The sequence below is a fragment of the Roseivivax sp. CAU 1753 genome (assembly GCF_054482575.1).
This window is the reverse complement of sequence record NZ_JBTLRF010000006.1, coordinates 207881-264253: the sequence shown is the minus strand read 5'-3', so window position 1 is coordinate 264253 and position 56373 is coordinate 207881. Positions and strand designations below refer to the sequence as shown.

Annotated in this window: 52 protein-coding genes (2 of these 52 only partly in view); 27 read left to right on the top strand and 25 right to left on the bottom strand. The window is 65.8% G+C overall.

Translation table 11 applies throughout. The features are described from left to right. Positions 1-1036, top strand: the 3' portion of a protein-coding gene (locus ACXYMN_RS14520; protein WP_459014432.1) for a M16 family metallopeptidase. The gene continues 320 nt to the left of window position 1, outside the view; 1036 of the gene's 1356 nt are visible here — the last part of the coding sequence; its start codon lies beyond the left edge, outside the window; its stop codon occupies positions 1034-1036. After that, positions 1033-2349, top strand: coding sequence for a M16 family metallopeptidase (locus ACXYMN_RS14515; RefSeq protein WP_459014431.1), 1317 nt, complete (start codon positions 1033-1035; stop codon positions 2347-2349). Before ACXYMN_RS14520 ends, ACXYMN_RS14515 begins: the two co-directional genes overlap by 4 nt. 149 nt (positions 2350-2498) lie before the next feature. On the opposite strand, the gene dapA is transcribed toward ACXYMN_RS14515, so the two are convergent. Then, a complete protein-coding gene (gene dapA, locus ACXYMN_RS14510) occupies positions 2499-3374 on the bottom strand; it encodes a 4-hydroxy-tetrahydrodipicolinate synthase (RefSeq protein ID WP_459014430.1) in 876 nt (291 codons plus the stop codon). 149 nt (positions 3375-3523) lie between these two features. Here dapA and ACXYMN_RS14505 point away from each other — a divergent pair, with 149 nt between their 5' ends. Next, positions 3524-5482, top strand: a complete 1959-nt coding sequence (locus ACXYMN_RS14505) for a lytic transglycosylase domain-containing protein (protein ID WP_459014465.1) — start codon at positions 3524-3526, stop codon at positions 5480-5482. Here the strand turns inward: ACXYMN_RS14505 and ACXYMN_RS14500 are convergent. Both ACXYMN_RS14500 and mnmD read right to left on the bottom strand, forming a co-directional pair. Continuing rightward, positions 5456-6322: a DMT family transporter gene (locus ACXYMN_RS14500; RefSeq protein ID WP_459014429.1), complete on the bottom strand. Its 867-nt coding sequence runs from the start codon at positions 6320-6322 to the stop codon at positions 5456-5458. The genes ACXYMN_RS14505 and ACXYMN_RS14500 overlap by 27 nt on opposite strands. Beyond that, positions 6319-6993, bottom strand: coding sequence for a tRNA (5-methylaminomethyl-2-thiouridine)(34)-methyltransferase MnmD (mnmD, locus tag ACXYMN_RS14495; protein ID WP_459014428.1), 675 nt, complete (start codon positions 6991-6993; stop codon positions 6319-6321). Before mnmD ends, ACXYMN_RS14500 begins: the two co-directional genes overlap by 4 nt. 54 nt (positions 6994-7047) lie before the next feature. Between mnmD and ACXYMN_RS14490 the strand changes: the two genes are divergently transcribed. Continuing rightward, on the top strand, positions 7048-8085 hold the full coding sequence (locus ACXYMN_RS14490) for an NAD(P)/FAD-dependent oxidoreductase (protein WP_459014427.1): 1038 nt from the start codon (positions 7048-7050) through the stop codon (positions 8083-8085). A 154-nt stretch (positions 8086-8239) separates the two neighbouring features. Here the strand turns inward: ACXYMN_RS14490 and ACXYMN_RS14485 are convergent, their stop codons facing one another. Together ACXYMN_RS14485 and ACXYMN_RS14480 are read right to left on the bottom strand one after the other, a co-directional pair. Then, the gene (locus ACXYMN_RS14485) at positions 8240-10009 is read right to left on the bottom strand and encodes a capsule biosynthesis protein (protein WP_459014426.1); all 1770 of its coding nucleotides are present in this window, start codon (positions 10007-10009) and stop codon (positions 8240-8242) included. Next, positions 9987-10646, bottom strand: coding sequence for an ABC transporter ATP-binding protein (locus ACXYMN_RS14480; RefSeq protein ID WP_459014425.1), 660 nt, complete (start codon positions 10644-10646; stop codon positions 9987-9989). The genes ACXYMN_RS14485 and ACXYMN_RS14480 overlap by 23 nt, the downstream gene beginning before the upstream one ends. A gap of 216 nt (positions 10647-10862) precedes the next feature. Here ACXYMN_RS14480 and ACXYMN_RS14475 point away from each other — a divergent pair, with 216 nt between their 5' ends. Further along, complete coding sequence (locus tag ACXYMN_RS14475) at positions 10863-11645, top strand: MBL fold metallo-hydrolase (RefSeq protein WP_459014424.1); 783 nt, start codon at positions 10863-10865, stop codon at positions 11643-11645. 107 nt (positions 11646-11752) lie between these two features. On the opposite strand, the gene ACXYMN_RS14470 is transcribed toward ACXYMN_RS14475, so the two are convergent. Genes ACXYMN_RS14470 through ACXYMN_RS14460 form a run of 3 tightly spaced genes read right to left on the bottom strand, consistent with a single transcriptional unit; the run spans position 11753 to position 14744 of the window. Next, positions 11753-12394 (bottom strand): GntR family transcriptional regulator, encoded by a 642-nt coding sequence (locus tag ACXYMN_RS14470; RefSeq protein WP_459014423.1) that lies wholly within the window; start codon positions 12392-12394, stop codon positions 11753-11755. Further along, positions 12391-13551, bottom strand: coding sequence for an acetylornithine deacetylase (gene argE, locus ACXYMN_RS14465; RefSeq protein WP_459014422.1), 1161 nt, complete (start codon positions 13549-13551; stop codon positions 12391-12393). Before argE ends, ACXYMN_RS14470 begins: the two co-directional genes overlap by 4 nt. Continuing rightward, complete coding sequence (locus ACXYMN_RS14460) at positions 13548-14744, bottom strand: M24 family metallopeptidase (RefSeq protein ID WP_459014421.1); 1197 nt, start codon at positions 14742-14744, stop codon at positions 13548-13550. The genes argE and ACXYMN_RS14460 overlap by 4 nt, the downstream gene beginning before the upstream one ends. 434 nt (positions 14745-15178) lie before the next feature. Here ACXYMN_RS14460 and ACXYMN_RS14455 point away from each other — a divergent pair, with 434 nt between their 5' ends. The 6 genes from ACXYMN_RS14455 (at position 15179) to ACXYMN_RS14430 (ending at position 21828) form a co-directional block, all read left to right on the top strand. Continuing rightward, a complete protein-coding gene (locus ACXYMN_RS14455; RefSeq protein ID WP_459014420.1) occupies positions 15179-16279 on the top strand; it encodes an ABC transporter ATP-binding protein in 1101 nt (366 codons plus the stop codon). Positions 16280-16407: 128 nt separating this feature from the next. Further along, positions 16408-17511, top strand: a complete 1104-nt coding sequence (locus tag ACXYMN_RS14450; RefSeq protein ID WP_459014419.1) for an extracellular solute-binding protein — start codon at positions 16408-16410, stop codon at positions 17509-17511. Positions 17512-17642: 131 nt separating this feature from the next. Beyond that, positions 17643-17930 (top strand): DUF1330 domain-containing protein, encoded by a 288-nt coding sequence (locus ACXYMN_RS14445; RefSeq protein WP_459014418.1) that lies wholly within the window; start codon positions 17643-17645, stop codon positions 17928-17930. A 60-nt stretch (positions 17931-17990) separates the two neighbouring features. After that, positions 17991-19640, top strand: a complete 1650-nt coding sequence (locus ACXYMN_RS14440) for an ABC transporter permease (protein ID WP_459014464.1) — start codon at positions 17991-17993, stop codon at positions 19638-19640. A 3-nt stretch (positions 19641-19643) separates the two neighbouring features. Continuing rightward, positions 19644-20834, top strand: coding sequence for an ABC transporter permease (locus ACXYMN_RS14435; protein ID WP_459014417.1), 1191 nt, complete (start codon positions 19644-19646; stop codon positions 20832-20834). Positions 20835-20838: 4 nt separating this feature from the next. Next, entirely contained in the window at positions 20839-21828 is a 990-nt protein-coding gene (locus ACXYMN_RS14430) for an App1 family protein (protein WP_459014416.1), read from the top strand. 5 nt (positions 21829-21833) lie between these two features. Here the strand turns inward: ACXYMN_RS14430 and ACXYMN_RS14425 are convergent, their stop codons facing one another. Both ACXYMN_RS14425 and ACXYMN_RS14420 read right to left on the bottom strand, forming a co-directional pair. Continuing rightward, positions 21834-22670: a sulfite exporter TauE/SafE family protein gene (locus ACXYMN_RS14425; RefSeq protein WP_459014415.1), complete on the bottom strand. Its 837-nt coding sequence runs from the start codon at positions 22668-22670 to the stop codon at positions 21834-21836. A 113-nt stretch (positions 22671-22783) separates the two neighbouring features. Continuing rightward, entirely contained in the window at positions 22784-23653 is an 870-nt protein-coding gene (locus tag ACXYMN_RS14420) for a branched-chain amino acid aminotransferase (protein ID WP_459014414.1), read from the bottom strand. A gap of 152 nt (positions 23654-23805) precedes the next feature. Between ACXYMN_RS14420 and ACXYMN_RS14415 the strand changes: the two genes are divergently transcribed. The 6 genes from ACXYMN_RS14415 (at position 23806) to dxs (ending at position 29220) form a co-directional block, all read left to right on the top strand. Next, positions 23806-24318, top strand: a complete 513-nt coding sequence (locus ACXYMN_RS14415; RefSeq protein ID WP_459014413.1) for a MarR family winged helix-turn-helix transcriptional regulator — start codon at positions 23806-23808, stop codon at positions 24316-24318. After that, positions 24315-25016: a response regulator gene (locus ACXYMN_RS14410; protein WP_459014412.1), complete on the top strand. Its 702-nt coding sequence runs from the start codon at positions 24315-24317 to the stop codon at positions 25014-25016. Before ACXYMN_RS14415 ends, ACXYMN_RS14410 begins: the two co-directional genes overlap by 4 nt. 185 nt (positions 25017-25201) lie before the next feature. Continuing rightward, complete coding sequence (locus tag ACXYMN_RS14405) at positions 25202-26128, top strand: histone deacetylase family protein (protein ID WP_459014411.1); 927 nt, start codon at positions 25202-25204, stop codon at positions 26126-26128. Then, positions 26125-26373, top strand: a complete 249-nt coding sequence (locus tag ACXYMN_RS14400; protein ID WP_459014410.1) for an exodeoxyribonuclease VII small subunit — start codon at positions 26125-26127, stop codon at positions 26371-26373. The genes ACXYMN_RS14405 and ACXYMN_RS14400 overlap by 4 nt, the downstream gene beginning before the upstream one ends. Positions 26374-26417: 44 nt before the next feature. Continuing rightward, the gene (locus ACXYMN_RS14395) at positions 26418-27245 is read left to right on the top strand and encodes a polyprenyl synthetase family protein (RefSeq protein WP_459014463.1); all 828 of its coding nucleotides are present in this window, start codon (positions 26418-26420) and stop codon (positions 27243-27245) included. Positions 27246-27294: 49 nt separating this feature from the next. Beyond that, positions 27295-29220 (top strand): 1-deoxy-D-xylulose-5-phosphate synthase, encoded by a 1926-nt coding sequence (dxs, locus tag ACXYMN_RS14390; RefSeq protein WP_459014409.1) that lies wholly within the window; start codon positions 27295-27297, stop codon positions 29218-29220. 209 nt (positions 29221-29429) lie between these two features. Here the strand turns inward: dxs and ACXYMN_RS14385 are convergent, their stop codons facing one another. After that, positions 29430-30284 (bottom strand): SDR family oxidoreductase, encoded by an 855-nt coding sequence (locus ACXYMN_RS14385; protein WP_459014408.1) that lies wholly within the window; start codon positions 30282-30284, stop codon positions 29430-29432. Positions 30285-30421: 137 nt separating this feature from the next. Between ACXYMN_RS14385 and ACXYMN_RS14380 the strand changes: the two genes are divergently transcribed. Continuing rightward, positions 30422-30922, top strand: a complete 501-nt coding sequence (locus ACXYMN_RS14380) for a transglycosylase SLT domain-containing protein (RefSeq protein ID WP_459014407.1) — start codon at positions 30422-30424, stop codon at positions 30920-30922. 83 nt (positions 30923-31005) lie between these two features. Here ACXYMN_RS14380 and ACXYMN_RS14375 read toward each other — a convergent pair whose 3' ends face one another. Next, positions 31006-32232 (bottom strand): UbiH/UbiF/VisC/COQ6 family ubiquinone biosynthesis hydroxylase, encoded by a 1227-nt coding sequence (locus tag ACXYMN_RS14375; RefSeq protein ID WP_459014406.1) that lies wholly within the window; start codon positions 32230-32232, stop codon positions 31006-31008. Between the two features lie 82 nt (positions 32233-32314). Between ACXYMN_RS14375 and ACXYMN_RS14370 the strand changes: the two genes are divergently transcribed. The 4 genes from ACXYMN_RS14370 to ACXYMN_RS14355 all read left to right on the top strand — a co-directional run bounded on the left by ACXYMN_RS14370 (position 32315) and on the right by ACXYMN_RS14355 (position 39021). After that, positions 32315-33646: an amidase gene (locus tag ACXYMN_RS14370; RefSeq protein ID WP_459014405.1), complete on the top strand. Its 1332-nt coding sequence runs from the start codon at positions 32315-32317 to the stop codon at positions 33644-33646. Between the two features lie 170 nt (positions 33647-33816). After that, positions 33817-34995 carry an aminotransferase class I/II-fold pyridoxal phosphate-dependent enzyme gene (locus ACXYMN_RS14365; RefSeq protein ID WP_459014462.1) on the top strand — a complete coding sequence of 393 codons (1179 nt, stop codon included), beginning with the start codon at positions 33817-33819 and terminating at the stop codon, positions 34993-34995. Between the two features lie 79 nt (positions 34996-35074). Further along, positions 35075-38230: a DNA translocase FtsK gene (locus tag ACXYMN_RS14360; protein ID WP_459014404.1), complete on the top strand. Its 3156-nt coding sequence runs from the start codon at positions 35075-35077 to the stop codon at positions 38228-38230. A 194-nt stretch (positions 38231-38424) separates the two neighbouring features. Then, the gene (locus ACXYMN_RS14355) at positions 38425-39021 is read left to right on the top strand and encodes a LolA family protein (protein WP_459014403.1); all 597 of its coding nucleotides are present in this window, start codon (positions 38425-38427) and stop codon (positions 39019-39021) included. A gap of 85 nt (positions 39022-39106) precedes the next feature. On the opposite strand, the gene ACXYMN_RS14350 is transcribed toward ACXYMN_RS14355, so the two are convergent. Beyond that, complete coding sequence (locus ACXYMN_RS14350) at positions 39107-39706, bottom strand: transglycosylase SLT domain-containing protein (protein ID WP_459014402.1); 600 nt, start codon at positions 39704-39706, stop codon at positions 39107-39109. A gap of 270 nt (positions 39707-39976) precedes the next feature. Between ACXYMN_RS14350 and hspQ the strand changes: the two genes are divergently transcribed. Further along, positions 39977-40303: a heat shock protein HspQ gene (gene hspQ / locus ACXYMN_RS14345; RefSeq protein ID WP_459014461.1), complete on the top strand. Its 327-nt coding sequence runs from the start codon at positions 39977-39979 to the stop codon at positions 40301-40303. A 155-nt stretch (positions 40304-40458) separates the two neighbouring features. Here hspQ and ACXYMN_RS14340 read toward each other — a convergent pair whose 3' ends face one another. The 10 genes from ACXYMN_RS14340 to ACXYMN_RS14295 all read right to left on the bottom strand — a co-directional run bounded on the left by ACXYMN_RS14340 (position 40459) and on the right by ACXYMN_RS14295 (position 49195). Beyond that, on the bottom strand, positions 40459-41493 hold the full coding sequence (locus tag ACXYMN_RS14340) for a threonine aldolase family protein (RefSeq protein WP_459014401.1): 1035 nt from the start codon (positions 41491-41493) through the stop codon (positions 40459-40461). A gap of 11 nt (positions 41494-41504) precedes the next feature. Then, the gene (locus tag ACXYMN_RS14335) at positions 41505-41978 is read right to left on the bottom strand and encodes a YcgN family cysteine cluster protein (protein ID WP_459014400.1); all 474 of its coding nucleotides are present in this window, start codon (positions 41976-41978) and stop codon (positions 41505-41507) included. Beyond that, entirely contained in the window at positions 41975-42907 is a 933-nt protein-coding gene (locus tag ACXYMN_RS14330) for a bifunctional riboflavin kinase/FAD synthetase (protein WP_459014399.1), read from the bottom strand. Before ACXYMN_RS14330 ends, ACXYMN_RS14335 begins: the two co-directional genes overlap by 4 nt. 98 nt (positions 42908-43005) lie before the next feature. After that, the gene (locus ACXYMN_RS14325; protein ID WP_459014398.1) at positions 43006-43449 is read right to left on the bottom strand and encodes a MaoC family dehydratase; all 444 of its coding nucleotides are present in this window, start codon (positions 43447-43449) and stop codon (positions 43006-43008) included. A 135-nt stretch (positions 43450-43584) separates the two neighbouring features. Further along, on the bottom strand, positions 43585-44457 hold the full coding sequence (locus ACXYMN_RS14320) for a TIGR01459 family HAD-type hydrolase (protein ID WP_459014397.1): 873 nt from the start codon (positions 44455-44457) through the stop codon (positions 43585-43587). An 85-nt stretch (positions 44458-44542) separates the two neighbouring features. Further along, complete coding sequence (locus tag ACXYMN_RS14315; RefSeq protein WP_459014396.1) at positions 44543-44827, bottom strand: DUF1294 domain-containing protein; 285 nt, start codon at positions 44825-44827, stop codon at positions 44543-44545. A gap of 65 nt (positions 44828-44892) precedes the next feature. After that, entirely contained in the window at positions 44893-45813 is a 921-nt protein-coding gene (locus ACXYMN_RS14310) for a manganese-dependent inorganic pyrophosphatase (protein WP_459014395.1), read from the bottom strand. 85 nt (positions 45814-45898) lie between these two features. Continuing rightward, positions 45899-46552 (bottom strand): YggS family pyridoxal phosphate-dependent enzyme, encoded by a 654-nt coding sequence (locus ACXYMN_RS14305; protein WP_459014394.1) that lies wholly within the window; start codon positions 46550-46552, stop codon positions 45899-45901. Beyond that, positions 46543-48027: a sulfotransferase family protein gene (locus ACXYMN_RS14300; protein ID WP_459014393.1), complete on the bottom strand. Its 1485-nt coding sequence runs from the start codon at positions 48025-48027 to the stop codon at positions 46543-46545. The genes ACXYMN_RS14305 and ACXYMN_RS14300 overlap by 10 nt, the downstream gene beginning before the upstream one ends. 82 nt (positions 48028-48109) lie before the next feature. Beyond that, the gene (locus ACXYMN_RS14295) at positions 48110-49195 is read right to left on the bottom strand and encodes a porin (protein WP_459014392.1); all 1086 of its coding nucleotides are present in this window, start codon (positions 49193-49195) and stop codon (positions 48110-48112) included. A gap of 290 nt (positions 49196-49485) precedes the next feature. Here ACXYMN_RS14295 and ACXYMN_RS14290 point away from each other — a divergent pair, with 290 nt between their 5' ends. Next, entirely contained in the window at positions 49486-49983 is a 498-nt protein-coding gene (locus tag ACXYMN_RS14290; protein ID WP_459014460.1) for a DUF3576 domain-containing protein, read from the top strand. A gap of 76 nt (positions 49984-50059) precedes the next feature. Here the strand turns inward: ACXYMN_RS14290 and ACXYMN_RS14285 are convergent, their stop codons facing one another. Further along, positions 50060-51319 carry a glycosyltransferase gene (locus ACXYMN_RS14285; RefSeq protein WP_459014391.1) on the bottom strand — a complete coding sequence of 420 codons (1260 nt, stop codon included), beginning with the start codon at positions 51317-51319 and terminating at the stop codon, positions 50060-50062. Positions 51320-51517: 198 nt separating this feature from the next. Here ACXYMN_RS14285 and leuS point away from each other — a divergent pair, with 198 nt between their 5' ends. The 3 genes from leuS to holA are packed head-to-tail and all read left to right on the top strand — an operon-like array spanning position 51518 to position 55621. Further along, positions 51518-54109 carry a leucine--tRNA ligase gene (gene leuS, locus ACXYMN_RS14280; protein ID WP_459014390.1) on the top strand — a complete coding sequence of 864 codons (2592 nt, stop codon included), beginning with the start codon at positions 51518-51520 and terminating at the stop codon, positions 54107-54109. Further along, entirely contained in the window at positions 54096-54599 is a 504-nt protein-coding gene (lptE, locus tag ACXYMN_RS14275) for an LPS assembly lipoprotein LptE (protein ID WP_459014389.1), read from the top strand. Before leuS ends, lptE begins: the two co-directional genes overlap by 14 nt. Next, positions 54596-55621, top strand: coding sequence for a DNA polymerase III subunit delta (holA, locus tag ACXYMN_RS14270; protein ID WP_459014388.1), 1026 nt, complete (start codon positions 54596-54598; stop codon positions 55619-55621). The genes lptE and holA overlap by 4 nt, the downstream gene beginning before the upstream one ends. A gap of 172 nt (positions 55622-55793) precedes the next feature. Here holA and ACXYMN_RS14265 read toward each other — a convergent pair whose 3' ends face one another. Beyond that, positions 55794-56373, bottom strand: the 3' portion of a protein-coding gene (locus tag ACXYMN_RS14265; RefSeq protein WP_459014387.1) for a C45 family autoproteolytic acyltransferase/hydolase. It continues 569 nt past the right edge of the window; 580 of the gene's 1149 nt are visible here — the last part of the coding sequence; its start codon lies off the right edge, out of view; it ends in the stop codon at positions 55794-55796.

Below are 56373 nucleotides of genomic sequence, written 5' to 3'. Positions count from 1 at the left end.
CTACACCGGGTATTACCAGCGCGTCGCCGCCGACCGTCTGGCCCTGATGATGGAGATGGAGGCCGACCGCATGGTCAACCTGCAACTCGACGGGCAGGACATCCTGACCGAGCGGGACGTTATCATCGAAGAGCGCAACCAGCGGGTCGAGAACAGCCCCGGCGCGTTGTTTGGGGAGGAGCGGAGCGCGGCGCTTTACCTCAACCACCCCTACGGCATCCCGATCATCGGCTGGAAGCACGAGGCCGAAGCGCTGACACTGGACGACGCGCTGGCCTATTACGAGCGGTACTATGCGCCCAACAACGCGATCCTGGTGGTGGCGGGCGATGTGACGCCGGAGGCGGTGCGCGCCCTGGCCGAGGCGCATTACGGACCGCTGCCCGCCAATCCCGAGCTTGGCCCGAGGATGCGTCCGCAGGAGCCGCCGCAAGCGGCATCGCGCCGCCTGCAATACCGCGATCCGCGCGTCGCGCAGCCTTATGTGATCCGCAGCTATCTTGCCCCGGAACGCGATCCGGGGGCGCAGGAACGGGCGGCGGCGCTGACGCTGCTGTCCGAGGTTCTGGGGGGCGGACAGACGTCGGTCCTGACCCGCGACCTTCAGTTCGAGGAGGAGATCGCTGTCTATACCGGGGCGTTCTATTCCGGCATGACCTATGATGACACCTCCTTCGGGTTGATCGTCGTGCCCAAGGCGGGGGTGTCGCTCGAGGCCGCAGAGGCGGCGATGGATGCGTCGGTCGCGCGCTTCATGCAGGAGGGTGTCGACCCCGAGCAGCTGGATCGGATCAAGTTCCAGCTCAAGGCGCAGCAGATCTACGAGCTTGACAGTGCCGATGCGCTGGGTCGCCGCTATGGCGCGGCTTTGACGTCGGGTCTGACGGTGGCGGATGTGCAGGCATGGCCGGACGTGCTTCAGGCGGTGACCGGAGATGACATCATCGCCGCCGCAAGGGACATCTTCGATGAGAAAAAGTCCGTGACCGGCTGGCTGATGCAGGCCGACGCCGACATGCGGGAGGTGACGCAATGATCCGCTTTGTGCTGACCGGGGTCGCGTGCTGCTGGGCGGTTGCCGCCACCGCGTCCGTCGATATCCAGCAGGTCACGACCCGGGCCGGGCACAGCGCCTGGCTGGTGGAAGAGCCGTCGATCCCCTTCGTGGCGCTGGAACTGCGCTTCAAGGGAGGCGCATCGCTGGACCCCGAAGGCAAGCGCGGGGTGACACATCTGATGACCGGGCTTCTGGAAGAAGGGGCCGGGGATCTGGATGCGCAGGGCTTTGCGGCGGCGTCGGAATCGCTGGCCGCGACGTTCTCCTACAGTTCGGGGGATGATGCGCTGGCGGTCTCGGCACGTTTCCTGACCGAAAATCGTGACGAGGCCATGGCGCTGTTGCGCGAAAGCCTGATCAATCCGCGTTTCGATGACGCGGCAATCGCGCGGGTAAAGGGGCAAATCCTGTCCTCGATCCAGTCCGACAAGACCGACCCGGACGCGATTGCCGGCAAGCGGGCGACCGAGATACTTTATGGCGATCACCCGTATGGCTCTGCCAAGAAAGGCACCGAGGAAAGCCTCGCGGGGCTGACCCGGGACGACATTCTGGCCGCCCGGGATGCGACCCTCGTCACCGAGCGTGTCTATATCGGCGCTGCGGGCGACATCTCGGCTGACGAGCTGTCACAGCTGATCGATGCTTTGCTTGAGGGGCTGCCCGAGACCGGACCGCCGCTGCCGGACGACGTCCGGATCGAGACCGAGGCCGAGACCATCGTGGTGCCGTTTGACACGCCGCAGTCGGTCGCGGTCTTCGGTCATCGCTTTATCCCGCGCGACGATCCGGATTTCTTCGCGGCATTCGTGATCAACCAGATCCTCGGCAGCGGTGGTTTCGAATCGCGTCTGATGGAAGAGGTGCGCGACAAGCGCGGGCTGACCTACGGGGTCTATTCCTACATCGCCAATCGCGACAACTCCGACATGATCATGGGGCGTGTCGCTTCGGCCAACGACCGCATCGCCGAGGCCGTGACGGTGATCCGGGATGAATGGCGGCGCATGGCCGAAGAGGGTGTCAGCCAGGAAGAGCTGGACGCGGCCAAGACCTATCTGACCGGGGCCTATCCGCTGCGGTTCGATGGCAACGGGCCGATCGCCGATATCCTCGTGGGGATGCAGGTGCAGGGGCTGACACCGGACTACATCCTGACCCGCAACGACCGCGTCAACGCGGTGACGGCGGAGGATGTCAAGCGTGTGGCCAAGCGCGTGCTGCTGCCCGACGAATTGCTGTTTGTGGTTGTGGGCCAGCCCGAAGGTCTTGGCGGTGCCGTCACGCAGTAGCGCCCGAACCTGACCGGGTGCGGCAGCAAAAGGCCCCCGACGGGTGACGTCGGGGGCCTTTTCTGCGCGATGATCCGAGGCCCCGGGTCAGGCCCGGGGCAGTTGGCGTCCGCCCGCGGGCAGGGCGCAGGGTCGGCCGGGCAGAAGGCTCAGTTCAGAAGACCGGCAAAGCGCAGACCCTCGTCGACCTTGATCCGCGTCTCCGGGGTCAGCGGGATCAGCGGCGGGCGCACCTCTTCTTCGCACAGGCCCAGCCGGTGCATGGCGTATTTGGCGCCGCAAAGCCCCGGCTCGGTGAAGATCGCGTGATGCAGCGGCATCAGCCGGTCCTGCACCTCGAGCGCGCGCCCGAAATCCCCCGCGAGGCACGCCTCCTGCAATTCGGCGCAGAGTTTCGGCGCGACATTTGCGGTCACCGAAATGCAACCGACCCCGCCCTGCGCGTTGAACCCGTGCGCGGTGGCATCCTCGCCCGAGATCTGCAGGAAGTCCTTGCCGCAGGTGATACGCTGGGCGCAGACCCGGGCCAGATCGGCGGTCGCGTCCTTCACCCCGACGATGCGCGGAAGCTTTGCCAACTCGCCCATGGTCACCGGCGTCATGTCGACCGCAGAGCGACCGGGGATGTTGTAGATCACGATCGGCAGGTTCGTTTCGTCGTGCAGCATCTTGAAATGCGCATAGAGCCCCGCCTGCGTCGGCTTGTTGTAATAGGGCGTGACGACCAGTGCGCCATCGGCCCCCACCGACTCCGCGTGACGGATGAACCGCAGCGCTTCGATGGTGTTGTTCGATCCCGCGCCCGCCATCACCGGCACGCGTCCGGCGGCCTGCCGGACCACGGTTTCGACCACCGCCTCGTGTTCCTGGTGGCTGAGCGTGGGGCTTTCGCCGGTGGTGCCCACGGGGACCAGCCCATGCGTGCCCTGCGCCACGTGCCAGTCGACGAGACGTTTCAGCGTATCGAAATCCACCGCGCCGTCCTTGAACGGCGTGACCAGGGCAACCATTGACCCTTTGAACATGACACGCTCCTTTCGTTTCGATTGCGCCCGACGCCCGGGCGGATTACCTGAGACCCTACGGTGTCCCGCGAATGTGAGTTGCAGGGGCCGCGTCTGGCCATATCCTCAGGGTCGTGTCTATCCATTCTCAGTACGGAAATTGCAAGACGATGCTCAGCCAGTTGCGACTGATCTTTTTTGCCCTGTGGTTCGGCGTCACCGCGGTGACGGTACATGCGCAGGAAGGAAACGCCCTGGCGCGCGGCATGGCGCTAATGCGCGATGGCAACTGGGCCGCCGCGATGATCGAGGCGCGGGGCGACGGGCAGGCCGCGCTGGACGTGATCATGTGGCACTACTTGCGCGACGGGCAGGGCGACGCACGCCAGATCCAGGAATTCGTCGGTCGCAATCCCGACTGGCCCGGCATGGCGTACCTGCGCGAGAAAAGCGAAGAGGCCATCGTCGCGGCCAGCCACGAGGATGTCCGCGCCTTTTTTGACGGCAATCGTCCGCAGACCGGCACCGGCGCGCTGTCGCTGGCGCGCGCGATGCGCGACGCGGGCGATTCCGGCGCGGCGGACGCAGAGGTGGTGTTGGCATGGCGCACGCTGTCAATGTCCGCCGAGGAGCACCAGGCCTTCCTCGCGGCCCATGGCGACCTCTTGCGCCCGCATCACACCGCCCGCCTCGACATGGCGCTGTGGCAGGGCTGGGAGGTCAACGCGCGGCGCATGCTGCCGCTGGTCTCGGACGGGCGGCAGGCGCTGGCGCAGGCGCGGCTGGGTCTGATGAACCAGGTCCCCGGGGTCGATGCGCTGATCGAGGCGGTGCCCGCGGAACTGGCGGACGATCCGGGTCTCGCGCATGCCCGGTTTGCCTGGCGCGCGCGCAAGGGCCGCGATGCGGATGCCATCGAGTTGCTGCTCGAACGGTCAACCTCGGCGCAGGCGCTGGGCGAGCCTTCGTCCTGGGCACGGCAGCGTCTCAACCTCGCGCGCTCGGCCATGCAGGACGGCAGGCACCAAGAGGCCTACAGGATCGCATCGACGCATTTCCTGCTGGGCGGCAGCGATTTCGCGGCGCTTGAGTGGTTGTCGGGCTATCTGGCGCTGCGGTTTCTCGATCAGCCGGACCGCGCGGTACAGCACTTCACCGATTTCCGCGAGGCGGTCTTTACCCCGATCTCGCTGGGGCGCGCGGGCTACTGGCTGGGCCGTGCACTCGAGGCGCAGGGCGATGTGACCGGCGCGGACGGGGCCTATGCCTTCGGCGCGCAATACCAGACCTCGTTCTATGGCCTGCTTGCCGCCGAGCGTGCGGGCCTGCCGCCCGAGCCGCGCCTGGACGGCAACGAGGAATTCCCCGACTGGCGCGATGCCGACTGGGTCGACACCTCGGTTTTCCGTGCGGCCTCCCTGCTGCTCGCCAATGGCGAGGACTGGCTGGCCGAACGCTTTCTGACGCATCTGGCCGAACGGCTCGACCGCGAAGGCGTCGGGCAATTGGGGGCGATGCTGGCCGAGATGGAAAAGCCGAACATTCAGGTCATGCTGGGCAAACGCGCGGCCCAGGCCGGGCTCGAGGTGTTCGGCCCCTACTACCCGCTGCACCCGCTGGCCCGGATCAAGCATCCGGTCCCGACCGAGATGGTCCTGGCCATCGCGCGCCGCGAATCGGAGTTCGATCCGAAGGTCGTGTCGGGCGCGGGCGCGCGCGGCCTGATGCAGCTGATGCCGGGCACCGCGCGCGAGGTGTCGGGCTGGCTCGGTCTGCAATACGGGCTCGAGAAGCTGACCGACGATCCCGAGTTCAACGCAACCCTCGGCGCGGCCTACCTTGCCAACCTGATCAAGACGTTCGACGGCAATGTCGTTATGGTGGCGGCGGGCTACAATGCCGGGCCATCGCGCCCGAGCCGCTGGATGTCCGAACGCGGCGATCCGCGCAAGGGCGAGATGGACGTGATCGACTGGATCGAATTCATTCCGTTTTCAGAGACCCGCAACTACGTGATGCGGGTGGCAGAAAGCCTGCCGATCTACCGCGCGCGCCTCGGTCTCGACCCGCATCCGGTGCCGTTCAGCGAAGAACTGATCGGCTCAACCCTGCTGTCGGGCACGCCATAGGGTAAAGAGCCCGGCGCTGACGATGATCGCGGCACCCAGCGCCACGTTCAGGCGCAGCGTCTCGCCGAAAACGAAGATGCCGAGGGCCGACGCAAAGGGCAGTTGCAGGTAGGCAAAGGGTTGCACGGCGCTTGCCTCGGCGGCCTCGTAGGCCTTGATCAGCGTCCAGTGCGCGAAGGACGCGGTCAGGCATAGCAGTCCCATCCAGCCCCAGTCCGCGGCGGTCATCGGCTCCCATCGCCAGAAGCCGAGGGCGGTGGTCACCACCGCACCCACCACGCCGGTCCAGAAGAACGTCGTTGCGGCACTGTCGCGCCGGGCCACGTAGCGGTTCAGCAAGCCGTACAGCGCGAACATGAAGGCCGCGAGCAACGGGATCGCCGCATAGGGTGAAAACACGCCGCCCGATGGCTGCAGGATGATGATGACCCCGACAAAACCCACCGCGATGGCGAGGGCTCGCCGCCAACCCACGTATTCGCCCAGAACCGGCCCCGACAGCACCGCGATCAAGAGCGGATAACAGGCAAAGACCGCATGGCTTTCCACGAGCCCGAGATAGACGAAGCCCTGAACCATCACCAGCACCTCGACAGCCAGCAGTGCGGCCCTGAACGCCTGCACCCAGGGCTGCCCGGTGCGCGCCGCCGCCCGGATCGAACCCGCCTGCACCCGCGCCAGACCGATGACGAAGGCGGCAAAGAACCAGTAGCGGATCATGATGACCATGTAGGTGTTGTATTGCTCGGCCAGATGCCGGGAAATTCCGTCCTGCATCGCGAAGACGAAGGTGGTGACAACCATCAGCCAGATGCCGCGGGTGGTGTCGTTGCGGGTCATGCGCGGGGCCTGCGGGCGATGGTCATATGGCGCTTGCGGCCATACCCCGGAACGCGCGCGACGTCGAAGCCGCCCACCGCCAGCGCGCGCCGCACGGCACCCGCGGCGGAATAGGTGGCGGCGGTTCCGCCCGGACTGGTATGCGCTGCCACCTGGGCCAAAAGCGAAGCCTCCCACAGTTCAGGGTTCTTGGCCGGGGAAAACCCGTCGAGGAACCAAGCATCGACGGCCCCCTCCCATCGGGGAAGCGTCTGTCGCGCATCTCCGAGGATCAGGGAGAACGCAAGATCCGGCAATGCGAAGGCGGTCTTGCCACTTTGCCAACAGGGGGCCAGGTCGCGGGCGACGTCGGCCAGTACGGGAAACGCTGCCTGCGCCCGGATCATGTCGTCGGCGGAGATCGGAAAAGCCTCGAAGCTGGTGAAGTGCAAGCGTCCCGGGGTACCGCTTTGCCGCCACAGCCACAGCGCGGCCAGCAGGTTCAGGCCGGTGCCGAAGCCCAGTTCGGCGATGTGAAAGCCGTCCCGGTAGCGCGCGGGAAGATCGTTGCCGGCCAGAAACACGTGCCGCGTCTCGGCCAGCCCGTCATCGAGCGAGTAATACGGATCGTCGAAACGGGTCGAGACCGGAACCTGACCGGCACGCCAGTCGAGCAGGGCGTTCTTGTGCATCGGTCTCTGCCTCGGTTACCTGAGCGCGGCGAGATCTGGGGCAAAGGCGCATAGATGGCAAGAGACGTCACCATTATGGGCGCGGGCATATTCGGCCTGTCGGTTGCCTGGTCGTGTCTGCGCCGCGGCGCGCGGGTAAGGGTGATCGACCCTGCCGGTCCGGGGGCCGGATCCTCCGGCGGCATCGTCGGCGCGCTGGCTCCGCATGTGCCCGAGAACTGGAATGCGAAAAAAGCCTTTCAGCTCGAGAGCCTGCTGATGGCCGACGCATACTGGACCGAGGTGCGCGACGCAGGCGGCCTGTCGCCCGGCTATGCCCGGCGCGGACGGCTGCAACCCGTGGCCGATGCCGCCGCGCTCGACATGGCCCGGGCCCGTCAGACAAGCGCCGCGACCCTGTGGCAGGGCCACGCGACATGGCGCGTTGTCGACAGTGCCGGGGCCGGCGCATTCGCACCCGCAAGCCCGACCGGACTGCTGATCCACGACACGCTGAGCGCACGGATCCACCCCGCGCGCGCCTGCGCGGCCCTGGTGGCGGCCTTGCGCGCCCTGGGGGGCGAGGTCCTAAGCCAGGGCGACCCGCAAGGTGCGGTGGTCTGGGCGACCGGCTGGCAGGGGCTCCGCGCCCTCGGCGACGCGACCGGCAAAACCGTGGGCACCGGCATCAAGGGACAGGCGCTGCTGGTCGATTGCGACATGCGCGCCGCACCGCAACTCTTCGCCGACGGGCTTCACATCGTGCCGCATGACGACGGCACCATTGCCATCGGCTCGACCACGGAACGGATCTTCGACGCGCCGGACGCGGTCGATCACCAGGCGGACGCGCTTCTGACGCGCGCCGCCCTTGCGGTTCCGGCGTTGCGGGGCGTGCGCGTCCTGCGCCGCTGGGCAGGGGTGCGCCCGCGCGCCAGAACCCGCGCGCCGATGCTGGGGCACTGGCCCGACCGACCCGGCCATTTCATTGCCAACGGCGGCTTCAAGATCGGATTCGGCATGGCCCCGAAGGTGGGCGAGGTCATGGCCGATCTGGTACTCGGGGGCCGCGACACCATCCCGCCGGGCTTCCGGACCAGCGACAACCTCTGAAGGGTGTCGGTACCCGGATTTTCTGCGGCGCGGCGAAGGCGAAACCTGCGATGCGTATTTTCAAAATGGAAAGACCAAGAAGACGGCGCGCCGCCCCTGCCTTTCCATTTTCGAAATACGCGGCGCGGACCGTGGAGCCCGCGCCGGTGTCAGGTCAGCTTGAAACCTGTTCGCGCAGGATCGATGCGGTGAGCGAGATCATCAGGTAGATGCCCGCGAAGATCAGGAAAGACAGCAGCGTGTTTTCGAAGCTGCGCGGATAGCTCGGGTCTTCCGAGGGCACCGGCAGCACCGAGGTCGTGAGATACCGCGCCTGGCTGTCGGCCTCGCGGCGGGCGCTTTCCAACCGTTCGAGCGCGGATTGCAGCATCATGTCGCGCGTGGCGAGGTCGGCCTGGGCCAGTTGTACCTGGATGGCGATCTCGGCCAGCGAATCCTCGCCGGAGACGGCCGTGGTCATCCGGGTGGTCAGCGTCTCGAGCATGTTGTTGAGACGGCGGATATCGCCCTGCACCCCGTCGACCCGGCTGCGGTTGGGCCGCGCGTTGTCGAGCAGCGCCTGCAGTTGCAGCTCTTTTTCCTGCAACTGAACCTCGATCGTGTTCATCTGGCCGCGCAGCGCGCCGATCTTGGCCTCGGGGTCGAGCAGCGCGTTTTCCTGCTGCAGGCGGACCAGCCGTTCTTGCGCGGCAATGCGGCTTGCCTCGGCATCGATCAGGCCCTGTTCGGCGTCGGTCACCGCGTTTTCGCGCTTGCGCTGGGTCAGGTTGTCGACGCGTTCCTCGGCATAGTCGATGAGCGCATCGGAAAACCGGGTCGCGGTGACCGGATCGGCGGCGCGCACTTCCATCCGGATCACGCCCTCGGTCGGGTCGTATCCGATCTGCACGTTGCGCTTGTAGACCTTGTAGGAATCCTCGATCGAGGCGTCCGGTTCAAGCCGCTGGATCGGGTCGAGCCCGCCTTGCGTGAAGTGCTGCTTGAAGCCCTCGTCGTCGGTCAGGCGCAGCATCGCATCCTTCGAGGACAGGTAGGACTGCACCGCGATCGCGTCCTGGTTGGTGGCGAACTGGGTGCCGGACAACAGCCCGCCCATGCCGCTGCCACCGCCGCCGCCATCGTTCTTGAGGATCAGGAATTCGGACTTCGTCGCATACATCGGCGTCGCGACAACGTAGAAATAATAGCCTGCGATGAAGGTCGGCAGCATCACGAAAAAGGCCAGGCGCGCCAGCAGCAGCACGAACCGGCGACGACGGCGCTTGCCGATCTCGCGCTGCACCCGGGCAACTTCGATGGCGCGGCGTTCGGACGGGTTTGCCGTCTCGGTCGTGGGTACCGCGGCCTTCTTCACCTCGACGGTCTGCGGCAGCCGGACGCCATCGCCGGTCCGCACCGGATCGACGGTGTTGGCCTTGGCGGGAACCTTGGCGTCATCGCCGGTTCCGGGCTCGCCGGTATTGCCGATGACCAGTTCGAGCATGTTGGCGCGCTGGAACGGGTCGATGCCTTTCTTGCGCAGAAGCCGCACGGCATCGAAATCGGATGTCGGTGCAAGCCCGTGTTTCTGAGCCATCCGCCGGGCCATGCGCAACTGGCGCCCGGTCAGGCCTTCCTGACGGATCTTCTGGATGTCGGTCTCTCCGGCCACCTCGCCGGCGCTTGCCACTTCGCCCGAACGGGGCGCGACCCGGGCGGCTTGCGGCTCGGGGCTGGACGCGGCCGGGGGCTCGGCGGGGCGTTCGGGGGCGGGCTGTGGAGCGCGCTGTTGCGGCGCGCCCGCCGCCGGGGGCGTCGGGTCTTTAGAGGTAACGGCAGGCGCGACCGCGGACGCCGGGGACACAGGGTGGGCGGCACCCTCGGCGCGCGCGGCCTGTTCATTCCGGCGGATGCGAAACTTCTTAGCTTTGGGTTTCGTAGTCATAGAGCCGCTTGGCCTCTTCCAGTGTGTCGAACATATGCAGGTGGCCATCCATCAGGACCGCTGCCTTCTGTGCGAATTTTTCAAGGATCTGGGGCTGGTGCGATACGATCACCAGCGTCGAGCGTTGCAGCCGCTCTGCCAGCAGATCGCCTGCCTTCTTGTTGAATTCCACATCGGTCGAGTTCGGCATGCCTTCGTCGATGAGGTACATGTCGAAATCGAGCGCCAGCAACAGCGCGAAACTGAAACGCCCCTTCATGCCCGCCGAATAAGTGCCTAGGGGTTGGTCGAAGTATTCGCCAAGGTTGCAGAGCCACCGGCAGAAGGCCTCGACGTAGTCCGGATCGAGGCTGTAGATCTTGGCGATGAAGCGGGCGTTTTCGCGCGCCGAGATGCGGTTCACGACGCCGCCCATGTAGCCCAGCGGGAAAGACACGCCGCCTTCGCGCCGGATCACGCCTTCGTCCGGCTTCTCAAGCCCGGCCATCATGTTGATCAGCGTTGTCTTGCCGGTGCCGTTCGGGGCCAGAATGCCGATGTTCACACCCCGTTCAACGCGAAACGACGCCTGGTTCAGGATCACCTTGTGGTGCGATCCCGTCCAGAACGACTTGCTGACGCTTTCAAATTCCAACATGGGCGTGCCCTGTCCTGCGTGACCGTCTTGTGGCAACGATCTTTCCAGAGACATAAGGGTCAAATTTGGTCACATTATGACCCGGAATGGAAACAAAACACAATTCCGGTTTCCGATCAGAGGAGCCGCGCGGCAATGACATGCCAGTGATTTGAACCGCGCGGACCGGGCGCTATGTTCCCTGTACCCAAGCACCCAGACCAGAGGACCACGTACATGATCCAGACCCGCCGCACCTTTCTGGTGTCCGCCGCCGCCACCGCCGTCGGCACCACTGTCATGCCCTTCGCGGCGATGGCCGCAGCCCACGCCTCGAACACCTTCGAGACCGCGGCCGGGCCGATCACCGTCCATCCGGTCGCGCATGCGTCCTTCGTGCTCGAGACGCCTGCGGGGGTGATCTATGTCGATACCGTCGGCGACACCGAGTCCTATGCCGAGATGCCTGCCGCCGATCTGGTGCTGATCACGCACGAGCATGGCGATCATTACAATGCCGAAGTGCTGCAGGCCGTCGTTGGCGCGGACACCAAGCTTGTCACAAATCCCGCGGTTTTCGACATGCTGCCCGAAGCGATTGCCGCCAAGGCGACCGCGATGGCCAATGGCGACAGCGGCGAGATGATGGGCGTCGGCATCAGCGCCGTGCCCGCGCACAACACCACCGAAGAGCGGATGAACTTCCACCCGGTGGGCCGCGACAACGGCTATGTCCTCGATTTCGACGGCTTCCGCATCTATATCTCGGGTGACACCGAGGTCACCGACGAGATGCGCGCGCTGGAAAACATCGACGTCGCTTTCGTCTGCATGAACCTGCCCTTCACCATGGCGGCGGAACAGGCGGCGGAGGGCGTCAACGCGTTCCAGCCCAAGGTGGTCTATCCCTACCATTATCGTGGCCGCGACGGCGGCACGCAGGACCCCGAGGCATTCGCGTCGATGGTCGAGGGCGCGGACGTCAGGTTGGGCGACTGGTACCCCGACGGGCTGTCCTGACGCCCTGCCCGAAGAGGATGACACACACGCCCCGGTCGATGGCCGGGGCGTTTTTCGTGGCGGCGGCAACGCGACCGACCGCGCCTGCTGCTCTATTGCTCGGCCGCTCAGCCGCTCAGCCGGTGGTAGGACATCGACACATGCGCCCGACGCACCAGCGCCGCGGCCTGCATGTCGCCGGCTTCGAGCGCGGCCAGCGTTTCCCGCACCTCGGCGGCGAAAATCTCGCATTCCCGCGCGAGATCGAGGGTCGAGATGCGCAGCTGCCAGATCCGGGCCGTACGCTGGTATAGCCGCTCCGAGATCTCGGCCAATGCGTCGTTTGCCGTCAGCGTCAGCCCGAAGGCGAAGAACGCCTGGTTGAGTTCGGCAAAGGCACGGGCATCGGGGGCCGCGCCGAGCGCTTCGGCCCGGGCCAGGAAATCGCGCGCCGCGGAAATCATGCCGCTGGTGACGGGGCGGGGCGACAGGCGACCGGCCAGTTCGGCCAGTTCCTGACGCAGCGCGTAGATATGGGCCAGCTCGCCCGGCTCCACATCCGTGACCAGCGTGCCGACCCCGTGCCGCGTATCGACAAGGCCCTCGTCGGCCAGCCGCGCCAGAACCCGGCGCAGGGGCGTGCGCGACACGCCGAACTCCGCCGCAAGCGCCTCTTCGCCGAGCTTGGTGCCGGGTGGATAATCCAGCAGGCAGATGCGCGCACGCAGCACGTCGTAGAGGGTGCGGTGCCGGGTGTCGGCGTCGCTCATGCGGCCATCTGCGCGCCCAGGCCGCGCAGCATCTCGAGGCACTGGGACATCTGGTCGCGGCTGACGAATTCGTCGGGCTTGTGCGCCTGGGCGATCGAGCCGGGGCCGCAGACCACGACCGACATGCCCATTTCCTGAAACAGGCCGGCCTCGGTGCTGAACGGCACCAGTTCGACCTCGTTCGCCCCTGTCAGCGCGGCAACAAGGTCGCGCGCGGCATTGTCGGACATCGGCTCGAGCCCCGCGACCTCGCCGATCACCTGCGTGACGATATCGGCGTCGGGATGGATGCTGCGCATCGCGGGCAAGAGGTCGCGTTCCACGTAAGCGCCGATCTGGTCCTTGACGAATTGCGCATCGCCGGACTGCACCGGACGCATTTCCCATTCGACGGTGGCGTGACCGGGGATCACGTTATGCGCGTGCCCGCCCGCCAGCTTGCCGATGTTGATCGTCGTCCAGCGCGGATCGAAGCGCGATGTTTCGGGCGCCATGGTCCGCAGCCGGTCGGAAAGCTGCAACAGGCGGGTGACGTAGCGCACCGCGCAGGACACCGCGTTCACCCCCAGATCCGGCGTCGAGCCATGCCCTTCGAGGCCGGTAAAGGTGGTGGTGTATTCGCAGCACCCCTTGTGGCCTTCGATGATGCGCATCTCGGTCGGCTCTCCGATGATGGCGATGGAGGGTTGCACCGCGCGCTTCTTCAGTTCGGGCACCAGCGCCTGCGCGCCCAGGCAGCCGACCTCTTCGTCATGGGTAAAGCAGAAATGCACCGGGCGCTTGAGGTCGCGGGCGGCGAATTCCGGGGCCATGGCGATGGTGGCGGCGATGAACCCCTTCATGTCGCAGGCCCCGCGACCGTAAAGCGCGTCGTTCCACGCGGACATGCGGAAGGGGTCGGTGGTCCAGTTCTGATCGGTGATCGGAACCACGTCGGAATGGCCTGACAGCACCACGCCGCCCGACCGTTCGGGGCCGATGGTGGCAAAGAGGTTGGCCTTGCCGCCCGCGGCGTCCGCATAGACATCGACCCGCGCACCGGCATCTTCCAGCAGATTGGCGATATGGTCGATCAGGGCGCGATTGGGTTCGGACGAGACGGTGGGATGCGCGATCAACCCGGCGAGGATGGTCTCGGTGGTCCACAGCTCGATCATGTCTTCACGAACATCTTGCGGGGGCGGTTGCAGAAGGTTTCGGCGGGTCCGTCCTCGGTGATCAGGATCGACTCGGTGATCTCGAGCCCCCAGTCGGACATCCAGAGGCCCGGCATGAAGTGAAAGGTCATTCCCGGCTCGAGCACGGTCTGGTCCTCTGCACGCAACGAGATCGTCCGCTCGCCCCAGTCCGGCGGATAGGACAGCCCGATCGGATAGCCGCAGCGCGCGCCGCGTTCGATCCCGGCGCTTTCCAGCGGCGCGGCCAGCGCATTGGCGATGTCGCAGGCGCGGTTGCCCGCCCGCGCGACGTCCAGCCCGGCCTCGAGCCCCTCGACAAGGGCCGCCTCGGCGCGTTTGAAGATGTCCGACGGTTCGCCCAGAAAGATCGTGCGGCAGAAGGGCGCATGGTAGCGGCGGTAACAGCCCGAGATTTCGAAGAACGTGGCCTCGCCCTCGACGAAGGGCTGGCCGTCCCATGTCAGGTGCGGTGCGGCGGCGCTGGACCCCGAGGGCAACAGGGGAACGATGGCGGCATAGTCGCCCCAATGGCCGTCGGCCCCGGTCAGCGCGTCGCGATAGACCTCGGCCACGACCTCGTTCTTGGGCACGCCGGGCGCGACCCGTTCGAGCAATCCGTCGACGATCTTCTCCGAGATTCTGGCGGCGCGGCGGATGAAAACCAGTTCCTCGTCGGATTTCACCGCGCGCTGCCAGTTCACCAGCGCCGTGGCATCGATGAGGGTGGCGTTGGGCAGGTCTTGCTGCAGGGTCTGGAAGGCCTTGGCCGAAAAGTAGTAATTGTCCATCTCGACCCCGATGCGCGCCTTCTCGAGACCCATGCCGATCATCCGGCTGGCAAGGTCCTGCATCGGGTGGCGTTCGGTGGACTGGACGTAGTTGTCCGCATAGCCGATCACCCGGTCGTCGCCCATCCAGACGGTGCGGATCGCGCCATTGGTGTCCTGATTGCGCCCCCACCAGATCGGATCGGCGTCGGGAAAGACCAGCAGGCCCTGATGCACGTAGAACGACCATCCGTCATAGGATGACAGCCACGCCATATTGGACGGGTCGGTAACAAACAGCACATCGATACCGGCGCGATCCATGGCGTGACGGGTCTTGTCGAGGCGGCGTGTATATTCCGCCTTGGAAAAAGGCAGGTCCTTGGAGAAACGATGAAAATCCATATCGCGCCTTTCAGGGCAGAAGTGGGGGTCGATCCTTTCCAGTTGACTGAATGTGTACAACCATGACCAATCAAAAACGACATCCGCGCGGAAAATTTCGGAAACGAGAGGCAATTCGCCCTTCTGTGCCTCAGTTCTGTGCGCCGCCGGGTCATAGATGTATACATCAAGGCGCGTTTTTTCCGTTCCAGAGAATCACCTTTGGCGGGCGTGCGGCTTTCATCCGGTGCTGGGCTTGCAGGCGGATTGGCGGTCAGGGGCGCGGTGGCGGGCCAAAAAGCCCGATTTGCGCCGCTTTAACAGTCGAATCGTGTTTTTCAGAGGCGAATTCCCCGTCGGAGAGCCAAGGCAGTTGCAACACGCGCCGCCAAGCTATTTAGTTTGCCCAACCACAGCGGAAGAAATCCGCGACAATAAAACCAGGGAGACGGAATTTGGTGCAAGCGGCCAGTACCGATGCGTTCGTCGCGTTTGAGCGTGTCCAGAAAAGCTACGACGGTGAAACGCTCGTCGTGAAAGACCTCAACCTTTCGCTGCCCAAGGGCGAGTTTCTGACGATGCTCGGGCCCTCCGGGTCGGGCAAGACCACCTGCCTGATGATGCTCGCGGGGTTCGAGACGGCGACCTATGGCGAGATCAAGCTGGGCGGCACGTCGATCAACAACATCCCGCCGCACAAGCGCGGCATCGGCATGGTGTTCCAGAACTACGCTTTGTTCCCGCACATGTCGGTGGCAGAGAACCTGTCTTTTCCGCTCGAAGTGCGCAACATGAGCAAGTCCGACCGCGAGGCCAAGATCACGCGCGCGCTTGACATGGTTCAGATGGGGGCCTTTGCGGGCCGTCGTCCGGCGCAGCTTTCGGGCGGTCAGCAGCAGCGGATCGCACTGGCGCGCGCGCTGGTGTTCGAACCCGAACTGGTGCTGATGGACGAACCGCTCGGCGCGCTCGACAAGCAACTGCGGGAAACCCTGCAATTCGAGATCACCAAGCTGGCGCATGACCTCGGCATCACCGTGGTCTACGTGACCCACGACCAGACCGAGGCGCTGACCATGTCGGACCGCGTGGCGGTGTTCGAGGACGGGCGCATCCAGCAGCTGGCCCCGCCCGACGAGCTGTACGAGAAGCCGCAGAACAGCTTCGTTGCGCAGTTCATCGGCGAGAACAACACGCTCGAGGGCGTGGTCGAGGAGATCTCGGGCGATACCTGCGTGGTCAAGCTGGACTCCGGCGACATCATCGATGCGTTGCCGGTGAACGTGTCCAGGAAGGGCGAGCGGACCAAGGTCTCGATCCGCCCCGAACGGGTCGAGTTCAACAAGGACCGGCTCAAGGAAGACGCGCATCTGCTCAAGGCGAAGGTCAAGGAATTCGTCTATATGGGCGACATCTTCCGGACGCGCCTGTCGGTCGCCGGCAACGAGGATTTCGTCATCAAGAGCCGGAACGCGCCCGACCAGCGGCGCCTGCGGCCCGGTGAGGAAATCGAGATCGGCTGGCTGCCAGAGGATTGCCGCGCGCTTGACGCGTAGCATGAAAAAATACCCTGCGTGGTGCCCCCAAGGGCGACCGCGCGGGGGTGCAATGAGGGCCATGCCGGTCCAACCCGTGACCCGGGCCCCTCCGACACCAAAAAACGGGAACCACTAGGGAGCTACAAATGAAATCCACCAAGATACTTCTTGCGACAACTGCATTGACCGTGGGCGGCGTTGCTGCGTTCGCCGCCGAACATGGCAACATGGCCGACAGCATGACTCTGGTCAGCTGGGGCGGTGCCTACCAGAGCAGCCAGCAGCAAGCCTATGTCGAGCCTTACCAGGCGATGAACGAAGGCGTGTCGATCAGCTGGGACGAAAGCTCGGCCGAAGCGGTCGCCAAGCTGCGCGCGATGAACGAAGCGGGCAACGTGACCTGGGACCTCGTCGACGTCGTTGCCGCCGATGCCATCCGTCTGTGCGACGAAGGCCTGGCGATGGAGATCGACCATGACGACGTGCTTGCCGCGGCCCCCGACGGCACCGATGCGTCGGACGATTTCGGCGACCTGATCGTGTCTGACTGCTACATCCCGCAGATCGTCTATTCGACCACCTTCGGCTACCGCACCGACATGGTGCCCGATGGCGTCGAACCCCCGAGCAAGATCTGCGACGTGTTCGACCTGGAAAAGTATCCCGGCAAGCGCGCGCTCGAGAAGCGTCCGATCAACAACGTCGAGTGGGCGTTGCTTTGTGACGGTGTTGCCAAGGAAGACGTCTACGACGTTCTGGAAACCGACGAAGGCCAGGACCGGGCGCTCGCCAAGCTGGACACCATCAAGGATCAGGTGATCTGGTGGTCGGCCGGTGCGGACACGCCGCAGCTTCTGGCCGATGGCGAAATCTTCATGGGCTCGACCTACAATGGCCGTCTCTTTTCGGTCATCGAAGAGCAGGACCAGCCCGTCGGCATGATGTGGGACGCTCAGGTGTTCGACCTTGACGGCTGGATCGTTCCCGCCGACCTGCCCGACGATCGTCTGGCGCGTGTCATGGACTTCCTGAAATTCGCCACCGACACGCAGCGTCTCGCGGATCAGGCCAAGTACATCTCCTACGGTCCGGCGCGTGCGTCCTCGGCTCCGCTGGTGCCCGATGACATGAAGCCGCACATGCCGACCGATCCGGCCAACGCGGCGAACACGTTCCTCTACAACTACGAGTTCTGGGCCGACTATCGCGACGACATCGACGCGAAGTTCCAGTCCTGGCTCGCCCAGTGATCTGAGGTTCGGGCGCGGTCGGGGTCGTCTCCGGTCGCGCCCGGCAAACCTGAATCGGGCGGTGCGCTGCCCGGTTTCCAAGCAATAAGAAACGCGGTGCAAATGCCGCGACAGGGATGGATGGGGGCCGAATGCCCAAAGGTTACATCATCGCGCATATCACGGTGAACGACCCGGACGCCTACCGGGAATACGTCGAGCGCGACACGCCGATCCTGACGGGTCACGGCGGACGGTTCCTTGTCCGCGGCGGCACCAGCGAGATCGTCGAGGGCAACGCCGAGTCCCGGCATGTTGTGGTCGAGTTCGATTCCTATGACGCCGCCCGGACCGCCTATAACGACCCCGCCTATCAGGAGGTCGCCGAGATTCGTCGGCGTACCGCCACCAGCACGATCATCCTCGCAGAGGGGGCCTGAACCATGAGCGATTCCAGCACCGATCTCGGCAAGGTCGCGGGGCCGACCCCCGACGACGGCATGCGCGCCGCCGATACCGCCGACCGGAATGACGGACCGATGCTTGCCGCCGACGGCACGCCGCTGAAGAAGTCGCTGTCGCGATCCCTGCGGATCCAGAAGGTCCGCGCGCTGCTGCTGGTGGCGCCGCTTCTGCTGTTCGTCGTGATCACCTTCATCGCGCCCATCGGCGACATGCTGTTCCGCTCGGTCGAGAACCAGATCGTTTCGGACACGCTGCCGCGCACCGCGGCGCGGATCGGCGACTGGGATGCCACCTCTGGCGCGGCACCGGACGAAGCGACCTTCGAGGCCCTGTTCTACGACCTTTTCATTGCCGAGACCCGCAAGGAGCATACCCGCCTCGGTTCTCGTCTGAACTACGAGCAGACCGGCATGTCGTCGCTGTTCCGGCAGACCGGTCGCAAGCTGGACGACATCTCGGATGTCTATTTCGACCAGTTCGACGATCTGGACCCGGCATGGGACGAGGCACGGCCCTGGGCCGAGCTGATGGGCGACCCCGACTGGATCGCCAAGCAGGAGGCCTTCGACGCCGCCGGGGAAGATGGCCGCATGCCACGCTTCGAGCTGCGCGACGACATCATCGACCTGCTGCCCCGCACCGCGGCCACCTACGAAACCTTCGCCCGGTTCACCCAGACCGAGGACGAGGACAGCCCGCTTCAGGAAGAGCCGTTCGGCCTTGTTCACACGGCGCTTTATGCCGACCTGATGGAGGCCGACGTCGCCGCCTACACCGGACCGCAGGCCGCGCTGCTCAAGGCGGCGGATGCGGCGGTGGGCGACTTCGAAACCGTCACCTTCAAGGACGGCATGATCGCCATCGACGAGGACTGGGGTTCGCCAGAGGTCTGGACCACGCTTCAGATGTATTCGCCGAACTACACATCGGGGTATTTCCTGAACGCGGTCGACATGCAGAAGACCGCCGATGGTCCCGCGCTGCGCGATGCGGACGAACGGATCTACGGGCTGTTGTTCAAGCGCACGCTGTTCATGTCGCTGGTCATCACCTGCAGCTGTATCCTGCTGGCCTATCCGGTGTCCTACCTGCTGTCGAACCTGCCTGCCCGCACCGCGAACCTGTTGATGATCCTCGTGCTGCTGCCGTTCTGGACCTCGCTGCTGGTGCGGACATCGGCCTGGAAGGTGATGTTGCAGCAACAGGGGGTGATCAACGATGTGTTGGTCTGGCTGGGCATCGTCGCAGACGACAGTCGACTGGTGATGATCAACAACCAGTTCGGCACCATCGTGGCGATGACGCATATCCTGCTGCCGTTCATGATCCTGCCGATGTATTCGGTGATGTCGACGATCCCGCCGACCTATGTGCGCGCGGCAAAATCGCTGGGCGCGACCAACTGGACGGCGTTTTGGCGGGTCTATTTCCCGCAATCGGTGCCGGGCATCGGCGCGGGCTCGATCCTCGTTTTCATCCTGTCCATCGGTTACTACATCACGCCGGAAATCGTCGGCGGCACCACCGGTACCTTCATCTCGAACCGGATCGCCTATCACATCTCGTCCTCGCTGAACTGGGGTCTGGCGGCGGCACTGGGCACGATCCTTCTGGTCGTCGTCCTGCTGCTTTACTGGGCCTATGACCGGATCGTGGGCATCGACAACGTCAAGCTGGGAGGCTGAGCCATGAGTGACCTGGTCCTGACCGAAACGAAGACCCAGCCGCTGGGGTTCACTGCCGGGGTTGTCGGGGCGGCGGGGGCGTTCTTCGGCCTCTTCGTCGGCACCGCGCAAGGGTCCGGCCTGCTTGGCATCGTGCTTGGCGCACTGATCTGCGCGGCGCTTGCCGTTGCGGCCATGAAGTTCGTCGGCACCGAAATGGAACGCCAGTTCAAGTGGGGTCTCACCGGCATCTTCGCCATCGTGGGTTTTGTCTTTGGCCAGCTTCCCGGGCTGATCGTGCTGGCCCTGTTCGGCTGGTTCCTGGGCTGGTTCATCTACTGGATCGGGCAGCGACGCTACCGCCAGAAGCTGGTGCCCTACCTGACCGCCGGGCAGGTGCTCTGGCATTACACGTTCCGGGTGATCTGCGGCGCGATCCTGGTGTTCCTGATCACCCCGATCATCGTGGTGATGCCGCTGTCGTTCAATGCCGAGGACTTCTTCACCTTCACGCCGGAAATGATGCGTCTCGATCCTGCGGGCTACAGCCTCAAGCACTACCGCGACTTCCTGACCAACCCCGAATGGACGGGCGCTGTCTGGAACTCGGTGCGCATCGCGCCGGTGGCCACGCTGATCTCGGTCACGCTGGGCACCCTGGCGGCCATTGGGCTTAGCCAGAGCCACGTGCCCGGACGCCAGTGGATCATGGCGATCCTGATCTCACCGATGATCGTGCCGCTGATCATCTCGGCCACGGGGATGTATTTCTTCTATTCGAAGATCGGCATTGTCGGCACCTACTGGGGCGTCGTGCTGGCGCATGCCGTGCTGGGCATTCCCTTCGTGATCATCACCGTGACCGCAACTCTGGTGGGGTTCGACAAGTCGCTGGTGCGGGCGTCGGCGAACCTTGGGGCGAACCCGGTCCGGACCTTCTTCAAGGTGCAGATGCCGCTGATCCTGCCGGGCGTGATCTCGGGGGGGCTCTTTGCCTTCATCACCTCGTTTGACGAGGTTGTCGTGGTGATCTTCATCGGCTCGGCCGAATTGCAGACGCTGCCGTGGCAGATGTTCACCGGCCTGCGCGAACAGATCTCGCCGACGATCCTGGCGGCCGCGACGATCCTCGTGGGGATCTCGATCTGCCTCCTGGCGACGGTCGAGGTGCTGCGGCGCCGGTCCGAACGCCTTCGGGGCCTGAGCCCGAGCTGACGCGATGGTCAAGCGACGGCTCGCACGGGTCCTTCACCCCGCCGAACGTCTGCTCGACCGGTTTCGGCCCGCGCGGCGGACCGACAACCTGGTGATCGACTCCTATCTTGGCTATGCCACGCCTTCGGAAATCATTTTCCGGGGGCGTGTGCTGACCGCGCTGCGCCGCACCGCCCCGTCGCCCGAGGGCAACTGGTGGACGAACCTGCGCCAGATGGTGTCGCTGTTCCTGACCTCAGAAGTGGCCAGCGTCGAGGTCAAGGCAGGCGAGGTGTCGGCGATCACCGACGAAGAGGGCTATTTCCACCTGCATCTGCCCCGCAATGACGCGCCCCCCGGCTGGGCCGTCTGCGACGTGACGCTGGACGGCGAGGGCAAGCAGCTCGAGGCGTTGGTGGTCGGGCCCGACGCGCCGTTCGGCGTGATTTCGGACATCGACGACACGGTGCTCGAGACCGGGGCCTATTCGCTGGCGCGCAATCTCTGGACGTCGCTGACCGGCAACGCGCTGACGCGGCATGTATTCCCCGATGCGGTGGCGCTGATGCGGCAGTTCGAGGCAGCGGGCGCGCCGGTGTTCTTCGTCTCATCCTCGCCGTGGAATCTGCATCACTTCCTCGTCCGCATCCTGACGCGTCACGACATGCCCAAGGCACCGATCTTCCTGCGCGATCTGGGCCTCTCGCGGACGCAGTTCATTTCGGGCACCCATGGCGACCACAAGGGCAGTTCCATCGACGCCATCCTGTCGGCGCATCCCGGGCTGCCCTTCGTCCTGATCGGCGACACCGGGCAACACGACCCCCCGGTCTATCTGGCGGTGGCCAGGCGGCATCCGGGCCGGATCGTGCGGGCGATCTTCCGCGAGCCGGGCAAGGGCGCGGATGCCAAGGATCGCTCTGCCATGGAAGACCTGCGCGCGCTGGGCGTCGAGGTTGAGAGCGGACGCGATTATTCCGCCATACGGGCGGGCCTGCACAGTCGCCCCGAGTAGCGCTGTCAGGCTGCGCCCGAGAACAGGTCCATCCCCATGCGCACCGCCGTCACCAGCAGGAAGAACCCGAAGGCCAGCCGCAACGCGCGGCGCGGGATGGCATGGGCGATGGCGACGCCGACGCGGGCAAAGCTCGTCGACAGCGGTATGATCACGATGGCCAGCATCACGTTCACATAGCCGAGCGAGAAGGGCGGCAAACCCTCGACGCCCCAGCCGGTGATCACGTAGATGATCGCGGCGGGCAGGCCGATGATGAAGCCGATCGCCGCCGAGGTGCCCACGGCCTTGCGGATATCGTAGCCGAGAAAGCTCAGCAGCGGCACGCAAACGGTACCGCCGCCGATCCCCATCATCGCCGAGACAGCCCCGGCGAACACCCCGAACAGCGCCCAGACCGGCTTTGAAAAGCTGCGCGGGCTGGGGGCGGCCTGGGGACTGCGAAAGATCATGTCGCCGGCGACCAACAGTGCCACGACCGCAAAGACCGCAATCAGCACGTAGCCCGACACCACACCCCCGAGAATGCCGCCGATCACCACGCCCACCAGGATCGCCGGGGCCCAGAGCTTCAGCACGTCGAAGTCGATGCTTTGCTTCTTGTAATGGCCCCAGCCCGACGACACCGATGTGAACACGATGGTCGACAGCGACGTGCCGACCGCCACCTGCATGATCAGCGCGGGCTCCATCCCGGTCAGGGACAGCGCCAGGTAAAGCGCCGGGACGATCACGATACCGCCGCCAACCCCCAGCAGACCGGCGAGCGTTCCGCCAAGGATGCCTGCCCCCGCAGCCACCGCCGCAAGCGTCAGCAGGGTCGATGTGTCGAGACCGTCCATCGGGTGCTCCTCAATTCAGAACCGATGCGGTTCGGGTTAGACCGCCTGTCCGCAAAAGGAAACGCCCGGCGTCGACAACACCGGGCGCGGAGATGCGACAGTGCAGCAAAGCCTCAGGCGCGGACCAGGTCCTCGTAGCCCTGTGCTACGTCGCGGGTCAGCGCGCCGACCTCGAAATTGTAGTCCGCGATCTGCCCCACGGGGGTCACTTCGGCGGCGGTGCCGGTCAGCCAGCACTGCTCGAAGCCCTCAAGCTCTTCGGGCATGATGACCCGCTCGTGCACCTTGATCTGGCGGTCGTTCAGCATGCCGATCACGGTCTGGCGGGTCAGTCCGTTGAGGAAGCAATCGGGTTTGGGGGTGTGGACCTCGCCGTCCTTGACGAAGAAGATGTTGGCCCCCGTCGCCTCTGCCACATAGCCGCGGTAATCCATGAACAGCGCGTCGGAACAGCCCTTGGCCTCGGCGGCGTGTTTCGAGGTGGTGCAGATCATGTAGAGACCGGCGGCCTTGGCATGCACCGGGATCGTCTCGGGCGAGGGGCGCTTCCACTTGGAAATGTCGAGTTTGGCGCCCTTCATCTTGGCATCGCCGTAATAGCTGCCCCATTCCCAGGCGGCGATGGCCAGCCGAACGGGGTTTCGCTTGGAGGCGACCCCCATGTCTTCGCCGGCCCCGCGCCAGGCAACCGCGCGGATATAGGCATCGGTAAAGCCGTTCGCCGCAAGCACCTGCATCTTGGCCGCCTCGATCTCGTCAACGGTATAGGGGATCTCGAAGTCGAGTTCGCCCGCCGAGAAGTGCAGGCGCTCGGAATGCTTGCGCGACAGGAAGATCTTGCCGTTATAGGCGCGCTCGCCCTCGAACACCGAACTGGCGTAATGCAGGGCGTGGGTCAGCACATGGATGTTGGCCGACCGCCAGTCGACCAGTTGGCCATCCATCCAGATTTTTCCGTCGCGGTCATCGTAAGATCCGGCCATCGCGTCCACTCCCTAGCGCATATTTCCACATGTTGCGTGAAAAACGTCCGATCCGGACATAATATTTCACAAAAACTGTGAATCGCTATCATTGCAGTGTTGGAATGTCAACAAGGCTGACTTAAACTGACCGGCAAATGAGGGGGGCTGGCATGGCAGAGGCAGAGCGCGGCGCATCCATCGGGGGCGAGACACTTCTTTTCCTCACCGATGAGCAACTGCGGCAGGGCATCGAGGCGATGTTCTTTGCCTATCGCGGCTTCACGGCCGATCCCGACCGTATCCTGTCGGACCACGCCTATGGGCGGGCTCACCACCGGGCGTTGCATTTCATCAACGGCGCGCCCGGCACGACGGTCAACAACCTGCTGTCGATCCTCGGGGTCACCAAGCAATCTCTGAACCGTGTCTTGCGCACGCTGATTGGTGACGGTCTGGTGGAAAGCAGGATCGGGCGGTCCGACAAGCGCGAGCGTCATCTCTATCTGACCGACAAGGGAAGCGCGCTGGAACGCGCGCTGTCGGATGCCCAGCGGGCGCGGATGCGGCGCGCCTACCGCGATGCCGGGCCGGACGCGGTGGCGGGGTTCAAGCGCGTGCTCGAGGCGATGATGGACCCCGAGTTGCAGCGCCAGTATGCCGCGCTGAGGGAGGGACGGGGATGAGTGATCCGGACGCACATCTGCTGATTGTCGACGACGACGAACGCATTCGCGGCCTGTTGCAGAAATTCCTGATGCGGCACGGGTTTCTGGTCAGCGCGGCGCGGGACGCGGGCCATGCCCGCCGCATCCTGACCGGGCTCGAATTCGATCTGCTGGTGCTGGACGTGATGATGCCGGGCGAGGACGGGGTCAGCCTGACGCGGTTCATCCGCGAAAATTCGGCGACGCCGATCCTGCTGCTGACCGCACGGGCCGAAACCGAGGACCGCATCGCCGGGCTCGAGGCGGGGGCGGACGACTATCTTGCCAAGCCGTTCGAGCCCAAGGAGTTGCTGCTCAGGATCAACGCCATCCTGCGCCGCATGCCCGAGGTCGAACCCGAGACCGCGCAGCCCAAGGTCATCACGCTGGGGCCGATCCGCTACGATGTCGAGCGCGGCGAGATGTGGCGCGGCGCGGAGCCGGTGCGGCTGACCGCGACCGAGGCGCAGTTGATGCGGATCTTCTCGAAAGCGCCCGGCATGGCGCTGTCGCGGTCGCAACTGGTCGAGGATCTGGGCCGCGACAAGGACCAGGCGCAGGAACGCGCGGTCGATGTCCAGATCACGCGGCTTCGTCGCAAACTCGAGGCCAATCCGAAAGAGCCGCGCTATCTGCAGACCGTGCGGGGCGCGGGATACATGCTGTCGCCCGATTGAGGGGTGCGCCCGGCATTGAGCCCCCCCCCCCCCCCCCCCCCCCCCCCCCCCCCCCTGCGAGAGGCTCTGCCTCTCGCGCTCTCCGGAGTATTTCCGGTCCGTTCGTGAACAGGGGCGCGCGGTTTTCGCGGTTGAATGCGGGTGGATTTCCCGGTTTGCTGGGCGGGGTCCGGCGGAGGTATCGAATGGCGACGGCACTCATTACCCATGACGCGGCCCTCAATCATGTGACGCCGGAGGGCCACCCCGAGCGTGTCGCCCGCATCGCGCATCTGCTGCATGCGCTGGCGGGGTTCGACCTGGTGCGCGTCGCGGCACCGCCGGCGCAGGATGCCGACATCGCACGGTGTCATCCGCAGAGCTATATCGCATCGCTTGCATCGCATGTGCCGAAGCGCGGCCTCCACCAGGTGGACGGCGACACCTGGCTGTCGCCCGGATCGCTCGAGGCCGCGCGGCGCGGCGCGGGGGGCGTGATCAAAGCGGTCGAGATGGTCACGGGCGGGGAAGTGGCCAACGCCTTCGTGGCCATGCGACCCCCGGGGCATCATGCGGAGACGCAGACAGCCATGGGGTTCTGTCTGTTAGGAAACGCCGCCATCGGGGCGAAATATGCGCTGGATGTGCTGGGCCTCGACCGCGTGGCGGTGGTCGATTTTGACGTTCATCACGGCAACGGCACGCAGGATCTGCTGTGGCACGAGGCGCGCGCGTTGACGATCACCTCGCATCAGTCGCCGCTCTGGCCGGGCACCGGTGCCGCGCAAGAGACCGGCGCGCATGACAATGTCCTGAACCTGCCCCTGGCACCCGGATCGGGCGGGGCCGAAATGCGCGCGGTCTACGAGGACCGGGTGTTTCCGCGCCTGCGTGCCTTTGCGCCGGACCTGATCATCCTGTCCGCCGGGTTCGACGCCCATCGCGACGATCCGCTGGCCAATCTCGAATGGGAGACCGGGGACTTCCGCTGGCTCACCACCGCGCTTTGCACGGTGGCCGAAGAGGTCTGTCGGGGGCGCGTGGTCTCGACACTGGAGGGCGGCTATGATCTTCAGGCGCTGAGCGAAAGTGGAGCCGCGCATGTGGCGGCGTTGATGGAGGCAGGCCAATGAGCGAGACCGAAACCCCCGTCGAGGAGATGAGCTTCGAGGCCGCGATGCGCGCGCTCGAGCAGGTCGTGGGTCAGCTGGAACGCGGCGACGTGGCGCTTGAGGATTCGATCACGCTCTATGAGCGGGGGGCGAAGCTGAAGAAGCGCTGCGAGGCGAAGCTGAAAGAGGCCGAGGAAAAGGTTGCGGCGATCACCCTTGACGGCGACGGCCAGCCGACCGGAACCAGGCCGGTCGAGGGGCTCTGAGCGGGGCGGTGTTCGAGGCCGGGCTGAGACAGGCGCAGGACCGTATCGAGGCCGGGTTCGACGCCTGGCACAGAGGCGCCCCGGATCTGCCGGTCTGCGACGCGATGCGCTATGCGGTCCGGGGGGGCAAGCGGCTGCGCGGCTATCTGGCACTGGAAAGCGCGGCCCTGCACGGGGTCGGCGATGCGCTGAACCCGGCGCTGGCGATCGAGGCCATTCACGCCTACAGCCTCGTGCATGACGATCTGCCCTGCATGGATGACGACGATCTGCGCCGGGGCCAGCCCACCGTGCATCGCAAGTGGGATGAGGCCACCGCGGTGCTGGTCGGCGATGCGCTGCAATCCCTGGGGTTCGAATTGTGTCTCGATCCCGCGACCCATGCGGATCCGGCGATCCGCGCGGCACTTGCACTGGACCTTGCGCGCGCCGCCGGGGCCGAGGGGATGGTGATGGGTCAGGCCCTTGATATGGCCGCCGAAACCGCGGCAATGCCCCTGACACTCGATGAGATCACCGCATTGCAGGCCGGCAAGACCGGTGCGCTGATCGTCTGGCCCGCCGTGGCGGGCGCGCGTCTGGGCGGGGCCGATCCCGGACCGATGCGCGCCTATGCCGCTGCGCTTGGTCGCGCGTTCCAGATCGCGGATGATATTCTGGATGTCGAAGGGGATTCGCACGCGATGGGCAAGGCCGCGGGCAAGGACGCCGCGCGCGGCAAGGCGACATTCGTGTCGCTGCTGGGGCTCGAAGGGGCGAAACGGCGCGCCGCAGAGCTTGTGGACAGCGCCTGTGACGCCCTATCTGTCTATGGTGACGACGCGGGCGGCTTGATTGCGGCGGCCCGCTTCGGTATCGCCCGTCGGACCTGACGTTCTGCCGCGGCGCTCTGTCCCGGTGCCAAGGAGGCCCGCTGTTCCAATGTCCGACCGTCCCGTGACCCCGTTGCTCGACCGAGTGCATACGCCCGCCGATCTGAAAGCCTTTTCGGACCCCGAGCTGCGGCAGGTCGCCGACGAGCTGCGTGCCGAGACAATCTCGGCGGTGTCGGAGACCGGCGGGCATCTGGGGGCAGGGCTCGGGGTGGTGGAGCTGACCGTGGCGCTGCACGCGATCTGGGACGCGCCGCGCGACAAGATCATCTGGGACGTGTCGCACCAGAGCTATCCGCACAAGATCCTGACCGGTCGCCGCGACCGCATCCGGACGCTGCGGATGAAGGGGGGCTTGTCGGGCTTCACCAAGCGGTCCGAAAGCCCCTTTGATCCGTTCGGCGCGGCGCACAGTTCGACCTCGATCTCGGCGGCGCTGGGCTTTGTCGCGGCGCGCGACCTGGGTGGTGCGTCCGAGACCGGGCATGGCGATGCCATCGCGGTGATCGGCGACGGGGCGATGTCGGCGGGCATGGCCTACGAGGCGATGAACCATGCGGGCCATCTGGGCAAGCGGCTGATCGTGATCCTGAACGACAACGAGATGTCGATCGCGCCGCCGGTGGGGGCGATGTCGTCCTACCTGTCGCAGCTTTATGCCGAGGCCCCGTTTCAGTCGCTCAAGGACGTCGCCAAGGGCGCGGTGAGTTTTCTGCCCGAGCCGTTTCGCGAAGGCGCCAAGCGCGCCCGCGACATGATCAAGGGCATGGCCATCGGCGGCACGCTGTTCGAGGCGTTGGGGTTTTCCTATCTCGGACCCATTGACGGGCATGACATGGACAGCCTGCTGCCAGTGCTGCGCACGGTGAAGGCGCGCGCGCACGGGCCGATCCTGATCCATGTCATCACCAAGAAGGGCAAGGGCTATGCCCCCGCCGAGGGCCGCCCGGATCGCGGCCACGCGACCGCGAAATTCGACGTGATCTCGGGCGAGCAGAAAAAGGCGCCGTCGAACGCGCCGTCCTATACCAGCGTGTTCGGCGAAGCGCTGGTGCAGGCGGCTTCGGAGGACAGCCGCATCTGTGCGGTCACCGCGGCGATGCCGGATGGCACCGGATTGAACCTGATGGCCGAGCGCTATCCGTCGCGCTGTTTCGACGTCGGCATCGCCGAGCAGCATGGCGTGACCTTCGCGGCGGCATTGGCGGCGGGCGGCATGCGGCCCTTCGCGGCGCTGTATTCGACATTCCTGCAACGGGGCTATGACCAGATCGTGCATGACGTGGCGATCCAGCGGCTGCCGGTGCGCTTTGCCATCGACCGCGCCGGGCTGGTGGGCGCGGACGGCGCGACCCATGCGGGGTCCTTCGACGTGGCCTACCTTGCCAACCTTCCGGGCTTTGTGGTGATGGCGGCGGCGGACGAGGCGGAGTTGAAGCACATGGTCGCCACCGCGGCGGCGCATGACGCGGGGCCCATCGCGTTCCGCTATCCGCGGGGCGAGGGGGTCGGCGTGGACATGCCCGAACGCGGCGAGATCCTCGAGATCGGCAAGGGCCGGATGATCCGCCAAGGCAGCCGGGTGGCGCTGTTGTCCTATGGCACGCGGTTGCAGGAGGTGCTGGAGGCCGCCGAGGCGCTGGAGGCGCGGGGGATCTCTCCTACCGTTGCCGATGCGCGCTTTGCCAAGCCGCTGGACCGCGACCTGATCCTCGGGCTGGCCGGGGACCATGAGGCCCTGATCACCATCGAGGAAGGTGCCGTCGGCGGTTTCGGCAGCCACGTGGCGCAGCTTCTGAGCGATGCGGGGGTGTTCGACCGGGGGCTGAAATACCGGTCGATGGTGTTGCCGGATATCTTCATCGACCAGTCCAGCCCGCAGGACATGTACGCTGTCGCGGGGCTGAACGCCGGGGATATCGAGGCCAAGGTTCTGGACGTTCTGGGCGTCGCCCGGATCGACAAGCGCGCCTGACAAGGACCTTGTGATGCTGGTCGCGCGGTGCCCGCGCGGCTGGTCTGGCCCGCTGATCGTGCCGATCATCGGGCGGTCAGAGGGGCCTTGCCCCTCTCTTGGCGGCGGGCCGCCAATTCACACCCCGCGCGTTTTTCTTGAAAGATGAAGGGGCGGGAAGTTCTGGTTGCACCGCGGCTTTTGCCGGTTGTCCCGTCACGGGATTGCGGTCAGGCCGCGTCGCCGACCAGGGCCCGCAGACCCGTGCGGTAATCGGGATAGGCGAGGGCGACGCCGAGATCGGTCTTGATCCGGGTATTGGAGACGCGCTTGTTGTCGGCGTAGAAGCTGCGCGCCATGGCCGACATGTCGGCGTCGTCGAAGTCGACCTCGGGCGGGACCGGCAGACCCAGCAGGGATGCGGCGAAAGCGATGACGTCCTGCGGCGGGGCGGGATCGTCGTCGCAGACGTTGTAGACCGTGCCGGGTGCGGGCCGGGCGATCGAGGCGTCGAGCACGCGGGCGATATCGTCCACATGGATGCGGCTGAACACCTGACCGGGCTTGACGACGCGCTGGGCACGACCGGCGCGCAGCTTGGCGAAGGGGCCGCGCCCCGGGCCGTAGATGCCCGCCAGGCGAAAGATGTGCAGCGGCAGGCCGGGGATCGCCGACCATTGCGCCTCGGCGGCAACGCGGGCCCGGCCGCGGTCTGTGGTGGGGGCGGGCGGTGTCGTCTCGTCGACCCAGCCGCCGCCCGCGTCGCCATAGACGCCGGTGGTCGAGAGATAGCCCGCCCAGTCGAGATCCGCGGCACGCGCGGCGATGGCGTCGCCAGCCAGGGCCAGGGCCGGGTCTGCGTCCTTGCCGGGGGCGGCCGAGATCAGCAGGTGCGTGGCGTCGGCCAGCGCGGCAGACACGGCGTCGCGGGTCCAGAGGATGGGGGTGACCCCGGTGGCGCGCAGCCCCTCGATCCTGGCCGGGTCGCGGGTGGTGCCGATCACCGTCCAGCCCTGCGGCAGGAGACGGCGGGCGAGGGCGCGGGCGGTGTAGCCATGGCCCAGCGAGAGCAGCGTCTGTGTCATGCGGCGAAGGTGCGGCGATCGGCGGGATTTGGCAAGCGGTTGCGCGGTCGGCTGCCGACGCGCGCGCGCGGGGCTGGTCAAATGCATCGGGGCGCGGCATCGCTTGGTCAGGTTCAACGGATCGAAAGACCCCTCGCATGCGCAAAGCTTGCCTTATCTGCCTTGCCGCCCTTGTCGCCCTGCCTGCCTGCGGCACCTCGTTCGCGGCCTATATGGCGACCGACACCGAGACACGCAGCTTCGCCGCCGTTCAGCCTGCGGTGCCGCTCTATCCCAACGAGACGCCGGAACTGCGCGCGCTGATCAACGAATATGCCGATTTCTACGGCGTGCCGCGCCCGCTGGTCCACCGCGTCGTCATTCGCGAAAGCACCCACCGGCCCGGGGCGCGCAACGGGCCCTATTACGGACTGATGCAGATCCTGCCCGCGACCGCACGTGGCATGGGGTTCCGGGGCAGTGCCTCGGATCTTCTGGATGCGGAGACCAATCTGAAATACGCGGTGAAATACCTGCGCGGCGCGTGGCTGTTGTCGGATGGCAGCTATGACACCGCGGTGAAGTGGTATTCGCGGGGCTATTACTACGAGGCCAAGCGCCAGGGCATGCTGGTCGAGACGGGCCTGCGCCCGGGCTGAGGCGGCTGCGACCGGATTTCGGTACGTGGGGCGACGCGGATCAGGTCAGCACGCGGATGCAGGCGACCCGGCGCGGCCCCCGGTCACGGCAAGTCCCGGGCCATGAGGTCGGGCAATTCGCCGGTCAGGCCCGCGGCTTCGCGCATGACGCTGCGGCGCAGGCCCGGGGCGGCGTTCACCGCCATCATGCCGATGTCGCGCAGGGTGCGCAGGACCACGCTGTTGTTCGAGAACAATCGGTTGAATGCGTCCGTGGCAAGGCCCAGCGTTGCCGTGTCGAAGCGCCGCCAGCGGGCATAGCGGTCGAGCACGTCCGCCGCGCCGGGGGCCTCGCCCCGGTGCCGCGCGGCACTCAGTACATGCGCCAGCGCCGCGACATCGCGCAGCCCGGCATTCAGCCCCTGACCCGCGATCGGGTGGATGCCATGCGCCGCGTCGCCCACCAGCGCCAGCCGGGGCGCGGTAAAGCCCTGCGCCAGCGTGAGGTTCAGCGGATAGGTGAAGCGGTCGCCCGCAAGCGCAATCTCGCCCAGAAAATCGCCGAAGCGGGGGCGCAGGACGCGCAGGTAGTTGGCGTCCGACAGCGCGTTGATGTCCTCTGCCAGACCGCGCTTTTCGCTCCAGACGATGGAGGACCGGTTGCCGGTGAGCGGCAGGATCGCAAGCGGCCCCGAGGGCAGGAACAACTGATGCGCGACGCCGTGATGCGGGCGGGTATGGGCGATGGCGCAGACCAGCGCGGTCTGGTTGTAGTCCCACCCGGTGCGCCCGATGCCCGCGCGACGAGCGGTGCCGCTCTGGCGGCCATCGGCGCCGACGATCATCCGCGCGGTGATCCGTTCGCCGCCCTCGAGCGTCAGGCTGGCGAAGGCGTCGCCCACCTGTTGCGCCACGACGCGGGTGCCGGTGCGATGCGTGATGCCGGGCGTTTCGGCCAGCCGGTCCAGAAGGGTATGGCGCAGGTGGCGATCCTCGACCATGTAGCCCATCGGGCCCTCTTCCAGCTCGGCGGCGTCGAAATGCAGGCCAAGCGCCACGGCGGCATCCCCGACGCGCCCGTCGGTGACCTTGATCTCGCGTATGGGCTGGGCATGGGGGGCAAGCGCGCCCCAGAGCCCGAGATTGCGCAGCAGCCGCATCGACGCCAAGGCAAGCGCATAGCTGCGCCCGTCGAAGCTCGGATCGTCATGCACGGCGCGCGGTGCCGCATCCAGAAGCGTGACGGCGAAGCCTGCCTTTGCCAGCGCCAGCGCAAGGCTTCCGCCGACCAGCCCGCCGCCGACGATGGCGATGTCTGTGTCTGTGTTCATGGTGCGGAATATGCCTCTTGGCGCGGCATTGTCCATGAGGCGTCCCGCCGCTAGCGTGGCGGTCTGCAGAAAGGGGACCGCCATGACCGACTGGACCGAGATGGAGGCATGTTTGCTGGGCGCGGAAATCGGTGCCGGCCGGATCGACCCGGCGGCCCTGACCGACGCCTTCCTTGCCAAGATCGACGCCCACCCGATGCGCAACCGGATCTATGCCCGCCTGACGCCCGAACGTGCCCGCGCCGAGGCGCAGGCGGCGTCGCGGCGGGCGCGGCTCGGGCAGCGTCGGTCGGTGCTCGACGGGGTGCCGGTCAGCTGGAAGGACCTGTTTGATACGGCGGGCACCGCGACCGAGGCCGGATCGGCGATGCTGGCGGGCCGGGTGCCCGGGCGGGATGCGCAAGTGCTGCGGGCGGCGACGGCGATGGGGCTGGTCTGCCTTGGCAAGACGCATATGTCCGAACTGGCGTTTTCCGGGCTTGGGCTGAACCCGGTGACCGCGACGCCGCCATGCGTGAACCACGCGGACGCGGTGGCGGGCGGTTCGTCCTCGGGGGCGGCGGCCTCGGTGGCCTACGGGCTGGCAGCGGCGGCGATCGGGTCGGATACCGGCGGCTCGGTGCGGGTGCCCGCGGCGTGGAACAACCTTGTCGGGCTGAAGACCACGTCAGGTGTGCTGTCGCTGGACGGGGTCGTGCCGCTGGCCCGCCGCTTCGACACGGTGGGGCCGCTTGCGCGCACGGTGGCGGATGCGGCGGCCCTGCTTGGCGTGCTGTCGGGTCGCCCCGGACCCGATCTGCGCGGCCCGGGTGACCTGCGCGGCACCCGATTCGCGCAGCTTTCGACCATCGTGCTGGACGATCTGCGCCCCGAAGTGGCCGCCGGATACCGCGCCGCGCTGGAACGGCTGCGCGCGGCGGGGGCCGAGATCGTCGATGTCGCCTTTCCCGAACTCGAAGGTCCCATGGGCGATGCGGGAACGCTTTATACCGGCGAGGCCTGGGCGCTTTGGGGCGACCGCATCGAGACGGACGGCGACCGCATGTTCGCCCCCGTCAGGGCGCGATTCGAGGGCGGGCGGGATGTGTCCGCCGCGATGTATATCCGCGCCTGGGACCGGCTTGAGGCGGTGCGTGCCGCCTGGCACCGCGCCGTGGCCGGTTTCGACGCCGTTCTGGCCCCGACAACGCCGAATATCGCGCCCGACGCGGCGCGCCTGCTGTCGGACGACGCCTATTACGTGACCGAAAACCTGCTGACCCTGCGCAACACGCGGGTCGGCAACCTGTTGGGGCTGGCGGCGGTCACGCTGCCCTCCGGGGCGCCGTCCGTCGGGGTGTCGCTGATGGGGGCGCCGATGGGCGAGGCACGGCTGTTGCGGCTTGCCGCAAGGGCAGAGCGCGCCCTGCGCTGATGGTGCGGGGCCGGGGCGGGACACTCGGCGTGGGGTTTTATCGGGCGCTGCGATTTTCCTGCCACAGGTCCTTGAGACTTTGGGTAAATTCTGGACGCGACCGGGCCACCTGACGTATCCTCGCGCCAAAGCGGGGCGAAAACGATCCCGTATTCATGAGGCAGTTGAGCATGTTTCCCGAACGGTTTTCGGACCTTCCGGCCTATGCGTTCCCGCGTTTGCGGGCACTTCTTGACGCCCATGCGCCAGGGGGGCCGGTCGTGCATATGACCATCGGCGAACCCCGCCATCCCTTTCCCGACTGGGTGGGCGACGTTCTGGCGGGCAGTATCGGCGAATTTGCGCGCTATCCGGTCAACGAGGGCACGGACGAATTGCGCGCCGCGATCACCAACTGGCTGGGCCAGCGCTACGATGTCGATGTCGATGCCGCGCGCCAGGTGATGGCGCTCAATGGTACGCGCGAGGGGCTGTACAACGCCGCCATGGCGCTCTGCCCCGAGACGAAGAACGGCAAGCGCCCGGTCATCCTGACGCCCAACCCGTTCTACCAGGTCTATGCCGTGGCAGCCCTGTCGGTCGGCGCAGAGCCGATCTTCGTGCCCGCGACCGACGCCACCGGGCATTTGCCCGACTATGCGGCGCTGCCGCCCGAAACGCTGGAGCGGGTGGCACTGGCCTATCTGTGTTCGCCGGCCAATCCGCAAGGCGCGGTGGCGGACCGGGCCTATTGGGAAACCCTGATCGGTCTGGCCGAGCAATACGATTTCCAGATCCTCGCCGATGAGTGCTATTCCGAGATCTACCGCGGCACCGCCCCCACCGGCGCATTGCAGGTCGCCCGCGACGCAGGTGCCGATCCCGAGCGGGTGCTGGTGTTTCATTCGCTGTCCAAACGCTCGAACATGCCGGGCCTGCGCTCTGGCTTCGTGGCGGGTGGTGCGGAAAGCATCGCGCGGATCAAGCAGTTGCGGGCCTATGCCGGTGCGCCGCTGCCGACACCCCTGCAACGCGTCGCCGAAAAGCTTTGGGCCGACGAGGATCACGTGATCGAAAGCCGCCGTCTCTACGTCGAGAAATACGGCAGCGCCGACGCGGTGTTTCGCGGTATCGACGGGGCCAACGCGCCCGAGGCGGGGTTCTTTCTGTGGCTGCCGGTCGAGGACGGCGAGGCGGCGGCGCTCCGGCTTTGGCAAGAGACAGGCGTGCGGGTGCTGCCCGGCGCGTACCTGTCGCGGGACACCAAAACCGGAAATCCCGGCAAGGGATACATCAGGGTCGCCATGGTCGCGCCCCTGGACGAAATGACAGACGGGCTGACGCGGTTGCGGGCCTGTCTTTACGACTGAAACGACCGACACGACTGAACTGACCGACACGACGTCACGAACGAACCGACAATAAAAAAAGACCAACGCGAGGCGATGAATGGCTTATCCGGCACGGGGACGCGAACCGCTCTTTGACAGCGACATGCAGGCTGCGATCGAAAAGCGTGGCAAGGAACTTCTGGGCATTGCACTGGTGGGCGTCGGCCTGATGGCCGCGGCCATGATCGGATCCTATTCGTCCACCGACCCGTCCTGGATCGCTGCCACCGATGCGCCGGTGCAGAACTGGATGGGTCGGCTGGGCGCGGCTGTGGCGGCACCGCTCTACATGATCGTGGGCCGCGGCGCCTGGGCGATCGCCGCCGTTCTGGTGATCTGGGGTCTGCGCCTGATCCTGCATCGCGGCGAAGAGCGCGCGATGGGCCGGGTGGTCTTTGCGCCGATCTGGGTGGCGTTGCTGTCGGTCTTTGCCGCCGGGCAGGTGCCGGGGCCGGAATGGACCCACAGTTTCGGCCTGGGCGGACTGTTCGGCGACATGGCCATGGGGTCTGTGCTGACCTTCCTGCCACTGGGCGCGGGCGCGTCGTTGAAGCTGGCGATGATGGTCTTCGCGGTATTCGTGCTGATCTTCGGCGTCTTCGTTCTGGGCTTTACGCGGCTTGAATTGTCCCATGCCAGCCGGGCCGTGATGATCGGTGTGGTGATGGCCTATGCCGGTCTCCTGAAGGTGCTGGGGCAAGGCGCTTCGGGTGCTGTGCGCAGCGCGCAGGCTGTCCAGTCAGCCTCGGCGGCGCGGCGTACTGCCCGCGCGGAAGAGGCCGCACAGACCGACGCCTGGTCCGCCGCAGAGGCCGCAGCAGAAGCCCGGGTGGCCGCGCCGCGCGACCGGGTCATGCGCGCAGAGCCGCAACTGACCGCGCAGCGCCCGCCGGCAGCACCGCCGCTGAAGGCACCCGCCAAACCTGCGATGCAGGCCGTTGCGGCCCCGGCGTCCCACGCCGCCGCCGTCGCCGCCGAGGCGCAGGCTTCGGAGCGGGTACAACCCGAGCGCGGCAGCTTTCTGTCGCGGCTGATGCCCCGGTCCGAACCGCAGACCCTTGAGCCGGAACTGGTCGAACCGGACCTCGCCCCGGACGCGGATATGCCCGAGGATGCCCGGGTCAGCGCCAAGATCGCCGATGCAGTCAAGGCCAAGCTGCGCCGCGTGCCCGAGACCCGCATCACCGCCGAGGCACCCCTGACAAAGGGCCGGGGGCGCAGACCCGATCCGCTGATCTACACCCCCGGCCAGACCGCCCCCGTCGGCCTGCGCCAGGAGCCGCCCCTGACCGCCGGGACCGCCGCTGCCATGGCCGCGACGACAGCCCATGTCGCGGGCGCGACGATGCCGACGCTTGAGGTGCCCGCGCAGGCTTCTGCCGCGCGACCGGCCGTCCAGACAGCCCCGCCCGCGCCCGCGGCGCAATCCCCGCGCGTGCTCAGCCGTGCGCCCGCAACCGTCCCGCCAGCCCCGCAGGATGATGCGTTCATTGCGATCGAGGATGAGGACGACGACGACGACTACGACGTCCATGATTTCTCCGAGTTCGAACCGCAGCCCGTGGCCGAGCGCCCGGTCGTGCCGGTCGCGCCGCCGAAAAAGGTCGTCCAGCCCGCCGCGCGCAAGCCCGTCCCGGTGTCCAAGCGCGCCCGTGCCGAAGCGCAGCCCAGCCTTGCCTTCGAGGACCGCGCCGAGGATTTCGAGTTGCCGCCACTGTCCTTGCTGGCCAATCCCGACCGCATCGAACGGCATCACCTGTCCGACGAGGCGCTGGAGGAAAACGCTCGCATGCTGGAGGTCGTCCTCGACGATTACGGCGTCAAGGGCGAGATCGTCAGCGTTCGCCCCGGCCCCGTCGTCACCATGTACGAGCTTGAGCCCGCGCCGGGTCTCAAGGCCAGCCGCGTGATCGGGCTGGCGGATGACATCGCGCGGTCGATGTCGGCGCTGTCGGCGCGGGTCTCGACCGTGCCGGGACGGTCGGTGATCGGCATCGAGCTGCCCAATGACAACCGCGAGATGGTGTCCTTCCGCGAGATCCTGTCGTCGCGCGCCTACGGCGACGGCACGCAGCGCCTGCCGCTGGCGCTGGGCAAGGATATCGGCGGCGATCCGGTTGTCGCCAACCTGTCGAAGATGCCGCACCTGCTGATCGCGGGCACCACCGGGTCGGGCAAGTCCGTCGCGATCAACACCATGATCCTGTCGCTGCTCTACAAGCTGACGCCGGACGATTGCCGCCTGATCATGATCGACCCGAAGATGCTGGAACTCAGCGTCTATGACGGCATCCCGCATCTGCTGAGCCCCGTCGTGACCGACCCCAAGAAGGCGGTTGTGGCGCTGAAATGGGTCGTCGGCGAGATGGAGGACCGCTATCGCAAGATGTCCAAGATGGGTGTGCGCAACATCGACGGCTATAATGGCCGGGTCGAGGATGCGCTGAAAAAGGGCGAGATGTTCTCGCGTACGGTGCAGACCGGGTTCGACGACGAAACCGGTGAGCCCGTCTTCGAGACCGAGGAATTCGAGCCCCGGAAAATGCCCTATATCGTCGTCATCGTCGACGAGATGGCCGACCTGATGATGGTCGCGGGCAAGGAGATCGAAGCCTGCATCCAGCGTCTGGCACAGATGGCCCGGGCGTCCGGCATTCACCTGATCATGGCGACGCAGCGCCCGTCGGTCGATGTGATCACCGGCACCATCAAGGCCAACTTCCCGACGCGGATTTCCTTCCAGGTGACGTCCAAGATCGACAGCCGCACCATCCTGGGCGAAATGGGTGCGGAGCAACTGCTGGGCCAGGGCGACATGCTTTATATGGCGGGTGGGGCCAAGATCACCCGCTGCCACGGTCCGTTCGTGTCGGACGAAGAGGTCGAGGAGGTGGTCAACCACCTCAAGGCCTTCGGTCCGCCCTCTTATGTCGGTGGCGTCGTCGAAGGCCCGGCGGATGAAAAGGCCGACAACATCGATGCGGTGCTCGGGCTCAATACCGGGGGCAATACCGGCGGCGAGGATGCGCAATACGACGAAGCCGTCGAGATCGTCGCGCGGGACCGCAAATGCTCGACCTCGTATATCCAGCGCAAGCTCGGCATCGGCTACAACAAGGCCGCGCGCCTGGTCGAGCAGATGGAGGAGAATCAGGTCGTCTCGTCCGCGAATCACGTCGGCAAGCGCGAGATCCTGATCCCCGAACCGGTCTGAGACCGCCTCCATCGGCACGTGCAACAGGCCCCGGACCCGATCCGGGGCCTCGTCGTGTCGCAGGGTGGCCCCAAGGGCCGCTTGCCGCGTGCAGTGGAACGCCAAAATATCGCATTGCCGTCAGCGGCTATCGCATATCGGGGGGGGCTGCCCCATATCGTACCCCAAGACACGCAAGCAAAGGACGGACCCACATGCGTATTACCGGTTTCATTGCCGCCCTCGGACTGAGCCTGACGCTCGCGGGACAGGCCGCGGCGGACAAGCTGTCGCTTGGCGAGATCTCGAACTACCTCAACGGCATCCGCACCGCGCAGAGCGATTTTACCCAGGTCAATTCCGATGGCACCATCTCGACCGGATCGCTGGCCTTGTCGCGCCCGGGCAAGATGCGTTTCGACTACAACCCGCCCGAGCAGGCGCTGGTGATGGCGGGTCGGGGCACCGTGGTGATCATCGACCGCAAGGTCGGCGGCCAGCCCGAGACCTACCCGCTGAACCAGACGCCCTTGTCGATCATCCTCGCGCAGAACGTCAACCTTGGCGCCAAGGGCATGGTCGTGGGCCATTCCTATGACGGCACCGCCACCATCGTGAAGGCACGCGATCCCAAGCGGACGGAATACGGCACCATCGAGATGAAGTTCACCGACAATCCGGTCGAGCTGCGCCAATGGATCGTCACCGACCAGAACGGTCAGACGACCACGGTCATCCTCGGTGCGCTGCGCAAGAAGAATTTGCCGAGCGCGCTTTTCAACATCGACCGCGAGATCGCGGCGTCGAACTAGGGCGGGCCGCCGTCGCGGTGCACACGCCGACATCGGTCATCCCTGGGTCAGGCCCGGGGATGCCGCATTCCGGCCTAGCCCGCGCTCACCGCGCGTAGCGGCAGCCCGAAAGCTGGGCCTGATAGACGATCGAGCGTTGCCCGACCTCGTCGGCGACGCGCAGCAGCCAGCTTTTCGAATTATACGTGCCCCGGCGATACCCGGTGCGGCCTTCGTGATAGGCGAGATACTGGTTGCGCGCATCGCTTGGCGAAATACCCAGTTGCTGCGTCGTCTGCGCCATGTACCAGCCCATGAAATCCGTGGCGTCCTTGATATCGTCGCGCTGGCTGCGGCGGCGGCCCTGCTGTTCCTGGTATTCCTCCCAGGTGCCGTTCAGCGCCTGGCTATACCCGAAGGCAGAGCTTTGGCGACCCACCGGGATGACGCCCAGACGGTAGCGGAACGGCGTGCGCGCATCGCCGATGAACTTGCTTTCCTGGTAGATCGTGGCCATCTGCACGTGCACCGGCACGCGCCATTTACGCTCTGCGGCGCGGAATGCGCTGTAATATTGCGGGCGCTCTCTCAGGATCGAACAGGCGTTCTCCAGGTCGGATGGCGCGGCTGTTGTCGTGTTGCCGCCCCCGCCACCGCAGGATGCCGCCAACAATACGATCACGAGTGCGCGAAAGATTCTGCTCATCTGCCTCTCGCTTTTGTCTTGGCCGTTTTCGGCTCTTGGCGAAGAGTTTAGCGAAAACCGCCGCGCGAGGAAATCACAATCGGGGCAGAATCGCGTCCGGACCTTGCAACTGGCCGGTCTCCGCCCGAAATGTCTGTCATCAGCCCGCGATGCGCCGGCGACTCGGTTTGCCCGTCACTTCGGGACAGAGTGTTTCCGGCAAAAATAGGGCGGAAAAATGGACAAACCGGCGTTGTAAGCGCTAAGTTCCAAGGGTAGAGGATCATGCCCATGCATACACAGCGCGCAAAATACAAGCTTGGCCAGGTGGTCCGACATCGCAGACATCCGTTTCGCGGTGTGGTGTTCGACGTGGATCCGGAGTTTTCGAACACCGATGAATGGTACGAGTCCATCCCCGAGGAAAGCCGCCCGGTGAAGGAGCAGCCGTTCTATCACCTGCTGGCCGAGAACGACCAAAGCTTCTACGTGGCCTATGTGTCCGAACAGAACCTGGTGGCGGATTATTCCGGCGAGCCGGTGGATCACCCGGATATCTCGGACCTGTTCGGGCAGTTCAACGACGGCAGCTATGAGCCGCAGTTCCAGATGAACTGACCGTCCGGCGGGGCACACCCTGACCGACATGTCCCGCGCGACGGGACGGGCAGGACCCGGTCAAGTGCCCGGTGCTGCCTTGTCGCGTTTTTGGCGCGGCGTCGGTCGAAGGTGCCCGCAAAACGGGGCAGGTCGCGCGCAACCCATGGCGGGGTTCACGCCCCGATCACCTCGAGGTAGCGATCGATCTGGTCGTCGGCGATGGACCAGTCGCAGACAAAGCGCGCGCTGACCATCTCTTCGGGGTCGCCTGCCGTCACATCTGCCTGTGCGTAGTAATACGCTCCGGCCTTGAACGCCCTGGCGTGCAGGCGGCGGGGCAGGCGGGCGAAGATCATGTTGACCTGCGGATCGTTCTCGATCTCTCCCACGCCGCGCAATCCGGCCAGCAGACGCTGGGTCTTGGCGTTGGCCTGCGTCGCCAGATCGCGCCACAGGTTGTCCTGCAGATAGCCCTGCATCTGCGCTGCGAGGTAGCGGTGCTTGGAAAAGAGATGCCCCGCGCGCTTGCGGCGCAGCTCGAACTCCTGCGCCTTGTCGGGGTCGAACAGGAGCACCGCCTCGGCCCCCATCAGCCCGTTCTTGGTACCGCCGAAAACCGCCACGTCGATGCCTGCCTTCCAGCTCATCTCGGCGGGTGTGCAGCCAAGCGCGACGCAGGCATTGGCAAAACGCGCCCCATCTAGATGCACCGGCAGGCCAAATTCCTTCGCGACCGCCGTGACCGCCTGCAACGCTTCCAGACTGTAGATATTGCCCTTCTCCGTCGCTTGCGTGATCGACACGGCACCGCGCTGGGCGTTGTGCACGGACCCGCCCGACGCCGCGATTGCCGCGCGCAGCACCTTCGGATCGAACCTGTCGCCCTGGCCCACCAGCCGCAGCTTGGCGCCGCCGGTGAAAAACTCGGGCGCGTTGCATTCGTCTTCCTCGATATGGGCGGGCGGGGTGCAGAAGATCGCGTCCCATGGCCGCGCGAGGCAAGCCAGCGCCAGGCAATTGGCGACGGTTCCGGTGGGCACCAGGTAGACCGCGGCCCCCGGGGCCTCGAACAGGGCGCGCAGGCTGTCGGCGACCTCAAGGCTCAATGCATCGTCGCCATAGCCCTTGACGTGGCCTGCATTGCCGCGGGCCACCGCATCGAGGATCTGCTGCGGCACCGGGCCGGAATTGTCAGAGGCGAAAAACATGGGGCTGCGTCCTAGTGGGGTTCCTCGATGATATGGTCTTCCCAATCATCCTCGTCGATCTCGAACTCTGGCACAGTCATGCCCCGTACCGAAACCCCGGCCTCATGCACGCTTTCGGCGGTGCCCGAGATCAGCGGATGCCAGTCGTAAAGCGGCCGGCCGTCCCAGAGCAGCCGGTAGGCGCAGGTCCGGGGCAGCCAGTAGGCGTGCTGCGCGATGGTCTTGGGGTTCAGCACGATGCACTCGGGCACAAAGCTGTGGCGGGTGTCGTATTTCGCGCAGCGACAGGTGGCGTCGTCGAACAGGCGGCAGGCGATGCGGGTCAGTTCGACCTGGCCGGTGTCTTCGTCCTCAAGCTTGTTGAGGCAGCACTTGCCGCACCCGTCGCAGAGCGCCTCCCATTCGGCAGGCGACATCCGCGCGAGGGGCTTTTCTTCCCAGAAGCGGGGGGTCAGGCCGTTGCGCTCGATGGGATCGTCGCTCATGCCTTGGCCAGAATCGCCCGGGCGCGGGCGCAATCGTCATCCATCTGCGCAATCAGCGCGTCGAGGTCGTCGAACGTCTCTTCCGGACGCAGGAAGTCGACCAGCCCAACCGACAGCTGTGTGCCGTAGAGGTCGCCCTTGAAATCAAACAGGAAGGTTTCGATGTTGGCGCGGTTTTCACCGAACATCGGTCGCACACCGACCGAAGCAGCCCCCCGGTAGGTGCCTTGATGCGGGCCGTCCAACACATCGACAAAGACCGCATAGACGCCGAAGCGTGGCGGATGGAGCCCGTCTATGGACATGTTGGCGGTGGGATAGCCCAGCCCCCGCCCGCGCTTTTCACCATGCAGAACCGGGCCCTCGATGCGGTGCCAGTGGCCCAGAAGACCGGCGGCATCGCGTGGACGTCCGGCGCTCAGCGCGTCGCGGATCGCGGTCGACGAGATCTGCCCGGTGCCATTGGTGATCAGCGGGGCGACGGTCACCCCGAAGCCCATGGCGCGACCGAATGCCACCAGATCGTCGGCGGTGCCCGCGCGGCCCTTGCCGAAACGGAAATCCGCGCCGACCACCGCGTGCGTCAGGCCCAGCCCGTCCGCCAGCACCCGCTGCGCGAAGGCCTCGGGCGTCAACCCGGAAAGCGCGGCATCGAAGGGCAGTTCGAACAGTGTCTCGACCCCGAGCTTTGCCAGCCGCGACGCCCGCGCCGCCGCCGAGGTCAGCCGGAAGGGCGGCGCGTCGGGGGCAAAGAATTCGCGCGGGTGCGGCTCGAAGGTCAGCACGCCAAGCGGCGCGCCGTGGGCCGCCTCCCGTGCCAGTTCCAGCACCGAACGGTGCCCGAGATGGACGCCGTCGAAATTGCCGATGGCCGCACTTGCGCCGCGGGCATCGTTCGGAATGGATGTGTGATCGCGAAAGATGCGCATGCCCCGGGATTAGCTTTGCAGCCCGTACTGTGCAAGCGATGCCCGGCGGTCAATGCGCCGGGACACAATCTTGATCAAGATTGTGCCGACCTCGGGCGTCAATCGGGCTGGCGGGTCGGCGCGAGGACCAGTGCCTCGCCGACGAGGACGTTCTTGCCGTCGACCGCGCAGTGACATTCCAGCGTGACGCGGCGCTTGGCGGCGTCGATGGCGGTCACGGTCACTTCCGCATGGACGATGTCTCCGGGGCGCACCGGTGCCTTGAATTTCAGCGTCTGGCTCATGTAGACCGTGCCGTGACCCGGAAGCTGTTCGCCGATCACCGCCGAGATCAGCCCCGCAGTCAGCATTCCGTGGGCGATGCGCCCTCCGAAGATGGTGTCGCGCGCATAGCCATCGTCCAGGTGCACCGGGTTGCGATCGGTCGAGACCTCGGCGAACATTTCGATGTCTTGATCGGTGATCTTCTTCTTCAGGTGGCGCGACATGCCGATCTCGATGTCTTCAATCGGAATGGTGCCGCGTTGCGTCTCGTCGGACATGATGCCCTCCTTTTGGCGCTGACTGTGTGCCTCGGTAACGAATGGCCGAAATCCATGGCCGTGCGCGCAAGGATATTTCGGTACCGGCCCGGGGCGCAAGGTGCCATTGGTCGTAGCGCACCGGTCCCTGCCCGGTTAGCGCAAGAAGCCGATGGTGTAGGTCGGCGAGATGCCGGCCTTGGCCAGGTACGCTGCAAGCGCCGCCGGATCGGGCTGCGTCTGGGTCCCGGTCTCGGCTGCGGCAAGCCCTCCGGAAATGAACAGCGAGTCGATATCCTCGCCCATCGCGCCGCTGATATCCGTGTGCGGCCCGTCGCCGATGGCAAGGATGTTGGCGTCGCTCGGAACATCGCCCAGCTCGGCCAGACGGTTGCGGGCGAGATCGTAGATCGGCGGATGCGGTTTGCCAAAATAGAGGCTCTCTCCGCCCATTTCGGTATAAAGCTTCGCCAGCGCGCCAGCGCAATATTCGCGTTGCTCGCCGCGATCCACGACGAGATCGGGATTGGCGCAAAGCAGTTTCAGACCCTTCTGCTTGGCATAAAGGAATTGCGGGCGCATCACATCGGGCTCGGCATGCGGATCGAATGGGCCGCAGCAGACGATGCCCTCGGCGTTTTCCAACTCGACGCGGGTGATCTCGACCGGGTTCTCGACGATATGGAGCGGCGTAAAGAAGCTTTGGTCATGCGGCTCTCCGATGAACCAGACCTTGCTGCCGACAGCGCCCCGGTACATCGCCGCCCGCGCCGAGTCGCCCGAGGTGGCGATGGTGTCCCAGGCATCGTCCGGCACGCCCAGTCTGGCGATCTGGGCCGCAACGCTGTCGCGGGGACGCGGCGCATTGGTCAAAAGCACCACCTTGCCGCCCGTCGCGCGAAACGCCTGCAACGTCGAGATGGCGTCGGGATAGGCGGTGACGCCGTTGTGCACGCAGCCCCAGAGGTCGACGAAAAGCGCGTCATAGGGCGCGGAGATGTCGGAAAGCGACTGGATGATCTGGGACATGATGCGGCTCCTGCGGTTCGGGTCGGTTATGGGGTGCATGGGCCGGGAAGACCAGACCGGCGCGGTCTGGCGCGCCCCCGCGCGATCAGCCGGTCGCCAGATACACACCCGCGATCAGGCCCGCCAGCCCCAGCCAAATCACCGGCACGGTGTTCAGCACCCATCCGAAAGGCTGCTTGCGGGTCTTGTGGCGCAGACGGCGCTGCGCAAGTTTCGCCGCGGGCCAGCCACCCAGCACCGCCACGCTGATCAGCGTCTTTTCGGGAATGCGCCAGTCGCCCCGGACAGACCGCCGCTTGTCCACGAAAAAAAGCAGCCAACTCAGAAGATTGACCGCAGCAAGATAGCCGAGTGCAAGGAAAGCCGCCAAGGCAGGGGTCCCTCGATGGGCCTCGTGACCCGGTCTGCATCGACCGGGCCGCGCAAGCCTGTGCATCACATCTTGAGGTTCGGGATGATCTGCTTCTTGCGGCTCATGATCCCCGGCAGAACCACGGTGTCGCCCGAGACCTGCGCGCCAAAGCTTTTCTCGGCGATGGTCTTGATCCGGTCGTTCGGCACCAGCAGCGTCGCCTGTTCGTTCAGGATGTCCACGACGAACAGCGTGACCTCGTCGACGCCGTCCTCGGCGCAGACGTCCTTCATCGACGCCATCAGGCTGTCTTTGCGTGACAGGATCTGGTCCGGTGCGGTGGTTTCCAGAACCGAGACCCGCAGCTTGACGCCTTCGACAGTGAATTCCTTGGAATCCATGCGGATCAGGGCGGCATCCGAAAACGCCGAAACATCGGACTTCGCCGCGAACATGTCCGCCGAATAGTCCGACACATCCAGCCCCAGTTCCTTGGCCAGCGCATGCGCGACCGCCTTGTCTTCCTGCGTCGTCGTGGGCGACCGGAACTCGAGCGTGTCGGACAGGATGCAGGTCAGCATCGCGCCCTTGATGGCCTCGGGGGCCTGGGCGATATCGTCGCCGATCATCTTCCACATGATCGTGGCGGTGCAGGCCAGCGGCTCCATCCGGATCTCGATGGGGCCCTTGGTCTCAAGCCCGCCGACCAGCTTGTGATGGTCGATGATGCCCTGGATATCGGCGGCATTGATCGACGCGGGAAGCTCTGCGGGGTTGTTGGTGTCGACGATGACGACCGGCGCTCCGGCCTCGACATCGGCGATGATCTCGGGCTTCTCGAGGCCCCAGCGGTCCAGCATGAAGGCGGCTTCGGTGTTAGGCTCGCCCAGCAGGACGGCCTTGGCCGGGGTGCCCTTGATCTCGCTCAGATACCAGGCCCAGATGATGGGGCTGCCGGTGGAATCGGTATCGGGCGATTTATGGCCGAAAACCTGAATTGTCATGTCGCTGTCCTCGTCTCGAATATCTGTTTGCGCGCTTTATAGAAGGGCCTTCGCGCGATGTCACCCGGTGCGCGATGCATAGCTGTCAGTCGTAGACGCGGTCGCCGAAGATGGCCGATCCGACGCGGACATGGGTCGCGCCCAACGCGATCGCGGTCTCGAAATCGCTCGACATGCCCATCGACAGGCCGTCCAGCCCGTTGCGGTTGGCAAGCTTCTTCAGCAGCGCGAAATGCACCGACGGCGTCTCGTCGACAGGCGGGATGCACATCAGACCCACAACCGGCAGATCGAGGTCGCGGCATTGCTGCACGAAGGCATCTGTGTCGGCAGGGGCGATCCCGGCCTTCTGCTCTTCCTCGCCGGTATTGATCTGCAGAAAGATGTCCGGGCACTGGCCCAGTTCCTGCGCGAGCCGGGCGATGGACTTGGCCAGTTTCGGTCGGTCTACCGAATGGATCGCCGCGAACAGCTCCATCGCGCGCCGCGTCTTGTTGGATTGCAACGGACCGATCAGGTGCACGCGGGCATCGGGATACCGCGCCTGGAAGTCGGGCCACTTGCCCTCGGCTTCCTGCACCTTGTTCTCGCCGAACAGGCGGTGGCCGTCCTTCAAAACGGCCTCGACCCGTTCGAGCGGCTGCACCTTCGAGACCGCGATCAGCTGCACCGAGCCGGGCGCGCGGCCTGCGTCCTGTTCGGCCTTGGCGATGCGGTTCTTGATGTCGGTCAGTCCCATGGATCGTCTCCCCAGGCGTCGATGAAGGGTGCCAGTTCGGTTTCGTATCGCGTCCAGGCGGCGGCGCGCCCGGCATGGATCGGTTGACGGATCTGCGCCACGCTCAGCGTCTTGACCGTCGACTTCGAGGTGTGGAAGGCCAGACACGCGTCTTCCCAGTCCAGCCCGGCCGCCGCCACGAGGCGCGGTGCCTCTGTCTCGGGCGCACGCACCAGATCCTCGTAGTGGAACTCCTCGATCCGATCGCCGAGCCGGGCTTTCCAGTAACGGATGTTGGCGCGGAAGTCTTTGATAACGCCTGCGATATCGGTCAGGTCGTTGGCGTAGCGATGGGTGCCCGTGGCAAAATGATTGCGATAGATCGACAGTGCGATGTCGCGCGGATCGCGGTGAATCACGATGAATCTCGCGCCGGGCAGGGCGCGCGCCAGGTAGCCGTAGATCAGGTGGTTCTGGATCGACTTGTCGGTGAAGACACCGCTTTTCGCCCCGGTATCGCGCTTCGCATGGGCAAGGTAGGCGCGGGCGTAATCGGTGATCTGCCGGTCGGGCAGGGTGCGCAGCGGAGCCATCTGGCCATTCCGGACAAAGGCCTTCCACGCCAGTTTCAGCGCATGCGCCAACTCGCCGCCCGCGGTGGCCCGGCTATGGGCCGCGATGATCTGTTCGGCCAGCGTCGTGCCCGACCGGGGCAGCCCGGTGACAAAGACCGGGCGCGGATCGCTGACCTCTCCGACGGGGTCGAGGAAGGCGCCCTCCTGGGCGGCACGGATTGCCAGTTGCTCGGTCCGGCGGGCGGTTTCGTCATAGGGCGCAAGCCTGCGCTGGATGCGGTTGGCCCTGTGCAACTGGGCAAAGGCCGCCGCCCCGTCATCCTGATCGAACAGCGCCTTGGCCATGGCGAAATGGGCCTGCGCCCGGGCCTCGTCATTGATCTTGGGATTGTTGAGCGTTTTCTTCAGCGCGGGCAGCAGCGGGTCGTCCGGTGCAACCTTCTGGCCGGCGAAGAACATCCGGTAGAGCGTTCCTTCACGGGGGTGTCTGGTCAGCAACGCGCGAAAAATCGCCTCCGCGTCCTCGAACCTTCCGATGCGCTGTAGAAACAACGCCTTGTCGGCTTTCGGTCCGATCTTGGACGGGGCCGCGGCGATCAGCCGGTCATGTGCCGCCAGCGCCGCGTCATGGTCGCCGGACCGGGCGAAGGCGTCGGTCGCATCGCGCAGCAGCGCCGGATCGTCCGGTCGCGATTTCAACGCGACGGCCAGATGGCGCGCGCGGGCTTCGGCATCGCCGTCAAGATGCGCGATCCTGGCAAGCTGCATGTGAAACTCGGGTTGCTCCGGGCGGGCATCGACCAGCGCTGAAAACGCCATTCGGGCCTCGGATATCCGCCCTGCCTGCAACGCGGCAAGCGCCGATTGATATCGCGCGGTAAGCGAAGCGGTCGTCGGGGGCGGGGTCGGTGTGCGGGCCATGGACACTGGTCTAAGTCCGCACATCGCAAAAGAAAAGAGCGGGCCCGAAGACCCGCTCTCTCAACCAATCTCCGAGGGGAGATTAGAAGTTCATGCGTGCACCCATGGAGAAGGTGTCGAAGTCGTCGCTGACGCCGCCGATGTCGAAATCGGAGTAGCCGTAGCCAGCGCGCAGCTCCATGCCGCCGCCGAGGTCGTAGGTGGCTGCGAGGCCGTAACCGGACGTTTCGTCGCCGTTGTCGAACTCATACTGGCCCCAGTTCAGGCCAACCGACAGTGCGTTCATGGAGTAGCCCACACCGACGCCGACGTGCTCGATATCGACATCAACAACCGACTCGTCGTCGTAGGACGCGTAGGTCACGCCAGCGGACAGACCGTTTGCGAAACCGGCGGTTGCTGCGACCGAAGTCCAGTAACCCAGGTCTTCAACGCCCTGGTAACCGATGCCGACGTTCAGGTCGACGTTGGAGACGTTTGCAGCGTAGCTGAAGCCGATGCCGAAGACGTGGTCGGAGTCTGCGCCGTTCAGGTCCTGCTCAGCCGAGATGGACATGATGACCGGGCCGTAGGCGTAGTCGAAACGTGCAACCTGACCGTCATAGATGCCGTCGGCACCGTCTGCGGTGAAGAAGCCAAGGTGGGTCGTTTCGTCGTCAGCCAGCGAACCGCCTGCGAGACCCATTTCCGGAACCCGTGCGTCGAGTGCGCCGTCGGTGTCACCCATGGTCAGGGTTGCGCCGCCGAAGGAGACGAAGATCGACTCGCCGCCCTGAACGCCGGGTGCGAATGCGTTCGATGCACCCATGGACGTGATCGTGCAGAGCTGGGTACCCAGCGGAGCAGCAAGACCTGTGGGGACCAGCGGGTTCGCACCGAGGCCGGCGCCGTCGCCGGAGGTGTCGACGTCGGTGTCGGTGAACGAGCATGTCGTGGTCGAGTTCGAGCCGTCGGACTCGTCCAGGTCGACCGATGCACCGAAGGTCAGGCCGTTGTCTGCTTCACCGGACATGGTGAAGGTGACGTCGACGTCGGTGAAGAACTGGGCAGTGTCGTTGCCGTTGTCGTAGATACCCATTTCGGCCATGCCGGAAAGGGTGATTTCTGCGGCGGATGCGACGCCAGCGGTTGCAACCAGCGCGGTGGATGCAAGAAGAAGCTTTTTCATAGTTTCCCTCATGTGTTCGTAAGGCACGTACCAATCCGGATACCCGGCCTTGATGAAGTGTCTATGCGCCCTCGGACCGGCTGCTTGCAAGCGGAGGCGGAAGAGGTTTCCGAACATTCGGTTGCATGATGCAGAATTGCCACAAGCATTTCACGGTCCTGCCACATCTTCCGCGCGCACAGGGTAAAGTCAGGCCAAGCCATGGCTTTATTGACGCCTTGTCGTGACCGGACGCGGCTTGTAAGGAAGATTGCAAGAAAACTGACCTGAGGGACGGGGACATGGCAATCATGCGGATCGCACGCGCATTCGGGCTGACCATACTGCTGGCGACGATTGCCGGGTGCGGCATGTTTCAACGCGACCCCAACGCCCCGCCGGTCGAAACCCGCCCCGCCAGCGAAATCCTCGATCAGGAGATCTATGGCGACGAAGGTCCGCCGGAGTCGACGATCTGGGACCTTTTCCGCGATCGCAGCGATGATCAGGACGTGGGCGCGGTGAACCGCTATATATGGAATGCGTCGCTCGAGACGCTCAGCTTCCTGCCGATCGAAAGCATCGATCCCTTCACCGGTGTGATCACCACGGGCTTCGGCACGCCGCCGGGCGGTGGCCGTGCCTATCGCGCGACGATCCTGGTGTCGGACCCGGCGCTGGACGCGCGGTCGCTGAACGTGGCGCTGATGACCCGGTCGGGCCCGGCCAGTGCCGCAACGGTTCTGGCGGTCGAGGATGCGATCCTGACCCGCGCCCGGCAATTGCGCCAGCGCGACGCCAAGATCTGACCCATCCGCATCCGGTCGAATCCATGACATCCGAACGACCGGGCATGACGACGAATCGCGCCTTTGGCCCGGTGCTTCAATCCTGAGGCGGCCGGGCCTTCTTTTTGGCCAGCGCCTCGACCCAGGCCACGTGTTTCGGCAGGCATTTCGTCCGCAGGTCGTAGGTGTCGACCACATGTGCCCGCGCCGCGGCCCCCAGCCGCGCCCGCGCCTCGGGATCGTCGAGCAGCTTTGACACTTTCGCGACCAGCGCGTCCCGGTCGAAGAAATCGGTCAGCACGCCGGTCTTGCCGTCGACCATCGCCTCGCGCACCGGGGCTGTGTCGCTGGCGACGATGGCTGCGCCCGCGCTCATTGTCTCGAGCAGCGACCAGCTCAGCACGAACGGATAGGTCAGATAGATGTGCACCCGCGCCACCTGGATCAGCGACAGGTAACGCTCGTAGGGCACCCGGCCTAGAAAATGCACCCGCGCCCAATCGGCATCGGATATCCCGCCGCGCACCTCATCCATGAAGATCTGTTTCCAGCTCTTGCCGCCGGGGGCCTTGGCACCGTAGCTGACCTCGTCGCCGCCCAGAAGCACGATCTGCGCCTCGGGTCGCGCCTTCAGCAGCGCCGGAAGCGCCCGCATGAAGACGTGATAGCCGCGGAACGGTTCGAGATTGCGGTTGATGAAGGTGATGACCTCGTCGTCGCGGGTCAGGGTCACGCCGGTATCCAGCGTCAGTGCCGCATCCGGGTCTGGCCGCACCACATCGGTGTCGATGCCATCGTGGATGACGCTCAGCCGGTCCTGGAACCGTTCGGGGAAGGTGTCGGCCTGGAACCGCGTGGGGCTCAGACCGGCATCCATGATTTCTTCGTGCAGACGGTTGTTGATGTTCTTCAGGCGCAGCTTGATCGGTACGTCGGCGGGCACCTTCGGCGCGAACTCCGGATCGAAGGCGGCGTACATCGGATCCGACAGATGGTAGAACTCACAGTAAAGCCCCATCCGCGCTTCGGGCCAGACATCCTTCAGAAACAGGCTTTCGCCCCAGCCGTGATGGGCGAGGATCACATCGGGCGTGAAATTCTGCCGCTTGAGCGCATAGGCCCCCCGGTAGCAGGCGGTGGCGCGCAAGAGCTTGGTCTCGAGATCCGCGAGCAGCGGGAAGATCCCCTTGGTGGATTGCCCCTTGATGGCATAGGGCACGACCTGCACGCCCTGCCATTCCTGGTTCCGCTTGACCTTCGGCGTCAGGGCCACGACCTCGTGGCCGCGGGCGGCCAGCGCCGGGGCGAGGTGCTTGTACTGACCGGGGAAATTCTGGTGGATGCAGAGGATCTTCATTTCTTGCCCAATCGCTGGCCCGATCGCGGGCCTGTTTGCCCCTGTCTGTGCCATGGCCGCGCGGCCTTCGCCTAGCCGTTCGCGCGAAAACCCGTCGATCCTGTGCCCATCCTGCCGCCCTTATGGCTGGACGCCATGCCCGCCCCGCCCTATCACGCCCGGTGAGTTACAGATGAGCCCCGCGAGGGAGGATCCCCCATGTCGCGCTACGCACCCGCCGAGATCGAGCCGAAATGGCAAAGCGCCTGGGACGAAGCCCAGACGTTCCGCGCCACCCGTTCGGACGACAAGCCGAAATACTACGTGCTCGAGATGTTTCCCTACCCGTCCGGGCGCATCCATATCGGGCATGTGCGCAACTACACGATGGGTGACGTGATCGCGCGCTACAAGCGCGCCACCGGCCACAACGTGCTGCATCCGATGGGCTTCGATGCGTTCGGCATGCCGGCCGAGAACGCCGCGATGGCGTCGGGCGGCCACCCGAAAGACTGGACCTATTCCAACATCGACACCATGGTCGAACAGATGAAGCCCCTGGGCTTCGGCCTCGACTGGTCGCGCATGTTCGCCACCTGCGACCCGGAATATTACGGCCAGCAGCAGGCGCTGTTTCTGGATTTCCTCGAAAAGGGTCTGGTCTACCGCAAGGAAGCGGTGGTGAACTGGGATCCGGTGGACATGACCGTGCTTGCCAACGAGCAGGTGATCGACGGCAAGGGCTGGCGCTCGGGCGCGGATGTGGAACGCCGCGCGTTGACGCAATGGTTCTTCCGGATCTCGGATTACTCCGGGGAATTGCTCGATGCGCTCGACACGCTCGACAACTGGCCCGCCAAGGTCAAGCTGATGCAGGCCAACTGGATCGGCAAGTCGCGAGGCCTTCAGTTTGCCTTCTCGACCGTCGACGCCCCCGAGGGCCATGACCGGATCGAGGTCTACACCACCCGTCCCGACACGCTGCTGGGTGCCAGCTTTGTCGGCATCTCGCCCGATCACCCGCTGGCCCGGCACCTTGAGCGCGACAACGCGCAGGTTGCCGAGTTCTGCGCCGAATGCCGTCGCATGGGCACCTCGGAAGAGGACATGGAAAAGGCCGAAAAGCGCGGCCTCGATACCGGCATCACCGTGCGCCATCCCTTCGACACGTCTTGGGAACTGCCGGTCTACATCGCCAATTTCATCCTGATGGATTATGGCACCGGCGCGATCTTCGGCTGTCCGGCGCACGACCAGCGCGACCTCGATTTCGCGCGCAAGTACGAATTGCCGGTCACCACGGTCTACGCGCCTGCCATGGGCGAGGAAGGCACCTTCATCCTGCCCGAAGACGGCGGTCCGGCCTATGTGCCGCCCAAGTCCGAGATCGTGCGCTACATCAAGGGGTTTGCGGGCGACGAGGCCCAGACGGGCGACCAGGGCGTCGATGCGGCCATCGCCTTTTGCGAAGAAAACGGCGTCGGGCAGGGGGTGACCAAGTTCCGCCTGCGCGACTGGGGCCTGTCGCGGCAGCGCTACTGGGGCTGCCCCATTCCCGTGGTGCATTGCGAGGCCTGCGGCGTGGTGCCCGAAGCCAAGGCGAACCTGCCGATCCGCCTGCCCTATGACGAAGACGGCACGCCCTTCGACTTCAACGTGCCGGGCAATCCGCTCGACCGGCATCCGACCTGGCGCGATTGCGCTTGTCCCTCCTGCGGCGCGCCCGCGCGGCGCGAGACCGACACGATGGACACCTTCGTCGATTCGTCGTGGTACTTCGCCCGCTTCACCGCGCCGCACGCCGAGACGCCGACCGACATGGCCGAGGCCGCGTACTGGATGAACGTCGACCAGTATATCGGCGGCATCGAGCACGCGATCCTGCACCTGCTCTATTCGCGCTTCTTCGCCCGCGCGATGAACATCACCGGTCATCTGCCCGACACCGCCCGCGAACCGTTCGATGCGCTGTTCACGCAAGGCATGGTCACGCACGCGATCTATCAGACCAGGGGGTCCGATGGCCGCCCGGTCTATCACTATCCCGACACGGTCGAGCAGCGCGATGGCGGGACCTTCCTCAAGGAAGGCGGGGCCGAGGTCGAGGTGATCCCCTCTGCCAAGATGTCGAAGTCGAAAAACAACGTGGTCGATCCGGTCGCGATCATCTCGGAATTCGGGGCCGACACCGCGCGCTGGTTCGTGCTGTCCGACAGCCCGCCCGAACGCGACGTGGAATGGACCGCGTCCGGGGCCGAGGCGGCGCACCGGCATCTTGCCCGCGTCTTCCGCATCGCGAGTGAGGCGGCGGCCTCCGAAGAGCCCTCGTCCGAGGGCGATGAGGTGCTCTTGCGCGAGATGCACAAATCCATCGACGAGGTCACCAAGGGCGTCGAAAGCTTCGGCTTCAACGCCGCCATCGCACGGCTCTATGCCTTCACCAACACCCTGTCGAAAGCCAGCGCCGGTGGCGACGCCAAACGTCAGGCCGCCCGCACGCTGGCGCAGCTCATGTCGCCGATGACGCCGCATCTTTCGGAAGAACTCTGGCAGGTGCTGGGCGGTGACGGGCTGATCGCCGACGCGCCCTGGCCCAAGGCCGACCCGGCGATGATGGTCGAGGATACCGTGACGCTGCCGATCCAGATCAACGGCAAGCGCCGTGCGGAAATCGTCGTGCCGAAGGACATGGGCAAGGCCGAGGTTGAAAAGATCGCTCTGGGTCATCATGCTGTGATCAAGGCGCTCGAGGGCGCCGCCCCGAAAAAGGTCATCGTCGTGCCCGGACGGATCGTGAATGTCGTCATCTGATCGCCGCTTCGTCCTTGCCGGTCTTGCCTGCCTCGCAGGGCTTGCAGGGCTGGCGTCCTGCGGGTTCACGCCGGCCTACGGGCCCTCGGGCGGTGCCACGGCAATCCTCGACCGGATCGCGATCGAGGCCCCGGACAACCGGCAGACATATCTTCTCGTCCGCAGGCTCGAAGAGCGGCTGGGCCGGGTCGACGGGCCGCTGCGCCTCGGCGTGCGCTACAGCATCGACGAACAGGATTTCGGCACCACATCGGCGGGCTTCACCACGCGCTACCGGCTTGTCGGCACGGTGATCTACGACCTGCGCGATGCCACCGGCGCGCTGATCACCGAAGGCACGATCGAGGAATTCGTCGGCTTTTCCGCCACCGGGTCCATCGTCTCGACCCCGGCGGCACGCGCGGATGCGCAGGAACGGCTGGCCACGATCCTTGGCGACCGTATCGTCGAGGAGCTGATCTTCGCGGCTGACCAACTGCCCCCGGCATGAAGCTATCGGTCCGCGACGCGCCTGCCTATTTCCGCAAGCCTGACCCCAAGGCGGCGGGTCTGCTGATCTTCGGCGAGGACGCGATGCGCGTGGCGCTGCGGCGGCAAGAGGTCATCGCCGCCCTGATCGGCCCCACGGGCGAGGAAGAGATGCGCCTGACCCGGATGGGCGGCGCGGAGCTGCGCAAGGATGCGGCCCAGCTGACCGACGCGGTCAAGGCGCAGGGCTTCTTTCCCGGCCCGCGCGTCGCCTTCGTCGAAGAGGCCAACGACAACGTGACGGATGCGGTCCGCAACGCGCTGACCGACTGGAAGCCGGGCGATGCGCAGATCGTGGTGACGGCGGGCGCGCTCAAGGCGGCCTCGAAGCTGCGCAAGCTGTTCGAATCGCATCCCTCGGCCTATGCGGCGGGCATCTACAACGATCCGCCCAGCCGGGCCGAAATCGAGGCCGATCTGGAACGCGCGGGTCTGCAGGGCATCGACCGGAACGCGGGCGACGCGTTGCACGCACTGGCCCGCAGCCTCGATCCCGGCGACTTTCGCCAGACCGTCGAAAAGGTCGCGCTGTACAAGATCGGCGATGCGGCCCCGCTGACCGCCGAAGAAGTCCGGCTCATGGCTCCGACCTCGACCGAGGCCGAGGTCGACGACATCCTGCACGTGGTGGCCGAGGGCCGCGTCGACGAGATCGGGCCGGTGATGCAACGCCTCGGCGCGCAGGGCTCCAACCCGGTCACACTGGTGATCATGGCGACGCGCCACTTCCGCGCGCTGCATTCTGCCGCCTCGGACCCGGGCGGCGCTCAGGCCGGGATCGCCCGGGCGCGCCCGCCGGTTTTCGGGCCACGCCGGGACCGGATGCTGCGGCAGGCGCAGGGCTGGGGTGGGCGCAAGCTGGAACAGGCGCTGACGATCCTGACCGACACCGACCTGACCTTGCGCTCGGCGGGGCAGCGCGCGCCGCAGATGGCGCTGGTCGAGCGGGCGTTGATCCGCCTGGCGATGCTGGCGCGGCGCTAGCCGACCTGCGCGGAGCGCCCCGGCAACACCCGCGTCGCCCCGACCCCGACCCCGATCACCGGCAACACAAGGGGGTGCAAACGCGTTGCGCCACGCCGCGGCGTGAGATGCGCTGCGCGGCGTGGCTTTTGCGGGCACACCGTCATGGGGGGCCGTCCCGGTCTTGGCCCCTTCAGGCGGCGCGCGGCAGATAGGTTTCGATCGGGCGGCCACGGTTGTTGGCGTAGTCCGATGCGACCTTGCACCAGTCGATCCGGGCGGCGAGGCTCCAGTCCGGCGCGACGCCGCCATGCACATCCGATCCCGTGTCTTTCCAGATCGCATCCCCGACCGCATCGCCGATCACGGCACCGCGCGCGTAGTCGACCACGCGTCGACCTTCCTCGAAGGCCTCGATGGTCTGGTCCCAGCGCGATCCGCAGAGTGTCAGCCCCAGCGCCCGGTTTTTCGGATCGTATTCAGCGGTGAAAAGCGTGCCGAATCCTTCCGAATAGCGGTCTTGCAACAGGGGGCGCCTGAGGAACTGCGCATTGAGCATAACCGGGTCCGTGACCAGTTGGCTCAGATGGTCGTGCCGCTCGTGGGTGCGGGTGAACCCCGGTCGGTCTGCCCGGGACGGACCGTCCTGATGGTTGGTGGCGACGGCCCGCGCCATCACCTTTGCACCGCCACCCGGGGCGACCTCGACGCTGGCCGTCCGACCCGAAGCATCGGCAAGCACGACATTGTAGGCCATGTGCGACGGAACCCTG

Bases quoted from the DNA above. Each gene is read 5' to 3' on its own strand.
- ACXYMN_RS14470 (WP_459014423.1), bottom strand. From the start codon at position 12,394: ATGAGCGACGCCGACACCCGGCACCGCACCCTCTACGACGTGCTGCGT.
- ACXYMN_RS14380 (WP_459014407.1), top strand. From the start codon at position 30,422: ATGCGCAAAGCTTGCCTTATCTGCCTTGCCGCCCTTGTCGCCCTGCCT.
- ACXYMN_RS14515 (WP_459014431.1), top strand. From the start codon at position 1,033: ATGATCCGCTTTGTGCTGACCGGGGTCGCGTGCTGCTGGGCGGTTGCC.
- ACXYMN_RS14460 (WP_459014421.1), bottom strand. From the start codon at position 14,744: ATGGATTTTCATCGTTTCTCCAAGGACCTGCCTTTTTCCAAGGCGGAA.
- ACXYMN_RS14305 (WP_459014394.1), bottom strand. From the start codon at position 46,552: ATGGGACTGACCGACATCAAGAACCGCATCGCCAAGGCCGAACAGGAC.
- ACXYMN_RS14445 (WP_459014418.1), top strand. From the start codon at position 17,643: ATGCCCAAAGGTTACATCATCGCGCATATCACGGTGAACGACCCGGAC.
- ACXYMN_RS14385 (WP_459014408.1), bottom strand. From the start codon at position 30,284: ATGACACAGACGCTGCTCTCGCTGGGCCATGGCTACACCGCCCGCGCC.
- argE (WP_459014422.1), bottom strand. From the start codon at position 13,551: ATGATCGAGCTGTGGACCACCGAGACCATCCTCGCCGGGTTGATCGCG.
- ACXYMN_RS14365 (WP_459014462.1), top strand. From the start codon at position 33,817: ATGTTTCCCGAACGGTTTTCGGACCTTCCGGCCTATGCGTTCCCGCGT.
- ACXYMN_RS14350 (WP_459014402.1), bottom strand. From the start codon at position 39,706: ATGAGCAGAATCTTTCGCGCACTCGTGATCGTATTGTTGGCGGCATCC.
- mnmD (WP_459014428.1), bottom strand. From the start codon at position 6,993: ATGCACAAGAACGCCCTGCTCGACTGGCGTGCCGGTCAGGTTCCGGTC.
- ACXYMN_RS14415 (WP_459014413.1), top strand. From the start codon at position 23,806: ATGGCAGAGGCAGAGCGCGGCGCATCCATCGGGGGCGAGACACTTCTT.
- ACXYMN_RS14320 (WP_459014397.1), bottom strand. From the start codon at position 44,457: ATGTCCCAGATCATCCAGTCGCTTTCCGACATCTCCGCGCCCTATGAC.
- ACXYMN_RS14370 (WP_459014405.1), top strand. From the start codon at position 32,315: ATGACCGACTGGACCGAGATGGAGGCATGTTTGCTGGGCGCGGAAATC.
- ACXYMN_RS14480 (WP_459014425.1), bottom strand. From the start codon at position 10,646: ATGTTGGAATTTGAAAGCGTCAGCAAGTCGTTCTGGACGGGATCGCAC.
- ACXYMN_RS14355 (WP_459014403.1), top strand. From the start codon at position 38,425: ATGCGTATTACCGGTTTCATTGCCGCCCTCGGACTGAGCCTGACGCTC.
- ACXYMN_RS14430 (WP_459014416.1), top strand. From the start codon at position 20,839: ATGGTCAAGCGACGGCTCGCACGGGTCCTTCACCCCGCCGAACGTCTG.
- ACXYMN_RS14295 (WP_459014392.1), bottom strand. From the start codon at position 49,195: ATGAAAAAGCTTCTTCTTGCATCCACCGCGCTGGTTGCAACCGCTGGC.
- ACXYMN_RS14420 (WP_459014414.1), bottom strand. From the start codon at position 23,653: ATGGCCGGATCTTACGATGACCGCGACGGAAAAATCTGGATGGATGGC.
- ACXYMN_RS14325 (WP_459014398.1), bottom strand. From the start codon at position 43,449: ATGTCCGACGAGACGCAACGCGGCACCATTCCGATTGAAGACATCGAG.
- ACXYMN_RS14335 (WP_459014400.1), bottom strand. From the start codon at position 41,978: ATGAGCGACGATCCCATCGAGCGCAACGGCCTGACCCCCCGCTTCTGG.
- ACXYMN_RS14475 (WP_459014424.1), top strand. From the start codon at position 10,863: ATGATCCAGACCCGCCGCACCTTTCTGGTGTCCGCCGCCGCCACCGCC.
- ACXYMN_RS14340 (WP_459014401.1), bottom strand. From the start codon at position 41,493: ATGTTTTTCGCCTCTGACAATTCCGGCCCGGTGCCGCAGCAGATCCTC.
- ACXYMN_RS14290 (WP_459014460.1), top strand. From the start codon at position 49,486: ATGCGGATCGCACGCGCATTCGGGCTGACCATACTGCTGGCGACGATT.
- ACXYMN_RS14440 (WP_459014464.1), top strand. From the start codon at position 17,991: ATGCGCGCCGCCGATACCGCCGACCGGAATGACGGACCGATGCTTGCC.
- ACXYMN_RS14410 (WP_459014412.1), top strand. From the start codon at position 24,315: ATGAGTGATCCGGACGCACATCTGCTGATTGTCGACGACGACGAACGC.
- ACXYMN_RS14330 (WP_459014399.1), bottom strand. From the start codon at position 42,907: ATGCGCATCTTTCGCGATCACACATCCATTCCGAACGATGCCCGCGGC.
- hspQ (WP_459014461.1), top strand. From the start codon at position 39,977: ATGCATACACAGCGCGCAAAATACAAGCTTGGCCAGGTGGTCCGACAT.
- ACXYMN_RS14310 (WP_459014395.1), bottom strand. From the start codon at position 45,813: ATGACAATTCAGGTTTTCGGCCATAAATCGCCCGATACCGATTCCACC.
- ACXYMN_RS14435 (WP_459014417.1), top strand. From the start codon at position 19,644: ATGAGTGACCTGGTCCTGACCGAAACGAAGACCCAGCCGCTGGGGTTC.
- ACXYMN_RS14505 (WP_459014465.1), top strand. From the start codon at position 3,524: ATGCTCAGCCAGTTGCGACTGATCTTTTTTGCCCTGTGGTTCGGCGTC.
- ACXYMN_RS14285 (WP_459014391.1), bottom strand. From the start codon at position 51,319: ATGAAGATCCTCTGCATCCACCAGAATTTCCCCGGTCAGTACAAGCAC.
- ACXYMN_RS14490 (WP_459014427.1), top strand. From the start codon at position 7,048: ATGGCAAGAGACGTCACCATTATGGGCGCGGGCATATTCGGCCTGTCG.
- dapA (WP_459014430.1), bottom strand. From the start codon at position 3,374: ATGTTCAAAGGGTCAATGGTTGCCCTGGTCACGCCGTTCAAGGACGGC.
- ACXYMN_RS14375 (WP_459014406.1), bottom strand. From the start codon at position 32,232: ATGAACACAGACACAGACATCGCCATCGTCGGCGGCGGGCTGGTCGGC.
- ACXYMN_RS14300 (WP_459014393.1), bottom strand. From the start codon at position 48,027: ATGGCCCGCACACCGACCCCGCCCCCGACGACCGCTTCGCTTACCGCG.
- ACXYMN_RS14405 (WP_459014411.1), top strand. From the start codon at position 25,202: ATGGCGACGGCACTCATTACCCATGACGCGGCCCTCAATCATGTGACG.
- ACXYMN_RS14500 (WP_459014429.1), bottom strand. From the start codon at position 6,322: ATGACCCGCAACGACACCACCCGCGGCATCTGGCTGATGGTTGTCACC.
- ACXYMN_RS14360 (WP_459014404.1), top strand. From the start codon at position 35,075: ATGGCTTATCCGGCACGGGGACGCGAACCGCTCTTTGACAGCGACATG.
- lptE (WP_459014389.1), top strand. From the start codon at position 54,096: ATGTCGTCATCTGATCGCCGCTTCGTCCTTGCCGGTCTTGCCTGCCTC.
- dxs (WP_459014409.1), top strand. From the start codon at position 27,295: ATGTCCGACCGTCCCGTGACCCCGTTGCTCGACCGAGTGCATACGCCC.
- ACXYMN_RS14485 (WP_459014426.1), bottom strand. From the start codon at position 10,009: ATGACTACGAAACCCAAAGCTAAGAAGTTTCGCATCCGCCGGAATGAA.
- holA (WP_459014388.1), top strand. From the start codon at position 54,596: ATGAAGCTATCGGTCCGCGACGCGCCTGCCTATTTCCGCAAGCCTGAC.
- leuS (WP_459014390.1), top strand. From the start codon at position 51,518: ATGTCGCGCTACGCACCCGCCGAGATCGAGCCGAAATGGCAAAGCGCC.
- ACXYMN_RS14400 (WP_459014410.1), top strand. From the start codon at position 26,125: ATGAGCGAGACCGAAACCCCCGTCGAGGAGATGAGCTTCGAGGCCGCG.
- ACXYMN_RS14425 (WP_459014415.1), bottom strand. From the start codon at position 22,670: ATGGACGGTCTCGACACATCGACCCTGCTGACGCTTGCGGCGGTGGCT.
- ACXYMN_RS14450 (WP_459014419.1), top strand. From the start codon at position 16,408: ATGAAATCCACCAAGATACTTCTTGCGACAACTGCATTGACCGTGGGC.